A 57671-nucleotide genomic window follows, 5' to 3' on the forward strand; every position below is an offset into this window, starting at 1 on the left:
GACGCTGACGGGGATCGTCAAGCAGTACCCGGGCGTACGGGCCCTGGACGGTGTGGACCTGGCCGTGTTGCCGGGCCAGGTCCACGCCGTGCTCGGTGAGAACGGCGCCGGCAAGTCCACCCTGGTCGGGGTGGCGGCCGGCTCCGTGACCCCCGACGCGGGCCGGATCACCCTCGGTGGCCGGGACCACCCGGCCCTGACGCCCGCCCTCGCCCGGGAGAACGGCCTCGCGCTGGTGTACCAGACCCCGGCGCTGGCCGGCAGCCTGACCGTGGCCGAGTCGATGCTGGTGCTCCTGCCCGAGCAGGTACGCCCCACGGTCGACGCGGCTGCCGCGTGGACCGCCGAGCACCTGCGCGAACTCGGCCTGGACATCGGCGCCGACCAACTGGTCAGCGAGCTGACCGCGCGGGAGGCACACCTGGTGGAGATCGCCGCCGCGCTCGCCACCCGGCCCCGCGTGCTGGTCCTCGACGAGCCGACCGAGGCCCTCGGCCCGGACGAGACGAACTGGCTGTTCGACCGGATCCGGCACCTGGTGGCGGACGGCACCGCCGTCGTCTACATCACCCACCGGATTCCGGAGATCCGCGAGATCGCGCAGACCATGACGGTGCTGCGCGACGGGCGGGTGGTCGGCGGCGGCCCGGTCGGCGACCACACCGACGAGCAGATCGTCGAGATGATCGTCGGTCGGTCGCTGGACACCACCTTCCCCGCCAAGCCCGACCTGGCCGGCGCCGACGTCGTCCTGGCGGCCGAAGGATTGCGCGGTGCCGGCTTCGACGAGCTGACCGTCCAGGTGGCGGCCGGCGAGATCGTCGGCTTCGCCGGGGTGGAGGGCAACGGGCAGCGGCAGGCGCTGCGGGCCCTGGCCGGCCTGGTGCGCTCGCACGGCCGGGTCACGGTCGCCGGCCGCCCGGTCGCGCTCGGCAGCCCGGCGGCAGCGGCCCGGCAGGGCATCACCTTCCTCTCCGGCGACCGGCTGCGCGAGGCGGTCTTCGGTGACCTCAGCATCCGGGAGAACATCGACGCGCTGGCGCTGCCCCGGGTGTCGCTGCTGCGTACCCTCCTGGTGCCCGGCCGGGAGCGGGCGCTGGCGGGGCCGGCGGTGGCGGCGCTGCGGGTCAAGGCCGCCAGCCTGGAAACCCCGGTCGGCACCCTGTCCGGTGGCAACCAGCAGAAGGTGCTGCTCGCCCGCGCCAGCATCGGCGATCCGACCGTGCTGCTGGTCGAGGACCCGACCCAGGGGGTCGACGCCGGGGCCCGGCTGGAGATCTACCGGGTGCTGCGGGAACTGGCCGCGCGGGGCACCGCGGTGGTCGTGCTCTCCACCGACGCGGTGGAACTGGAAGGGCTCTGCGACCGGGTCCTGGTCTTCTCGCGGGGGCGCATCCACGCGGAACTCTCCGCCGCCAACCTCTCCGAGCGGGACATCACCGGGGCCGCGGTGCTGGCCACCGAGCACGCGGTGGCCGCACCGGAACCCCAGGCCCGGCCGGCCAACCGGCGGAAACTGCTGGGTGGCGAGTCGCAGGCAGTACTGATGCTGGTGCTCACCGTGCTGCTCGCCACGGTGACCGCGGTGCAGGCACCGACCTTCCTCAGCACGCTGACCGTCGGGCAACTGCTGCTGGCCACCGCCTCGCTGGCGCTGGTCAGCCTGGGACAGCTGGTGGTCGTGATGACCGGCGGGATCGACCTGTCGGTGGGCTCGGTGGTCGCCCTGTCGGTGGTCGCCGTGTCGTTCTTCGGCGCGGGCCCGCCCGGGTACTTCGCCGTCGGCGTGCTGGTGGCACTCGCCGCCGGAGCCGCCGTCGGCCTGTTGAACGGGGTGCTCGTCTCCCGGGTCAACCTGCCACCGGTGGTGGCCACCCTGATCACCTCGATCGGCGTGGTCGGCGCGGCGCAGCTGCTGCGCCCGCTGCCCGGCGGGCAGGCCGATGACCTGCTGCTCGCCGCGCTGGGCACGACGGTCGCCGGGATTCCGGTGGTGTTCGTGATCGTGGTGCTGGTGGGCGTCGGCGGGCACCTGCTGCTGCGTCGGGCGCGCGCCGGCCGGGCGCTGCGGGCCACCGGGTCGAACCCGGTCTCGGCGTCCAGGATGGGCGTGGCCGTCGCCTCGACCCGGTTGCTGGCGTACCTGCTCGGCGGCGCGCTGGCGGCCGCTGGCGGGGTCGCGCTCTACGCGCAGACCGGCATCGGTGACGCCTCGACCGGGCAGGCGCTCACCCTCGCCTCGGTGACCGTGGTGGTGCTGGCCGGCGCGAGCATCTTCGGCGGCACCGGGTCGGCGTTGGCCGTCCTCGCCACGGCCCTGTTCGTCCAGACCATCACCAGTTCGTTGAGCTTCCTGTCGGTCAGCCTCGCCTGGCAGTACTGGATCCAGGGCATCTTCGTGGTCACCGCGGCGCTGGTGCCGCTGGTGCGTACCCGCCGCCGACGCGCCCCCGGCGCGGCGGTGTCGGCCTGAGCCGACCGAGTAGCACGACGCGAGAGAGAAGGGCAGCTCCATGTACCACGTGACCCGCATCGACGATGCGCTGGCTCGGGAACCGGACGACTACCGGGGCCACAGTGTCGGCTTCCGGCGGCAGGACCTCATCGGCCGCGAGTACGGCTCGCACCACATGACGATGAGCGTCGCCACCCTCGACCCCGGTGGCCGGATCGACGCCACCGTGCACTCGTACGAGAAGAGCCTCTGGCTGCTCGACGGCGAGCTGACCCTGACCATGCTGGGACAGACCCTCGTGCTGCGCCGCAACGACTGCGCCGTGGTGCCGGTGGCCGTGGCCCACCAGCTCAGCACCGCCGACGCCGGTGCCCGCTGGCTGGAGATGTCGGCGCCGGTGCGGCTGCTGTTGGACAACCGCCGCAAGGACACCTTCTTCCTGGCCGGGGACCTGGCGGCGGGCCAGGTCGAGACGGTGGACCTGCGCGACCCGCGCAACCGCAACTTCTTCCGGTTCGACGACGACTCGATGGACCTGGGACGGCTGTCGCGGGGCAGCGACCCGACCGCACCGGAGGTCTCCGCGAGCATGGCCACCGCGCTGCTGGCGTACAGCGGCATCAGCATCCGGATGCTCGCCGACCAGCGGCTCAACGCCCAGCTGCACACCATGTTCATGGTCGAGTACGCGCCCACCGCCGCGGCACACCCGCACGACCACCCGTTCGAGGAGGCGTACGTCTTCACCGAGGGGGAGACCGAGGCGGTGGTCGAGGGCAACCGCTTCGTGCTGCGCCCCGGCGACGTGCTCTGGACCGGATCCGGTTGCGAGCACGCGTTCTACAACCGCACCGACGGGCGGACCCGGTGGATCGAGACGCAGGCGCCGCAACCACCGGCGCAACACTCGTACCGGTTCAGCCGGGACTGGGAGTACCTGGGCGACCGGCTCTGCGCCGGCGTGCGGATCGACCCGAAGGCGGCCGGCGATGAGTGACCAGGTCGGTCTGCTGGGCACCGGACGGTTGGGTACGGCGATCGGCCAGCGGTTGATGCGTACCGGGAACGAACTGGCGGTGTGGAACCGGACGCCGAGCAAGACCGCGCCGCTCGTCGCCGACGGCGCGGTGGCCGTCCCCACCGCCGCCGACCTCGGCAACCGCCCGGTGGTCTTCGTGGTGGTCTCCGCCTCCGCCGACCTGCTGGCCGTCCTGGGTGGCCCGGACGGTCTGCTGGCCCGCCCGAACGGGCTGCGGGTGGTGGTGGACTGCTCGACGGTGTCGGAGACCGCGTCCGCGCAGGCCCGCCAGCTTGCCGCCGACGCCGGGGTGGGGTTCGTGGCCGCCCCGGTCAGCGGCAACGCCGCGGTGCTGGGCGCCGGCCGGGCGTGCTTCGTGGCCTCCGGCCCGGCGGCACAGTACGCCGTCGTGGAGCCGCTGCTGAACAGCGTCGGCCAGTCCGCCGTGCGGGTCGGCGACGGTGAACAGAGCCGGCTGGTCAAGCTCTGCCACAACCTCTATCTGGGGATGCTGGTGCAGGCGTTGGCCGAGGTGACCGCGCTGGCCGAGAAGGGTGGCGCGGACCGCGAGGCGTTCCTGCGGTTCCTCGGCCAGACCGTGGTCGGGTCCCCCTGGGTGCGGGACCGGGCAGCCGCGCTCGTCGCCGAGGACTGGACCCCCACCTTCACCAACGTGCTGCTGCGTAAGGACTTCGACCTCGGGCTGGCGGCGGCGCGGGAGCACGAGGTGCCGATGGCCGTGGCGGGCCTGACCCACCAACTGATCCAGGCGGCGGTCGGCCGGGGCCTGGGGGAGCAGGACCTGCTTTCCCTCTTCGCCGTGCAGGCCGAGGCGTCGGGGCTGGACCTTCAGCGCTGAGGGTGCGGCGGCACGGACCGCCCGGCCGCGACCGAATCCGCCACCGGCGGCGGCGCCGCGACCGGGGCCACCACGGGTGGCGGACCAGAACCAGAACAAGGAAGCGAGAACACCGATCATGGGGACTGCCACGTTTGGCTTGAACGTCGTCGACTGGGAGAACCGCGTCGACATGGACCGGCTGCGCCGCGAACGGCTGGCCCGGCTCAAGCGCCAGCTCGACGAGTCGTCGGTAGGTGCCTTGCTCACCTTCGACTTCCACAACATCCGGTACATGACGGCCACCCACATCGGCACCTGGGCGATGGACAAGCTGATCCGTTTCGCCCTGCTGCCGCGCGGTGGCGAGCCGGTGCTGTGGGACTTCGGTTCGGCCGCCCGCCACCACCAGCTGTACGCGCCGTGGCTGGACTACCGCACCGGTGACGACGTGGCCGAGGCGGCCCGGGGCACCAGCGGCGCGCGGGCGGGCATCTCCGTGTTGCGGGGCGCGTTCCACCCGGACTCCGGCGTCGCCGAGGCGGTCGCCCAGAAGATCTACGAGGAGCTGGAGCGCTACGGCCTGCACACCTCGCCCGTCGGCGTGGACGTGCTGGAGATGCCGATCCTCAACGCCCTGCGCGCCAAGGGGATCGAGGTCGTCGACGGCCAGCAGGTGTTCCTGGAGGCGCGGCGGATCAAGACGCCGGACGAGATCACTCTGCTGACCACCGCGGCGTCGATGGTGGACGCCGCGTACGACGACCTGTACGGCTTCCTGCGCCCCGGGGTCCGCGAGAACGAGACCGTCGGCCTGGTCGCCAAGCGCCTGTACGACCTCGGCTCCGAGCACGTCGAGGGGGTCAACGCGATCTCCGGTGAGCGTTGCTCGCCGCACCCGCACGTGTTCAGCGACCGGCTGCTGCGCCCCGGTGACCCGGCCTTCTTCGACATCCTGCACAGCTTCATGGGCTACCGCACCTGCTACTACCGCACCTTCGCGGTGGGCAGTGCGTCCCGGGCCCAGGTGGACGCGTACAAGCGCTGCCGGGAGTACATGGACCGGGCGATCGAGCTGGTGAAGCCGGGGGCCACCACCGCCGACATCGTCAGCGTGTGGCCCACCGCCCAGGAGTTCGGCTTCGCCGACGAGGAGGCCGCGTTCGCCCTCCAGTACGGCCACGGCCTGGGCCTGTCCATCTGGGAGAAGCCCATCTTCAGCCGGCTGGTCTCGCTGGATCACCCGGAGGTGCTGGAGGAGGGCATGGTGTTCGCGTTGGAGACGTACTGGCCGTCGGCCGACGGGGTGGGTGCCGCCCGGATCGAGGAGGAACTGGTGGTGACGGCCGACGGCGCCGAGGTGATCACCAAGTTCCCGGCCGAGGAGTTGCTGGTCGCCGGCCAGCGCTACTACACGACCGCCGGTGCGTTGCCGACCCAGCGCCACGCCCAGTCGCACGTCAACAACCGGGTCGGGGGCGACGCCTGATGGCCATCGCGACGCGCGATCCGGCCACCGGGATCGTCGAGCGGACCTTCGCGCCGATGTCCGACGAGGAGGTGGAGCGGGCACTGGCCGACGCGGCCGGGGCAGTGGTCGCGTTGCGGCGTACCACCTTCGCCGACCGGGCCGCCTGGATGCGCGCCGCGGCCGACCTGCTGGAGGCCGACGCGCCGACGTTGGCGGCCACGATGACCCGGGAGATGGGCAAGACCCTCGCCTCGGCCGAGGCGGAGGTACGCAAGGCGGCGCACGGCTGCCGGTACTACGCCGAACACGCGGCGGCGATGCTGGCGCCCGAGCCGGCGGACGCCCCGGCGGTCGGTGCCGCCGCGGCCTACTCGGTGTACCAGCCGCTGGGGGTGGTGCTCGCGGTGATGCCGTGGAACTACCCGGTCTGGCAGGTGCTGCGGTTCGCCGCGCCGGCCCTGATGGCCGGCAACGCCGGCCTGCTCAAGCACGCCTCGAACGTGCCGCAGACCGCCCTGTACCTCGGCGAACTGTTCACCCGGGCGGGTTTCCCGGCCGGCGCGTTCGGCACCCTGCTGATCGGTTCGGCGCAGGTCGAGCGGGTGCTGCGGGACGAGCGGGTCGCGGCGGCCACGTTGACCGGCAGCGAGGCCGCCGGCCGGTCGGTCGCCCGGATCGCCGGTGACGTGCTGAAGAAGACCGTGCTGGAACTCGGCGGCTCCGATCCGTACCTGGTGCTGCCGAGCGCCGATGTCGCGCGGGCCGCCGCCACCGCGGTCCGGGCCCGCTGCCAGAACAACGGGCAGTCCTGCATCGCCGCGAAACGGTTCATCGTGCACGCCGAGGTGTACGACGAGTTCGTCGCGGCCTTCACCGAGGGCATGGCGGCCCTGCGGGTCGGTGACCCGGCCGATCCGGACACCGACGTCGGGCCGGTCGCCACCGAACAGGGCCGCGCGGAACTCGCGGAACTTGTCGCCGACGCGGTGGCCAAGGGCGCGACGGTGTTGACCGGCGGCGAGGCGCCGGCCGGACCCGGCTGGTTCTATCCGCCCACCGTGCTCGCCGATGTCGATGCCACGATGCGGCTGTACCGGGAGGAGACGTTCGGCCCGGTGGCCGTCGTCTACCGGGTGGCGGACCTGGCCGAGGCGCTGGAGTTGGCCAACGGCACCGCCTTCGGTCTCGGTGCGGTGGTCTGGACCACCGACGAGGCCGAACGCGTCCGCTGCGTCGCCGAGTTGGAGTCCGGCGCGGTCACCGTCAACGGGATGACCACCTCCTACCCGGAGCTGCCCTTCGGCGGGATCAAGACCAGCGGGTACGGCCGGGAACTGGCCGCCGTGGGCATCCGCGAGTTCTGCAACCTCAAGGCGGTGTGGGTGGGCCGCTGATCGGGCCAACCCGGCGCGAAGGGCCTTCCACCGACCCCACCGGGACGTACGCCGGTGGGGTCGGTGGGCCTGCTCAGTCGGTACGGGCGTGGCGCGCCCGGTCGAACGCCTTTCCGTCCGGGTAGGACACCAGCTCGAACTGCATCCCCCAGGGGGCGAGGAAGTAGACCCAGCGCTGGCCCTGGCTCGGCCCGGAACTCGCGGTCGGTGTGCCGAGCACGGTCACGCCGTGGGCACGCAGGTGTGCCACGGCGGCGTCCAGGTCGTCGACGTAGAGGGCCACGTGGTGGCCGCCGATGTCGCTGTTGCGCGGCTGCTCCGGCCGCTGGTCCGGCGCCTCGTAGTGGAAGACCTCGAAGATCGCCTGGCCGCCACAGCGGTAGAAGTCCAGCCGGCGCATCACCGTCCGGGGGTGTACGGCCAGGTGGTCGGCCATCCAACCGTCGTCGTGCCGGAACGGGCCGACCGAGTAGAGGTACTCGCAACCGAGCACCTCCACCAGGAACCGCCGGGCCTGATCGAGGTCGGGCACGGTGAACCCGATGTGGTCCACCCCGCTCAGCCCAGGCAACATCTCGCACCTCCATATGGATCCATCATCTCCCTTCATAGCAGGGCGGATCCGGAGAAAATAGGGGTGCCGGGTGGTAATTCTGGATCCATTTGTGTCGGCGCTCGACGGCGGCGCCAATCGAGGTCGGCGGGGCGGGTGGGTGGGCACCGGCACGCCGGCTATTACATATCCGCGAATTTGAAGAAAGATGGGCTAGATAGCCAACTTGTGCGATTTGCCCCGCTACTCTCGTCCGGCCGCATCGTTGCAATCGGTGTGCGTCGGATGGACGGACAGCACCACGGTGCCTGCCCGGTCCCACTGTGGAGGGAGCGCAGCTCTGAACCGGATCGCAGGAATGATCATCGCTGCGGGGGGCGGTCGCCGGATCGGCGGCCCCGAAGCCCTGCTGCACCAGGGCGGCAAACCCCTGGTCGACCAGATGATCGACACGCTGACGGAGGCGGGCTGCGGGCAGATCGTGGTCGTACTCGGCGCCGCGGCCAACCAGGTCCGCGAGACCGCCGACCTGAGCCGCGCCACGGTGGTGGTCAACCGGGCGTGGGGCACCGGGGTCGGCTCGTCGATCCGCGCCGGCCTGGCCGGAATCGACGACGACCAGATCGAGGCGGTGGTGGTGGTGCCGGTCGACATGCCCGGGTTGACCGCCGCCGCGGTCCGCCGGGTGATCGCGCTGCCCTTCCCCGATGTGCTGGTCTGCGCCACCTACAACGGCCTACGCGGCTACCCCATGCTGTTCGGTCGTCGTCACTGGGCCGGCATCGCCACCCTGGCCAGCGCCGACGTCGGCGCCCGCCCCTACCTGCTGGCGCACAAGGACCAGATCGTCGACATCGCCTGCGACTCGGTCGCCGACGGCAGCCGCGTGGACACCCCCGAGCTGATGGCCCTCTACGGCCTCTCCGTCCCCGAACAACGCATCGGCGCCTGACCCCACCCCACCCACCCCACCCCACCCCACCCCACCCACCCCGTCGATCATGGACTTCTGGTCGCCGGGATGGGGTGAATGCCCCTTTCGCGGGGACCGGAACTGCATGATCGACGCGCGATGTGGGTGGGGTTGGGGGTGGGGTGGGGGTCAGGGGGTCAGGGGGTCAGGGGAGGTGGTTGGTGGTGGTGAGGGTGCGGTACCAGTGGGCGGAGTCTTTCCAGGTGCGCTGCTGGGTCTGGTAGTCGACGTGGATGATGCCGAAGCGGCGGTCGTAGCCGTACGCCCACTCGAAGTTGTCCAGCAGCGACCAGACGAAGTAGCCACGTACGTCGGCACCGGCGGCCATCGCGTCGTGCGTGGCGGCGATGTGTCGGCGCAGGTAGTCGATCCGGCGGTCGTCGTGGATCGCGCCGTCGGGGGAGACCACGTCGTCGAAGGCGGCACCGTTCTCGGTGATCATCATCGGCAGGTCGGGGTGTTCCCGGTGCAGCCGCAGCAGCAACTCGGTCAGGCCGGCCGGCTCGATGTTCCAACCCATCGCGGTGTACGGGCCGGGCTGCGGCAGGAACTCGACCTGCTCCGAGCCGACCCAGGCCGAGTGCGCCGAACGGCCGTGCCCGTCCGCGTCCGACTTCGGTGACACCCCGTCCCAGGCGCGGACCAGGGTGGTCGAGTAGTAGTTGACGCCGAGCACGTCAAGCGGCACCGCCGCGGTCTGCTCGTCGCCGTCGCGGACGAACGACCAGTCGGTGACCCCGGCGGTGTCGGCGAGCAGGTCCGCCGGGTACGCGCCGTCCAGCATCGGGCCGAGGAACGCCCGGTTCGCCAGCGCGTCGATCCGGCGGGCCGCGTCGGCGTCGGCCGCCGAGTCCGAGGCCGGGCGGATCACGTGCAGGTTCAACGTGACCGACAGCTGCGCCGCCGGAGCCAGCTCGCGGATCACCCGGCCGGCCAGGCCGTGCGCCAGGTTCAGATGGTGTACGGCGGCCAGCGCGGCGGCCGGCTCGGTGCGCCCCGGCGCGTGCACCCCGGAGGCGTAACCGAGGTACGACGAGCACCACGGCTCGTTGAAGGTGGTCCAGGTGTGCACCCGGTCGCCGAGCGCCCCGACGATCTTCTCCGCGTAGTCGGCGAACCGCGCCGCGGTGTCCCGCGCCGGCCAGCCACCGGCGTCCTCCAACTCCTGCGGCAGGTCCCAGTGGTAGAGCGTGGCCACCGGCCGGATGCCGAGTTCCAGCAGCCGGTCCACCAGCCGGGAGTAGAAGTCCACCCCGGCCTGGTTCACCGGCCCGGAGCCGCCGGGCTGCACGCGCGGCCAGGCGATGGAGAACCGGTACGCCCCGAGCCCGAGCGCGGTCAACTGCTCCAGGTCGTCGGCCCAGCGGTGGTAGTGGTCCGCCGCCACGTCACCGGTGTCCCCGTTCAGGGTGCGACCCGGGGTGTGGCTGTAGGTGTCCCAGATCGACGGTCCCCGGCCGCCCTCCTTGGCCGCCCCCTCGATCTGGTACGCCGCCGTCGCCGAACCCCAGACGAAGCCCTCGGGAAACACGATCTCGCTCATGCCGGCTCTCCGCTTCGCTGCGTGCCGGCATGAGGCACAAGCACGCTGAATTGATGGTTCGCTCGCTGACGCTCGCTCACTTCGCCACCTCCGTGACCTCGCAGCCGTATCCGGACGAGACCCCGGCCACCAACTCGGCGGTGGCCGTACCGTCCTGGTAGTGCACCTCGAACTCGGTGCCCGGACCACCGTCGGGCGACGGGATCCGGACCCGGGTGCGTTGCCCGGACGCCGGGGCGTACAGCCGCAGCTGCACGCCGTCGGCCCACGGATAGTCGGGCCGGTCGGTGACCGAACCGAACGGGATGACCGAGCCCGGCCGGGCCAGCACCGGCACGGTGTCGAAGCCGTGCTTCTCGCTCACCCAGCCCGGGCCGGTGATCTGCGCGCCGGTCATCAGGTTCGTCCAGGTGCCGGCCGGCACGTAGTAGGTGACCTCCCCGTCGGCGCTCATCACCGGCGCGACCAGCAGGTCCGGGCCGAGCATGTACTGCCGGTCCAGGTACGCGGCGGTCGGGTCGTCCGGGAACTCCACGACCATCGGCCGCATCACCGGTATCCCCTCGCGGTGCGCCTCGTCGGCCGCCGCCGCCAGGTACGGCATCAGGCTCAGCTTGAGCCGGGTGAACCGGCGCAGCACCTCGACCGCCTCGTCGTCGTACGCCCACGGCACCCGGTACGAGCCGGAACCGTGCAGCCGCGAGTGCGAGGAGAGCAGCCCGAAGGCGATCCAGCGCTTGAAGACCGCCGGATCCGGGGTGCCCTCGAAACCGCCGATGTCGTGGCTCCAGTAGCCGAAGCCGGAGGCGGCCAACGACAGCCCGCCGCGCAACGACTCGGCCATCGCCACGAAGGTGGACTCGCAGTCGCCACCCCAGTGCACCGGGAACTGCTGCCCACCGGCGGTCGCCGAGCGCGCGAAGACCACCGCCTCGCCCTGGCCGCGCTCGGTCTCCAGCAGCTCGAAGACGGTCTTGTTGTAGAGGTGGGAGTAGTAGTTGTGCATCCGCTGCGGGTCGGCGCCGTTGTGCCAGACGACGTCCGTCGGGATGCGCTCACCGAAGTCGGTCTTGAAGCAGTCGACGCCCATGTCGAGCAGCACCTTGAGCTTGTCGGCGAACCACCGGGCGGCGTCCGGGTTGGTGAAGTCGACGAGCGCCATGCCGGCCTGCCACTTGTCCCACTGCCAGATCGACCCGTCCGGGTTGCGGACCAGGTAACCGGCCTGCCGGCCCTCCTCGAACAGGTACGACCGTTGGGCGATGTACGGGTTGATCCAGACGCACACCTTGAGGCCGCGCTCGTGCAGCCGGCGCAGCATGCCCTCCGGGTCGGGGAAGGTCGCCGGGTCCCAGATGAAGTCGACCCAGTGGAACTGCCGCATCCAGAAGCAGTCGAAGTGGAACACCGACAGCGGCAGGTCCCGCTCGGCCATCCCGTCGATGAACTCGGTGACCGTCTTCTCGTCGTACGAGGTGGTAAACGAGGTGGACAGCCACAGCCCGTACGACCAGGCCGGCACCCGGGCCGGGCGGCCGGTCAGCGCGGTGTAGCGGCGCAGCACGTCCTTCGGGGTGGGACCGTCGATCACGTGGTAGGTGAGCGACTGCCCCGGCACGCTGAACTGGGTCTGCGACACCACCTCGGAGCCCACCTCGAACGACACGTGCTCCGGGTGGTCCACGAACACCCCGTAGCCGGCGCTGCTCAGGTAGAACGGCACGTTCTTGTACGCCTGCTCGCTGGCCGTGCCGCCGTCGGCGTTCCAGATGTCGACGGTCTGGCCGTTCTTCACGTACGCGCCGAACCGCTCGCCCAGCCCGTAGATCGTCTCGCCGACGCCGAGGGCCAGCCGGTCGTGCACGTACTTGCCACCCTCGGCGTCGGTGACCACGCCGATGCTGCGTTCGGTGGACGAGGTGACCAGCCGGTCGCCGCGCAGGAAGTCGACCCGCCACGGCCCGGTCAGCGCCACCCGGACGGTCAACTCGCCGGTGGTCAGCCGCGCGCTGAGCCCGGTGACCTCCACCTGCACCGGGTGCCCGCCGTCCTCGGCGAGCGCGAAGCGGGGCTGCTTGGGCAGCCCGCCGCTGTGGTGGCCGACGGTCACCCCGACCACCCCGGGGGCGGGGGAGAAGAATCGTACGGTCACCACCGGGCGGTTGAGGGTGTCCCCCCGCCCGGTGATCTTGCCGATGGGTGCGAAGACGGTGAACGAGCGCTCGTCGGGCTCCACCGATTCGACCGCGCCGGGTCGCAACACGGTGACGCCGGGCCGCAGTTGCCAGTACCCGTCGGTGAACTTCACTTGTCGGCTCCTGCCGTGATGCCACGCGCGAGGGTGCGCTGGAAGATGAGGAAGAACAGAATGGCCGGGAGCAGGCTGAGTAGCGCCCCGGCGTTGGTGGTGGGGGCGTCCATCAGCCGGTCGCCCTGCAACGAGGCGAGCGCGACGGGGACGGTCTGGGTCGAGTTGTCGATCAGCATGACCAGCGGGATCAGGAACTCGTTCCAGGTCCAGATGAAGAAGAAGACCAGCAGCACCGAGATGGTGGGCCGGATGTTGGGCAGCACCACCCGCCACAGGATCCGCCACTTGCCGGCACCGTCGAGCGCGGCGGCCTCCAGCAGCGTACGGGGGAACGCGCCGAGCACCGAGGCGAGCAGGTAGGTGCCGAAGGCGGCCTGGATGACGGTGAAGATGATGATCACCGCGAGCCGGGTGTTGTAGAGCCCGGCCTCCTTGGCGAAGTGGTACAGCGGGTAGATCAGCGCCTCCTGCGGCAGCATGTTCGCCAGCAGGAACAGCCCGATGATCCAGAGCCGCCCGCGTACCCGGCCGATGCCCAGCGCGTACGCGCTCAGCAGCGACACCACCACCGCGAGCACCGCGACGGAGCCGGAGATGAGGATCGAGTTCCACAGCTTGACCGGGAAGTCGACCTGCTCCCAGTAGGTGCGCAGCCCGGTGGTGTAGAACTCCGTCGGCCAGCTCAACGGCCCGTTGGTGGAGTAGTCACCGGGCGACTTGAAGGCGTTGAGCAGCATGAACGCGAACGGCACCAGCATCGCCAGCGCGGCGGCGGTGACCAGCACGAGCACGATCCACCGGCCGGCACCGCGATGATGCCGGTCGGGCCGGCGGTGGGTCACCCGCGGCGGGGTGAGGGTGACGGCCATCAGAGCGCTCCGTCCCGTCGTTCGGCGCGGTTCTGCGCCCGGATGAACAACACCGCCACCACCACGATGATCAGCGTCAACACCATCGAGATGGCCGAGCCGTAACCGACGTTGAGTCGCTTGAAGAAGGTGAAGTAGGCGAAGTACGAGGGCACGTTGGTGGCGTTCTCCGGGCCGCCCCGGGTCAGCGCGTAGATCGGGCCGAACACCTTCATCGCGGCGATGGTGCAGGTCAGGCCGACCACGAAGGTCTCCGGCCGGATCTGGGCCAGGGTGATGGCGCGGAACCGCCGGAACCACCCCGCCCCGTCGATCTCCGCGGCCTCGTACAGCTCCGGGTTGACCCGCTCCAGCGCGGCCATGAAGACGACCACCGGGTAGCCGATCTGCACCCAGATCATCACGGCCATCACCACGGGTAGCGCGGTGCCCGGGTCGCCGAGCCAGTCGTGGCTGAGCGCGCCGAGCCCGATCGCGTCGAGCAGCCCGTTGAGCGCGCCGTCGGGCCGCAGGATCCAGCCCCACACGATGCCGGCCACCACGACCGGCAGCACCTGCGGCAGATAGAACGCGGCCCGCAGGGCGGCGGCGGTGCGCGGCCGGAACCTGCGGCCGATGGTGTCGAACAGCACCGCGGCGAGCACCAACCCGACCAGGGTGGGCACCACCACCATCGCGATGATCATCGCGACGGTGTTCTTGAACGAGGTCCAGAAGACGTCGTCGGTCAGCAGGTTGCGGTAGTTGTCCAGCCCGACGAAGGTCGGGTCGCCGACCCCGGACCACTTGGTCAGGGACAGGTAGCCGGTGTAGACCAGCGGGCCACCGATGACGAGCAGGAACAGCAGCGCGCCGGGCAACAGATAGAGCCAGTACGCGGCGTCGGGGCGCGACGGCCGGCGTTTCGGCCCGGTCGTCGGGTCAGGAGGCGACGTGCTCGCCCGGGGGCGGGCGGCGGTGTCGGGCGAAGCCATGGCAGGTCCTTCCACGCCGGGGGGGCGGGCGTACCGGTGACCCGGTCACGCGGGACCGACGCCCGCCCCCGGTCGCCGCTCAGTCGCGCTTGATCTCCGCGACGCCGTCCTGGTAGGGCTTGGCGATCGCGTCGAGGACCTGGTCCGGCGTCTTGGACTGGTTGATCAGGCTCTGGAAGCCGGAGACCAGCACGTCGTAGTAGCCGGGCACCGGCCAGTCGGGGTAGAAGGCCAGGCCGTCCTGGGAGCTGATGGCGTTGAAGTTCTCGATCAGCTTGCGGTCCTTGGCGTCGCTGATCGTCGCCGGGTCACCGGAGACCGGTACGCCACCGTTGTTGCCGATCAGCGCCTGGATCTCCGGACGCAGGGTGATGTCGATGAAGTCGTACGCCAGGTTCTTGGCCTTGCTGGTCTCCGGAATCACCCAGAGGTTGCCGGACGAGCCGGCGTGCAGGGTGTTGCCGGGGAACAGGAAGCTGTCCCAGTCGAACTTGATCTCGCTCTTGAACCGGCCGTACCACCAGCTACCGGAGACGATCATCGGCGCCTTGCCGGAGATGAAGGCGGTGCCCATGTCCTCGGCCTTCAGGCTGGCCGAGTTCTTGGCGATGTAGCCCTTGCCGACCCACTCGGCGAAGGTCTCCGCGCCGTACTTGACCGGGTCGGCCTTGAAGTCGACCGGGTTGGCGTACAGCTGGTAGTTGTTCACGAACGCCCGGTCGGCGCGGGAGAGGGCGAGCTGGTAGAACAGTTGCCCGGCCGGGTACTCGGCACCGGACATGCCCAGCGGCGTCACGCCCTTGGCGACGAAGGTGTCCATCGCGGCGGTGAACTCGGCCATCGTCGTCGGCACGCTGACCCCGTGCTCGGCGAACAGTTCCTTGTTGTAGTAGACCATCACGTACTCGCCGTAGTTCGGCACGCCGTACCAGTTGCCCGAGCCCATCACGCCGTTGTCGTACCGGGCGGTGGTCTGCAGGCTGGGGCTCAACGCCTTGTCCCAGCCGCGCTTGGTCGCCTCCTCGGTCAGGTCGGTGAGCAGCCCCTGCGAGGAGAGCAGGCCCGAGGTGGCGTTGCCCTTGTTGTACTCCATGATGTCCGGGCCCTCGGACGAGTTGATGATCATGCCGGCGTTCTGCTGGATCTGCTCGAACGCCTTGCGCTCGAAGCGCACCTCGACGCCCTCGTGTTCTTCCTTGAAGATCTCGATCGCCCGGTCCCAGGCGATGCCCATCGCACTGTTGGCGCTCTCGTAGTGCCAGAGCTTCAGGACGTTGGCGCTGCTGTCTTCGCTGTCGCCGCCGCCGCAGGCGACGAGGTTCGTCGCCGTGAGCGCGGCCACCACGGCCGCCACGGCTACTCTGCGGAATCGGTGCATTGCTAGTCTCCCTGACGAGTATCGAGCCGGTACTCCCTCAAGCCCGTCGTCGCGTGGCAGCGCGGCGGCGGGCTGCTTCGGTGCTCGGAACCGTCGGCTCGTCGCCGTCGGCTCCCGTGTTACCTGCGGTGTTGCTCCCCGTACGCGGTGGGCCGCTCGAACCGCGCACCTGTAGCGCGCACGGCAGCAGCTGTTGGTGGATCTCGCCGTTGGCGTTGTCGACGTGCCGCAGCAGCGTCTCGATGGCGATCCGGCCGAGCGCCGACCCGGGCGAGTTCATCGCGGTCAGCGCCGGGGTGGCCAGCTCGGCCACCTGTGGCGAGGTGACCATCGAGACCACCGAGACGTCGTCGGGCACGCTCAGGCCGCGGCCGCCCAACTCCCCGAGCAGGCCGAAGACGGCGTTCTCGTTCATCGCGATGATCGCGGTCAGGTCCGGCGCCTGCCGCAGGGCGGTGGCCAGCGCCGTGCGCCCACCGGCCGCGCTGTCCTCGGCGGGGATCATCAGCGGCTCCAGCCCGTGCCCGGTCATCGCGATGGTGAACGCGTCCCGGGTGCGCGTCGCCGGGCCGTAGCCCTCGGCGATGGTGCCGGCGGAGTGGTTGACGTAGACGATCCGGCGGTGGCCGAGGGCGACCAGGTGCCCGACCGCCTCCTCGACGGTCTGGTCGAAGTCGATGTCCACGTACGACAGGTCGGTGGTGTCGGCGGTGCGACCGATCAGCACCAGCGGCAGGCCCAGCTCCCGCAGCACGTCCACCCGTGGGTCGTGCAGCTGCACCTCCATCAGCAGCGCACCGTCGAGCATCCGCTGGCTGGCCAGCCGCCGCAGCTCGTCGAGGTCGCCGACGCCGATGGGGGAGAGCACCAGGTGGTAGCCGGCGACGCTGGCGGCGGCCGCCGCGCCGGTGACGAAGGCGGTCTCGGTGGCGCCCAGGCCGCGTTCGTCCATCGGCAGCAGCAGACCCAGGATCCGGCTGCGCCGGCTGGCCAACCCGCGTGCCATGGCATTGGGCTGGTAGTCCAGCTCGGCCATGGCGGCGAGCACCTTGTCGCGGGTGGCCTGGGAGATCGGGCGGGCGCCGGTGAGCACGTACGACACCGTGCTGACCGACACCTGGGCGAGGCGCGCGACGTCCTGCATGGTGGCCATCGGGCACCTCCCTCACGGGCTTGTCGAAGCGCTTCGACTAAGCGGTTCGACAGAAGGTAGGTCACGTGTTACAGCCACGTCAATAGCCAATGACGAACCGACGTCGGACCGTGCGCCCGGCCTCCGCCGCCCTTGTTGCCGGGCGCTCTTGTGCTCCGGCCGTGATTTCACCGAGAAAGGAAGATTTCGGTGTGAAATCAGCGCGCGTGGGTGGTGGGCCGGGGGTGGGTCCGGTGGCGGTGCGTGCGACATGTCGCCCCGCATCCCGAACGGCCGAGCCCGGGGCGACGCGATCCGCACCGGCCGGAGAACGTGCCGCCGGAGCGGGTCCGCCAGCAGGTCGCGGTCAGATGTCGAGGTTGAACTTCTGCAACACCGAGGGGGCGACCAGCCCGAGCGTGGCCAGCACCGAGACGATGGTGAGCCCGGTTCGCACGAAGACGATCTCGACCCGGCCGCCGGCCCGCAGCGCGATCTTGTCCGGCAGGCTGATCGGCGTCCACATCCGGCGCTTGATCGGAATCGGCCAGAGGATCGGTACGCCGGCTCTGGTGATCATGTCGCCGATGATGTGCACGAAGGCACCCACGCCGACCGCCAGGCCGATCATCGGGTAACCCCGGTCACCGGGCAGGTTCGCCGCGGTGAAGACGGCTGCGCCGGCCGAGACCAGGGTGACGATGAGCCAGCCCGCGCGCTCGGCCCACTTGTCGAACAGGCCGCGCAGGGCGAGGCCGATCATGAAGAACAGGATGCCGATCACCGCCCACTTGCCGTACGTGGCGCAGAGCGTGGTGGTGCCCCAGCCGAGCAGCACGGTGAACGGGATGGTGTGGGTCAACGTCCGGTGACCGTTGTTGCGTTTCGGGTCGCGGCTGAGCTTGGTGGCGTAGTAGACGCCCAGCGATACTTTCTCCACCACCTCGGCGACGAACAGCGAGAAGACCCCGAAGGTGCGGGCCACCGTCGCGCCGCCCTGGTTGCGGGTGACCTTGCCGGACAGGTCGAGGTCGGGCAGCAGTGCGCCACCGGCACAGACGGCCGTGCCGACGGCGAGCGCCAACGGCGACTGCTCGTAGTCGTAGAAGTGCTGGAGCGCCCAGGACCCGCTCAGCCATACCGCCGCGCCAGACAGCGCGTGCGACGGACCCATCATCTCGGCTCGCCCTCCCCAGGGATCTTGAGCGCCAAACTACGCCACTGTAGTTCTCGGCGGCACCAGGGGGATCACCCGGATGGGTCCACACTGGACAGTGTCCGGGCGCGGCCGGCGGGCCGCGCCGACCACCAGGGATTATGGCAGCGGCAGGTCGCCAGAGCGGGCGAAGTGTCGGCAGATCACCACCAGCGCTTGCGGGGCGGTCGGACGGTCACGTCACCGAAGATCACCCGGCAGCGGACCTCGACCACCGGGCCGCCCGGGGTGACCGGACCGGTCAGCTTGGACTTCTTGCTCCCGAAGATCGCGCTGCCGGTGAGCCGCACGTCGGTGCCCTCCGGCACCACGATCGTGACGCTGCCGAAGATCGCGTCCGCCTCGATGGTGGTGACCTGCCGGGACAACCGGGACTCGTGCAACTCGATCCGGCAGTCGCCGAACACGGCTCGGGCGTCGACGTGCTCCGGCACCGCCCAGGCGCCCTTGCGTACCTCGCTGCCGAAGACGGCCAGCAGTTTCTCCGACGCCGGGGCGAGCGCGCCGCCCGGCCGGGCGGGGGAGCGGCCGGGCACACCCGGCAGGTCCGTGGTCAGCCGGGCCAGTTCGCCACGGGTCTGCGCGGCGTGGGCGGCCCCGGCCCGCTCCGTGTACTCGTCCAGGGTCAGCCGGCCCTCGGCCGTCGCCTTGCCGAGCAGATCCACGACCTCCTCCCGTTCCCGGTCGGAGACGCGTAGCCGGTCGTCGTCGTTGTGCCGTTCCCACTCCACGCGCCGAGCCTACTGGCGCCCCGCACGCAGCCGGACAGCCCAGCCAGCCATTCAAGATCAGCTGTACCTGATCCGCCCCGGGAGGACCAGGCCCAGGTCGTACGCGAGGATCGTGGCCTGGACCCGGTCACGTACGCCGAGCTTGGTGAGCAGGCCGTTGACGTGGGTCTTCACCGTGCCGGTGGCGACACCGAGGCGACCCGCGATCTCACTGTTGGACAGTCCACCCGCGACCAGGAGCAGCACTTCCCGCTCCCGGGGAGTCAACCCGGTGACCGGCGACGGGCGATCCGGCGCGGGCGCGACGAACCCGCCGTTGGCGAAGGCGTCGATCAGCCGACGGGTCACCGGTGGGGCCAGCATGCCGTCACCGGCCGCCACCACCCGGACGGCGGCGATCAACTCGTCCGGCTCGGCGTCCTTGAGCAGGAATCCGGAGGCGCCGACCCGCAGGGCGCGGAACACGTACTCGTCCAGGTCGAACGTGGTGAGCACCAGCACCCGGGGACCGTCGCCGGCGGCGGTGAGCAGGCTGGTCGCGGTGAGCCCGTCCATGCCGGGCATCCGGATGTCCATCAGCACCACGTCCGGGGCCATCCGTCCGGCCAGTTCGACAGCGGCGGCGCCGTCGCCGGCCTCGCCGACCACGGTCAGGTCGGGCTCGGCGTCGAGGATGGCGACGAAGCCCGCGCGCACCACTGGCTGGTCGTCGACGACCAGCAGTCGGATGGACATCTTGGTCAGCTCCTGGGGGTCGGGACGGTCGGCAGCCACAGGTCCACGGTGCCGGGGCCGGTGGTGATCGACCCGCCGAGGCCGGCGGCGCGGGCGGCGAGGCCGGCCGCGACCGGGCCAGCGGTGGCCGAGGGTACTCCGGACACGGAGATCGCGAGTCCGTCGACCCGGTAGTCGAGCCGGACTCGGGCCGGGTCGGGATCGCCGGCTCCGAGGGCCCCCTCGACGAGCCGGTAGGCCGACAGTTCGACGGCTGCCGGGATCCGGGGTGGGTCGGCGGGCCGGTCCAGGTCGACCGGGCGGCCGCCGTTCCGGTACCGGGCACAGAGGTCGGCGAGCGCGGCCAGGGCGGGTTGCGGGCCGTCGTGCAGACCACTGAGCAGTTCCCGCATGCCCGCCAGCGCGGCCCGGGCCGCGGCAGCCACCGCGTCGAGCCGCGCTGTCCGGGATTCCGCACCGGCCGGCTCGCCGTCGACGGATGGCGGCACGGAGGCGTCCGCCGCCGGTCCGCTGTGCCCCGGTGGCTCGGCCACGGGGTCCGCGGCGGCCACCAGCCGGGCGGTATCCCGCAGGACGGCCTCGTGCAGTCCGTGACCGATCCGGATCCGTTCGGCGTGTACCTCGGCCACCACCCGGGCCGTCGCGGCGGCGAGCGCGTCGTGTTCCTGGTCGTCGACGCGGTCGTGCCGCCGCCGCATCGCCCGGCCCACCCCGTGGGCGGCGAGCAGCGGACCGGTGAGCAGCAACGCGGTCACGAACCCGACGAGGACCGCGGCGAAGAACGTGGCGAGGAACAGGGCCAGGGTGGACGCCTCCGGATCCGCTATCTGGGTGCCGCCGGCGGCGGCCACGGTCGCGGCGGCCACCACTGCGAACCCGCCGGCCGCGACGGGTACCGCCAACCAGTTCGGTACGCCACGTCGGGTGGCGTACCGGCCGACCGCGTACACGGCCGCCACCTCGACGCAGGCACCGAACATCAGCCCGAAGAGGGCCAGTTCGGGCAGCAGGTCCAGGCCGATCACCAGTGGCCACGGCAGCGCCGCCAGCAGGGCCGCGCCGAGTGCGAGCCACGGCGCGCGGCGACGCAGCAGCAGCGGTGCGGCGCGTCCGATCAGCAACAGGGCCAGCAGGGCGAGGCCGACGGGATCCACCTCGGCCGGCGGCTCCTCGCCGGCCAGCGACAGGCCGAGCGGGAAGACCACGCACCCGGCGACCACGATGACGTCGGCCAGGCGTGCGCCACGCAGCCGACTGCGGGCGGTCAGCCAGCCGGCCAGGCCGGTGGCGGGCCGGAGCCGTCGGGCGGCGCCAACCTCCGCCGAATCCCGGCCGGGATCTGGTGGCATGGTGTCGTCGGATGCGGCGACCGGGCCGGCCGGCACCAGCGGTTCGGCCGCCGGCAGGATCGCGTGTACCCGCCAACCGCCCGCCGGGGCCGGTCCGGCGCTCAGCCGACCGCCCAGTTCAGCCGCTCGCCCAGCGGCCCCGGCGAGTCCGCGACCGGACCCCAACGAGCCGGCGGTGGCCGACCGGGACCCTGGCCCACCGGTCTGGGCCTCCGATGGCGGGTTTCCGTCGTCCGACGCGCTCGGCCGCGGTCCGGCGTTCACCACGTCGACGTCCAGTCCGGTCGGGCCGTACCCGAGCCTGACCCGCACCGGCGCGCCGGGTGCGTACCGCAGGGCGTTGGTCAACGCCTCCCGCACGATCCCGTAGGCGGCTTCGGTGGCCGCCGGTGGTGGACCTGCCGGCGGCAGGTCGGACTCGACCGTGATCGGCTGGCCCAGCCGCCGGAAGCCGGCGGCGAGATCGAGGATGCGTTCCGCCAGTGGCGTGCCGTCCTGCCGTTCGACGTCGCGCAGCACGGTGACCAGTTGGCGCAGCGCGGCAAGGGTCTCCCGACCGGTGTCGGCCGCGAAGCCGAGCGCCTGTGTGGTCAACTCGGGCCGCCGGTCGGCCAGTCGTCGGGCCGCGGTGACCGTCACGACGATCGCGGTCAGGTGGTGGGCGCTGACGTCGTGTAGCTCTCGGGCCAGCCGGTGCCGTTCCACCGTGGCGGCCCGTTGCCGGTCGGCCTCGGCCCGGGCGAGGCGTTCGGCGGCCCGGTCGCGGGCCAGCCGCCACCGGCGCCGGCCCCGACCGAGGCCGGCCACGGCCAGGTAGACCAGGGCGGCCAGCACGAGCAGGGCGACGTACTCCAGGACGGCACCCAACTGGTGCCAGCTCAGTACGCCCTCCCGGGCGGTGCAGGCGAGGACGGCGATCGCCGTGACCCGGTGGCTCCGGTGTACGGCGACCGAGAAGAGCGCGACGAGATCCGCGACGCTCAGCACGAGCAACGCGTCGACGGGGGTGGCCAGGTGCCCGACCGTGAGACCGAGGAGCACGCCGGTCAGCGCCGCGACCGGCGCGCCCCGCCGGACGGCGAGAGCCACGGCCACCAGCACGGTGGTGGCCAGCGCGACCGCCACCGGGCCGGCGGCGGGCGCGTCGCCACGCAGCACCGGAACTCCCGGCCAGACGGCCAGTTGGCAGCCGGCCAGCAGGCAGGGCAACAGCCAGTCCCGGTTCGGTCTCATCGGGGTACGACGATAGGCCGTTACGGTCGGCCCGTTCCCGACGGCCGGTACGCACACCGCCCGAACCCGACCGTCCACTCCGGATCGTGCTGGAGCTGGCATGGCGGGGCCGGAGGCACAACCTGAGGTATAGGACGGATCGTGCCGGCGGGCGACGTGTCGGGTGCCGGCCCACGACAGGCTGGAAACATGACGAGCCCGCCCCCCGGTCAGCGTCCGGCCGACCTGCTTTCCGCCACCGAGGCACCCCCTGCGCTGCCGTCGGCACCCGCACACCCGTGGGCCGTGGGGCATCCGACAGTTCACCCCGATGCGCCTCCGTACCCGGCGGCCGTGGCAGCGCCACCGGGACGGATCCGGTCGGCGCCGGCCGGAACCCCGTACCACCGGCTCGCCCGGACCACCGCGCACCGTTGGTGGCGGCCGATGGTCGGCACCCTGCTGGTGCTGGTGGTTGTTCCGCTGCTGTTCGTGTTGCTCGCGGCGCCCTTCTGGATCGCCGCCGAGCTGACCGGGCAGCCGGACGATGCGGACGGCATCGCCTCCTTCGGCCCGCTCGCCGACACGGCGCTGCTGCTGCTGTCGTTGGGGGTGATGACCCCGGTGGTGCTGCTGGCCGCGCGCTGGGTGCAGGCCCGGCCGGCCGGCAGTGTCTCCTCGGTGACCGGGCGGCTGCGCTGGCGTTGGCTCGCGGTCTGTCTCCTGCTCTCCGTGCCGACGGTCACGCTGATGGTGGGGGGTCTCGTCGGTTTGCTGGTCGTCACCGGCGACTGGACCGACGCCGACACCGGGCCGATGAGCTGGGTCGGTCTGCGGACCTTGGCGATCAGTATGGCGGTGCTGCTGCCGCTGGTGCCGCTACAGGCCGCGGCCGAGGAGTACCTCTGCCGAGGCTGGCTGTTGCAGGCGGTCGGCGCCTACCTGCGTAGCCCGTGGATCGCGATCGTGCCGCAGGCGCTGCTCTTCGCGGCGGCACACGGCTGGGGTACCCGGTGGGGCTTCGCCGACCTGACGTTGTTCGGCCTGGTCACCGGCTGGTTGACGGTACGCACCGGCGGACTGGAGGCGGCGATCGGCTTGCACGTGGTCAACAACCTGGTCGCGCTGGGGCTGGCGGCGGCGACCGGAGATCTCGCCAGCGACGCCACCGCCGCGGACGCGCCGTGGCACCTGCTGGCGGTGAACCTGTTCGTGATGGTCGGGTACGCCCTGGTGGTGGACCGGCTGGCGGCCCGGCGAGGGCTGGCCGCGACCGTTCCCGCCTGACGAGTGTGGTGTTGGATGGGGTGATGGAGATCATCGACCGTCTCACCGCCGCCTCCAGGATCGGGTTGGGACTGGCGGCCGTCGGCCGTCCGGGCTACATCAACCTGGGGCGCGTCGCGGATCTGCCGGTCGAGCGGACGGTGGAGGCGCTGTGCGCCCGCACGAGCGAACTTCTCGACCAGGCGTACGCGGCGGGCGTCAGGTATGTCGACGTCGCCCGATCGTACGGCCGGGCCGAGGAGTTCCTGGCGCAGTGGCTACGGAATCGGCCGGAGATCGACGACGTCGTGGTCGGCAGCAAGTGGGGCTACACCTACACGGCCGGTTGGCGGGTCGAGGCCGAGACGCACGAGGTCAAGGATCACCGCGTCGCCACCTTCGACCGGCAGTACGGCGAGACCCGTGCGCTGCTCGGCGACCGCCTCGATCTCTACCAGATCCACTCGGTCACCCCGGACAGTCCCGCCCTGCACGACGTGACCCTGCACCGCCGACTCGCCGATCTCGCCGAGCGGGGCGTGCTGGTCGGGCTCTCCACCAGCGGGCCCGCGCAGGCCGAGGTGATCCGTGGTGCGCTCGGCGTGCGGGTCGACGGTGAGCCGTTGTTCCGCAGCGTGCAGGCCACCTGGAATCTCCTGGAGCCCAGCGCCGGCCCGGCGTTGGCCGAGGCGCACGACGCGGGGTGTCTGGTCATCGTGAAGGAGGCGCTGGCCAACGGTCGTCTCGCCGTACGCGAGGACGTGGGCGACACGGTCGCGCTCGCGGCGGCGTTGCAGCAGCCGTGGGCGGGGATCGTCCTCTCCGGAGCCGCGACGAGCGACCAGCTCGCCTCGAACCTGCGGGCGGAGACGCTCACCGTCGATCCCGCGCGCTGGGCGGACCTGGCCGTCGCGGCCCCGCGCTACTGGCAGGAACGAGCGGACCTGCCCTGGACGTGAGCGGGTCGACCAGTCCGTCCGCGCGCCCCGCTGACGCGGTGAGGTCGCCGGGGTGATGATCTTCACCTCGTTCGCGGCGAGGGCGTCCCGCAGGTTGGCGGGCGGCATGGCGTCGGTGATCAGGTAGTCGGCGCTGCCCAGCTCGGACACCTGGGCGAACAGCTTGCGGTCGAGCTTGGAGGAGCCGTCCCGCCGTCTCGGCGGTAAGGCGGTATCCCGCTCACCAGCATCCCACCATGACGCCGGAACCGAGATGTGCAAAGGAGGTTGCGCTGTACCTACTGGTATGTACAGAATGACGGTCATGGAGTCGCGTCAACTGCTGATCGAGACGATGAGCGAGCTCATGTGGGAGCGTGGCTATGCCGACACGAGCCCGCGTGACGTACGCGAACGGTCCGGTGTGGGCCAGGGCAGCATGTACCACCACTTTCCGACCAAGCGGGACCTGGCGGTCGCGGCCCTTGAACGCAACGTCGCGGACCTGCTGCCGGCCGTGTCCGAGCTGGACGGTCCGGGCGACCCGATGGCCCGGATCGAGGCCTACCTGATGCGCCCTCGCGACGCCCTCAAGGGTTGCAAGGTCGGCCGGATGACCCAGGACCCCCAGGTACGCGAGGACCCGGTGCTGCTCGCGCCGGTGGCCCGCGCGTTCGCCCAGGTTCACCTCGGTTGGGTGAAGGTGCTCCGTGCGGCGGTCGCGGCCGGCGAACTGCGCACCGACCTCGACCCGGAGCGTCTCGCCCACACCCTGATGGCCGTCCTGCAGGGCGGCTACGTGCTCGCGATCGCGCAACAGGACCCGGGTCCGTTCGACGCGGCCCGCACCGGCGTCCTCGAACTGCTCCGCGCGGCGGCACCAGCCACGACGGACGACAGACACAAGATGGGGGAGTGAAGTCGTGACGGTACGGATAGGCATCAACGGGTTCGGGCGGATCGGACGCAGCTACCTGCGCGCCGCCCTGGCGAACGACGCCGACGTCGAGGTGGTCGCGGTCAACGACCTCACCGACGCCCGCACGCTGGCCACCCTGCTCGAATGGGACACCATCTCCGGTCACCTCGACGGCGTCGGCTTCGACGGCGACGCGATCACGATCCGGGGCAAGCGCATCACGGTCCTCGCGCAACCGGACCCGGCCGCCATCGCCTGGGGCGACGTCGGCGTCGACGTCGTCATCGAGTCCACCGGCCGCTTCACGGACGGCGTCGCGGCCGCGGCCCATCTCAAGGGCGGCGCGCGGAAGGTCATCATCTCGGCGCCGGCCACGGGGGATGTCCCCACGTTCGTCCTCGGGGTGAACGACGACAGGCTCGACCCGGACAGCCACGACGTCTTCTCCAACGGCTCGTGCACCACGAACTCCCTCGCACCGCTGGCGAAGGTGCTGAACGACTCGTTCGGCATCGAGTCCGGCCTGATGACGACGGTCCACGCCTACACGGGCGACCAGCGGTTGCACGACGCTCCGCACTCCGACCTGCGCCGGGCCCGCGCGGCTGCCGTCTCGATCATCCCGACGTCCTCCGGCGCGGCGAAGGCGATCGGCAAGGTCATCCCCGAGCTCGAAGGGCGTCTCACCGGCGCTGCGCTGCGCGTTCCCGTCCCGGTGGGTTCGCTCACCGACCTGACCGTGGTCCTTCGGCGTAGCGCCAGCGTCGCCGACGTCAACGCCGCGTTCCGTGAGGCGGCCGCCTCTCCGCGCCTGCGGCACTACCTGCAGTACTCCGAGGCGCCGCTGGTCTCGGCGGACATCGTCGGCAACCCCTACTCGTCGATCTTCGACGCGCCGCTGACCGAGGTGGTCGGCGACCAGGTCAAGGTCTTCGGCTGGTACGACAACGAGTGGGCGTTCTCCCACCGCCTCGTCGAGTTCTCCGAGCGGATCGCCACGCCTGCCTGACGTGGCTCCGCGCTGCGCCAGGACGGCCACGGCGGGATGCGATGGCCGTCCTGGCGGTCCTGGTCGTGGTCAGCTCAACGTGAAGGTCGCCTCGTCGACGTCGAAGGTCGTGACGCCGTTGCCGGCCGTCTCGCTGGCGACGAAGCTGACCGTCGCGGTGCGTTCGGTCGTCGCCGTCCCCGTCGACATGGCGTACTGCCGCCACTGCGGCCCGCCGTCGAAGGCCAGCGAGAACCTCGTCTTCGGGGGTATCCCGGTGACCGCCAGCCCGACGTTCAGGTAATCGCCTCGGCTGGTCTCCGTGGTGGTGGTCCGGACCCAGAAGCGGACCGTCAGGTCGCAGTCGGCCGGCACCGTGACGGTGGTGCGCAGCAGGTCGGTACGCGTGACGTCCAGCCCGGCGAAGGTGGCGTACGCGCGGCCGGTGTGTGCGGGTCGGGCCTGGTCGCCGAGCACGACGATGCGGGGGCCGGCGGTCCAGCCGGTGGCGCCGCGCTCGAAGCCCGGGTTCGCGTGGATCTGCCCGGTGCAGGGCGCGTCGGCCGCCGGCCGGCCGGCGGGCGCGCTGCCCGTGGTGAGGAGCAGCACGGCCGCAGCCGAGGCGGTGGTGACGAAGATCTTCATCAGTCCTCCCCGTGTCAGGGCGTTCGATACAGATCGACCATGCTCGATGCATTTCGGCGCGTCAAGCCCTTCAGGCCGGTCGGGGCGAGACAGAACTGCCGCCGGAGCAAGCCCTGGACCCGTTCTTGACCTGATCCGAGGTTGAAGTTCGAGACTGGCGCCAGGCAATGACGGACCACGGGAGGCGTACGGATGCAGGCGGTGGTTTTCCGGCAGGTCGGCGGGCCGGAGGTGCTGGAGTGGGCGCAGATCGAGACCCCGGACGCGGGGCCCGGCGAGGTCCGAGTGCGGGTACGAGCCGCCGGTGTGCAGCCGATCGACTGCGCGGTGCGGGCTGGGTTCACGCCCGCCTGGCGGAAGCCGGAACTGCCAGCGGTGCCGGGCAACGAGTTTGCCGGGGTGGTCGATCAGGTCGGTGCCGGGGTCACCGGGTTCGTGGTCGGCGACGAGGTGCTGGGTTTCGGGTTCATGAACGCGGCGGCCGAGTTCATCGCGGTGCCCGCCGACCAGGTGACCGCCAAGCCGGCCGGGATGCCGTGGGAGGTCGCGGGTGGCTTCAGCGGTGCGGCCCAGACCGCGCACATCGCCCTCGACCAGCTCCGCCCGACGCACGGCGAGACTCTGCTCGTGCACGGTGCGGCCGGTGCCGTCGGCGCGGTCGCGGTGCAACTCGCCCGCAGCTCAGGAGCCCGCGTCGTGGGCACGGCCAGCGCCGCCAACCAGGACTATCTGCGTTCCCTTGGCGCCGTACCGGTCGTCTACGGCGCCCACCTGTCCGATCAGCTCCGCACGTTACTGCCGGAGGGCGCCGATGCCGTCCTCGACGGTGCCGGCGGTGCGGCGCTCACCCTGTCGCTCGCCCTGTGCGCCGACCGTTCCCGGATCCTCACCCTGACCGAGCACGCCCGTGCTGCCGACCTCGGCATCCGGACCACCCCGAACCTGCGCTCGGCCGCTCGCCTCGCCACACTCGCCGCGCGCTACGCCACGGGCGACCTGCGCTTCCCGGTCCGCCGTACCTATCCGATGGACCGGGCCGCCGATGCCCACCGAGAGGTGGCGACCGGCCACGGTCGGGGCAAGGTCGTCCTCGTCGCGTGATCCTCGCGGTGATCCTGCCCCGCCGCGCGGCTGGGTCGGGAGGCCGAGCAGCCACACAGAACCTAGCCGTTGCCGCCACCGCCAGCAGGCAAGATCCCGTATCGGCGTTACGCGCCGTGCCACATGGGTTGGAGCAGCGGACCTCCCTCGGGCAGTCGTAGCGCCGCGCCGTGGTCGGTGAAGCCGTGCCGGGCGTACAACTTCCGGTTCAGCGGGGTTGACGCCTCCAGATACACCGGCAGACCCAACCGGTGCGCGCGGTCGAGGCCGTAGCGCAGCATCGCGGTTCCGGCGCCGAGCCCACGACGCTTCGGGACGGTCCCCATGGACGCGAGGTAGATGTGGGGCACCGTGGGATGTCGTGCCGCCGTGAGCGACCGGACCGCGGCCAGACGTGGCGGCAGCCCAGCGTCGCCGGCCGGCACCTCGATGTCCTCCGGCGTCTCGCCCCGGTCGAGCCAGATCGACGCTGCGACGGCTTCGCCCTCCCGGGTGAACGCGACGACCAGGGCCTCGGCGTCGACTGCGGCGGCCAGCGACGCCCCGAGCATCTCGCGCATGGCGGCCAGCCGCGCGCCCGGATCGGGGACGAGCCAGGCGGTGACGGCCTCGTCGGCGAAAGCCTCGAGACACAGCGCCAGCACGGTGTCGAGCTCCGACGAAAGGGCGGGACGGGCGGTCAGCGTGGTGGCGGTCATCGAGTTTCCTTCCGCTGCGCTCGGTGTGTCTCCCACACTTGCTGCGGCGTCGGCATCCGCGGAAGTAGTTTCGTCACACGGAAGGTGAGACGAAAGAGGCGGCGATGACGTGCGCGCAGTGCGGACGGGACCTGGGGACGGCACAGCGGACGGGGCGACCGCGCCGCTACTGTTCACGGTCCTGCCAGGCCCGCGCCTACCGACGTCGCCGCGACGACGGACGGCTCTCGGCGGTCGCCCAGCGCCCGTACGCGGGATCGAGCGCGGACATGATCGCGGTCGCCACGGAACTGGCCGACGCCCACGGCATCAACGGCCTGACCCTGCGGGCTGTCGCCCGCCGCGCAGGGCAGCCGCTCGCCGCCGCGCAGCACGCCTTCGGCAGCCGTGACCGCCTCGTCGCGGCGTTGGTGCAGCATCTCCTCGCGCACCGTCCCACCAGCCCTCGTCGGGAGTCGCCGGTGGAGCGGCTCGCCCGGCTCGCAGAGCAGGAGTGGCAGGTCTACCAGGCGCACCCGTGGCTCGTCGGCGTCCTCGCCAGCACCCGCCCCCCGCTGGTCCCGGCCGTGCTCGACCTGGCGGGCGCGAGCATCGAGGCCCTCGTGATGCTCGGGCTGAGCCCAGCGACAGCGCTGCGCCGTTACCTCGCGCTCAACGCCTACATCCAGGGCATGGCGCTGCTGCTCCAGGCCGAACAGAGAGAGGCGGCAGCCTCCGTAGCGACGTACCGCTCCTGGTGGGCCGAGGAGATCCGCCGCCTCGACCGCACCGGCAGCCGCCGGCAGCACCCCTGGCTCGGTGAGGTAACCGCCGGCACACCGCCGGAGGCGTTCGATGTCGATGTCGCGTTCCGCGACGGCCTGCACCGCGTCCTGACCGGCCTCACCGACGACACGCGTGGCGGGTAGGCCAGCCGTCGGTCCAGGAGGGTCGGCGAGTCCGCGTACACCCGCCAGCCCAGGAGTCACCGGAAGCGATTTGCGTCCTAACAGAATCCTTATCAGTTTTTCGGACCATGTTCGTAGTTGTCGATCATTCGACGTGGAGGTCTGATGAGGAGACTCGAACGGGTCGGTGCGGCCGGCCTGGCCGCTGCTCTCGTGCTGGGCGTGGGTCAACCCGGCTGGGCCGCGCCGGGCGCAGGCGGCGTGCCCGGCGGCGGTGGGCCCGGCGGCAATGGCGGGGCGCCGGTGGCGGCCGAGGGCCAGTCGGCCACGGTCACGCTGATCACGGGGGACCGGATCACGGTCGACCGGGGTGGCCGGGTGACGATCCGCCCGGCGAAGGATCGCGCGAGCGTCCGGTTCCGCACCCACGAGCTCGACGGCGAACTGTCCGTCGTGCCCGTGGACGCGGTGCCGCTGATCGCCTCCGGCGTGCTGGACCGCCGGCTGTTCAACGTCAGCAAACTGATCGAGTACGGCTACCACGACGCGGCCCGCGACCGGTTGCCGATGATCGTGGCGTACCCGGACGGGACGGCCGCCCGGCGGGGCGGCTCGCCGCTGCCCGCTGACGAGATCCGGGTCGACCGGGAACTACCGGCGATCGAGGGCGCCGCCGTCAGCGCGGACAAGGGCGACCTGGCCGAGGTCTGGGCGGACCTGACCGGCGCTGAGGCGGGGACCGCCGACCGCGTTCCCGGTCTTGAGCGGATCTGGCTCGACGGCAAGCGCCGGCCGGCGGTGGACCGGGGCGTACGGCAGATCGGGGCGCCCGCGGCGTACGAGGCCGGCTTCACCGGCGCCGGGGTGACCGTGGCGGTCATCGACAGCGGTGTCGACCTGACCCACCCTGACCTGGCCGACGCGGTGACCGAGGCGGTCAGCTTCCTGCCGGACAACGACCCGGTGGACCGGTTCGGGCATGGCACGCACGTGGCGTCGACCATCGCCGGCAGGGGCACCGCCTCCGGCGGCAGGTACCGGGGAGTGGCCCCGGACGCCGAGCTGGTCTCCGCGAAGGTCTGCGAGTACTGGTGTGACGACTCGGCGATCCTCGCGGCGATGCACTGGGCGGCCGTGGACAAGCAGGCCACGGTCATCAACATGAGCCTCGGCGGGTGGGACGGTCCGGAGATCGACCCGATGGAGGAGGCGGTCAACACGCTCACCGCGCAGACCGGCGCCCTCTTCGTGGTCTCCGCCGGCAACGACGGGCCGGGTGAGCGTACGGTCGGCTCACCGGGCAGCGCGGACGCCGCGCTGACCGTCGGAGCGGTCGACCGGGACGGCTCCCTCGCGGACTTCTCCAGCCGGGGTGCGCGGATCGGTGACGACGCCGTGAAGCCGGACATCACCGCGCCCGGCGTCGGGATCGTCGCCGCCAAGGCGGCCGAGGGCGAGATGGGCATCCCGGTGGACGAACACCACGTCGCCGAATCCGGCACCTCGATGGCCGCACCGCACGTCGCGGGCGCGGCGGCACTGCTCGCCCAGCAGCACCCCGACTGGGACGCGACCCGACTCAAGGCCACCCTGATGGGCTCGGCCAACCCCCGGCCGGGTGACACCGCCTACCAGCAGGGTGCGGGCCTGGTCGACGTGGCGCGGGCCATCGGGCAGTCGGTGACCGCCGACCCGCCGAGCGTGTCGTACGGCCGCACGCAGTGGCCGCACCACGACGACGACCCGATCACCCGGACCGTCACCTACCGCAACGACGGGGCCGAGCCGCTCACCCTCGACCTGGCCTGGCAGGTCATCGGGCCCGACGGCAAGGCGGCGCCGGACGGCATGTTCCGCACCGGCGCGCCGCAGGTCACCGTGCCGGCCGGCGGCACCGCCGAGGTGGCGGCCACCGTGGACACCAGCGTCGACGGCGTGGACGGCTACTACAGCGGGCACCTGGTCGCCACCGCCGGTCAGCTCCGCAGTGTCGTCCCGGTCGGGGTGCACCGCGAGGTGGAGAGCTACAACCTGACGGTCGACCACCTCGACTCGACGGGCGCACCGGCCGACACGTACTGGACCCTGGTCAGTGGGATCGACGGTCCGGCGGTGGAGGCCGTCGACAGCACCGCCGCACAAGCCACCGTCCGGGTTCCCACCGGCCGCTACGCCGTGACCGGCGTCGTCGACGAGTTCGGCGAGACGGAACGCAGCAGCCTGCTGAGCCGACCCGAGGTCGACCTGACCCGGGATCTGACGGTCACGCTGGACGCCCGGAAGGCCAAGCCGATCACGGCCACCGTGCCGGACCGGACCGCCCGCCCGGTGCTGGTCCAGACCGGGGTGATCGTGGACCTGTTCGACGGGCCGCCAGCGTTGATCGACATCGGGGCCGACGGGTTCGGCAGCCTCTACTCGGCCCAACTCGGTGGTCGGGCGACGCACGAGCACCTCAGCGGCTTCGTCGGACACCAGTGGGCCAGGCCGGACGGCAACGGCGGGTTCGCCGGCAGCCCGTACATCTATCACCTGGGTGAGGGGTTCCCCGGTCGGCTGCCCACCGGGTACCGCAAGGACGTACGGCGCGCGGAACTGGCGACCGTGCGGCACGAAATGCGCGGTGAGCGGCTGGGCGACCTGGTCGAACGGAACATGGCGGCGGAGTTCGACGGCGTGTACGGCGCCACCCTGAGCGGGTCGGTGCCGGTCGGCGACACCTGGACCGAGCACCACAGCACCAAGTCGACCGTCTGGTCCGGCGGCATCAGCATCTGGCAGAGCGTCGACGAAGAGCCCGGCGAGGAGTTCCGGAAGGTGCTCTTCGGCGAACCTCAGCGCTACCGGGCCGGCCGGGCCTACCAGGACGTGTGGAACGCCGCACCGATCGGGCCGACCCTGCTGCGGACCGGAACCCCGTTCAGCAGCGCGGGCCGGATCGAGGACGTGATCCGGGTCGACATCCCGCTGCACGGCGACGCGGCCGGACACGGCGGCATCTCCAACGCGGACACCGGACGGACCGCGCTCTACCGTGACGGCGAGCTGATCGACGAGTACACCGAGCCGCTCGACGCCGGTTTCGGCTTCTTCGAGGTGCCGGCGGACGCGGCGGCCTACCGGCTGGAGACCTCGTCCCGGCGCAGCTACACCGAGCTGTCCACCGAGGTCGACCTGACCTGGCAGTTCCGCTCCGCACGACCCGTCGGGGAGGACTGGGTGCGGCTGCCGGTCATGGTGGTGCGGTACGACCCGAAGCTGGACAGCAACGCTGCGGCACCGACCGGCAAGCGTTTCGACATCCCGCTGCGGGTGCTCGGCAACGAGCGGGCGACGGTGACGCCGAAGCGGGTCACCACGCAGGTCTCCTACGACGACGGCAAGACCTGGCAGCCGGCCACGGTCAAGACCACCGGCGGGAACTGGACCGCTACCGTCCAGCATCCCCGTACCGGCTCGTACGTGTCGCTGCGCACCTCGGTCACCGATCGGCAGGGCAACACCGTCGATCAGACGATCATCCGTGCCTACCGGTTGAGTCACCGCTGACGGTCGTGACCAGCGGCTGAACCCGCCGACCGCTGCCGCGCCGGACCCTGGTCCGGCGCGGCAGCCCGTTCGAGGGCGTCGACCAGGATGGGTGCCTCCAACACCGTGACGCGGTCACCGTCGGCGTCGGTGAGGTAGTCCTCGACGGTCGGGCCGGCGATGGTCAGGCGGTGACGGTGGAGCCAGTCGAAGAGATGTTGCCCGGCGTTGACGACTCCGATCGCGGGTGGGACGACGACGCGGACCACGGTGCGGGCCGGCAGCGTGAGCCGCTCACCGGCCCGGCCGGTGTCGACGGCGGCGGTGAAGCCGCCCCCGGGACGTGCGCGTAGCCAGGTCAGCAGGGTGGTGGTGGGACCAGCGGCGCAGACGGAAGCGATCTCGCGGGGGTGCTCGACGGTCCGTTCGAAGGTCGCCGGACGCACCGCGCAGCCCGTGCCCATGGCCTCAGCCGTTGGGGCGTGACTCGATCGCCTGTAGCGACCACCTGTTGCCGTCAGGGTCGCCGAAGTGGACGAAGCTGCCCCATGGCTGCACGTCGACCTCGCTGGCGTCGATGCCGGCGTCGAGCAGTTGCCGGCGCGCTGCCTCGGCGTCGGCGACCACCACCTGGATCTGCTGGGTGCCGGGAGCCATGTCGGTGATGCCCTCGCCGATCACGATGGAGCAGGCCGAGCCGGACGGGGTCAGCTGAACGAACCGCAGGCCCTCGTGCACCCTGTGGTCGTGGTCGGCGTTGAAGCCGACCTGCTGGTAGAACGCCTTGGCCCGGTCGACGTCGGTCACCGGAACGGGGATGAGCTCGATCTTCCAGTCCATGACCTCACCGTACGACGTGGGTACGACACACTGACCGGATGCCCCGCGAGTACGAGTCTCCGACGCCGGAAATCCTGCGATGGGTGGCACGCCAGGTTCATCGACGGGCCCGGGTGACCGCGGTCGCGCCGTTGCCGGGCGGGATCACCGCAGACATGGACCGGGTCACCGTCGATTCTCCGACCGGGCGCACCGATGTGGTGTTGCGCCGGTGGCCGACCGAGGAGCGGGCGGAGGGCCTGGTGGCACGCGAAGCGTCCGCGCTCGCGGCTGTCCGTGGTCGCGGGGTGCCCGCACCTGAACTCCTCGCGATGGACGAGGACGGGGCCGAGACCGGGGTGCGGTGCACACTCACGTCCGCGCTCACCGGGCAGCCGGACCTGTCTCCGGCCGACATGCGGTCCTGGCTGAGTCAGCTCGCGACCACGCAGGCCGCTATCCACGCCGTACCCGAGCATCCGCCGACCCGGTGGGACGGTTGGTATGACGACGGCACACCACTGGACTGGCTGGTCGACCGTGGCCTGCGCGCTGCCGCCCGGGAGGCGGCCTCGGGGCCGCTTGTCGGAGAGAAGGTCCTTGTCCACGGCGACTACCAGCACTTCAACGTGCTGTGGTGCGACGGTCGCCTCAGTGGCGTCGTGGACTGGCCGTACGCGGCCACCGGCAACCGGGGCAGCGACGTCGGCCACTGCCGGCTCAACCTGGCGGTGTTGTTCGACAGCAGGACGGCTGCGGACTATCTGGTGCGGTACGAGCGTGCCGCGGGAGTCCGGGTGGACCGGCGAGCCGACCTGCGCGCCCTGCTCTCCTTCGACCTCGGGTGGCAGCAGTTCGTCCCACGCCAGGTCGGCGGGCGGGCGCCGCTCGACGTGGCCGGGATGCCCGATCGGGTCGCCGCCGCGATCCGCGACGCGTTGGACGGAATTCGCTAACTCAGGTGTTGTCGAGCACGAACGTCCGGATGAGACTGGCGCACTCGGGCGCGTGTGTCTCCAACAGGAAGTGCCCGGCGTCGTAGATGTGCGCGTCCAGGCGATCGAGGGCGCGGTGGTAGGCGAGCACCTCGTCGACGTCGAAGTACGAGTCGCGCCGCCCCCACAGTACGAGCGCCGGCGGCTGGTGGGCCCGGTGGTATTCGGCGATCTCGTCGAACCGGGCGACGTGGCTGGCGTAGTCGCTGAAGAGCGCGAACTGCGCGTCGATGTTGCCGGGTCGACTCATCCGTTCCCAGTCGAGGTGCCACGACTCGGGCGGGTGCAGCGTGCGCAGCTGCTCGGGCAGCCCGGCGAGGTACTGGTCGCGGGTGCCGTCGAAGGTCAACCAGTCCGGCAGTTCGGCGCGCTTGTCCTCGGTCGGGTCGGCCCAGTACGCCCTGGCGCTGTCCCATTGCTCGCCGAGGCCGTCCTGATGCGCGTTGCCACTCTGCACGATCAGGCCGCGAATGCGATCCGGGGCGCGGGTGGCCAGGTGGTATCCCACCGGTGCGCCGAAGTCGTGCAGGTAGACGAAGAAGCGTTCGACTTCGAGCTGGTCGAGGAGGTTCTCGATCGCCCGTGAGAGGTTCTCGAAGGTGTAGTCGTACGTGTCGACGGTTGGCGACGAGGACATCCCGAAACCGGGCAGGTCAGGTGCGACCACGTACGCGACGTCGGCCAGGGTGGGCATGACCGCCCGGAAGGTGTACGACGAACTCGGGAACCCGTGCAGCAGCAGTACCGTCGGCTGGTCGGGGCGCCCGGCCTCGCGGAAGAACACCTCCAGGCCGTTGGCGTCGGCCTGTCGATGTCGGACCTTCTGGATCGCCTGCATCGCGTCCTCCTCCTGCTCGCGGAACGCGATGATCTTGCCTGTCGGGTTCGATCATCACGAATCCCGCCACCGCAGGCCCGCTGGCTGATATCGGCCGACGGTCACTACCGAACGTAACAGACACCGACAGTTCTTCGACCCGTGACCTGCGACGGCAGGGTGCAGTGCCGTGGGTCAGGGGGAGTGGCCCCGTGACGTCGGGTGGTGGCTCTGTCGTCAGCGCGGATGGGCGGGGGCCTGCATGGCGCGGTCCAGGATCTTCGCGAGTGGTTGCGGCTGACTGTTCGCGGTCCACGCGGCCAGCGCCGCCTCGACGCACCCGAGAGCGGCGGCGATCACCGCGTTGGCGCGCGGGTCGGAATCGTCGGCGGGGTCGGCGCCGAGGCGACGCGCGATCTCCGGCCGGAGCAGTTCCTGCCACCGGGCGTTCTTCTCTCGATGCCGGGCGGCCAACGACGGTGTGTTCACGATCAGGCGGGTGAGGCGTCGGGTGCGTTCGTCGTGGGCTTCGTACTGCTCGATCAGCGCGTCGAGGGCGCGCCGCATGGCGACCCAGGGTGCCTCGCCGGCTGGTCGGGCGGTCAGCGCGTCGCGCAGGCGCTCGCCGGCGTCGATGGACTCACCGAAGAGCGCCTCCTCCTTCGAGGGGAAGTACCGGAAGAAGGTGCTGCGGGAGATCTCGGCGGTCGCGCAGATGTCGTCCACCGTCGTCTCCTCGTAACCGCGTTCGAGGACCAGGTTCTGCACGACGGTGGCCACTTCGGCGCGCATGGCCTGGCGCGCTCGCGCCCGGACGCCGCGCGCAGCCGGGTTCGGATCCATGTCGCTACGGTACTACAAAGCATAAGTGGTACTGTGTCTCACAAATGCGATCCAGTCCCTCGGAGGAGAGCGATGAGCGGTAACAAGGTGGTCGTCATCACCGGCGCAAGCGACGGCATCGGCGCAGCCGCAGCCCGGCGGCTGCGCGGAAACGGGCACACGGTCGTGGTCGTGGGCCGCTCGGCCGAGAAGACCCGCGCCGTGGCCAGAGAACTCAAAGTCGACAGCTATGTCGCGGACTTCACCCGCCTCGACGACGTCGAGCGCCTCGCCGGTCAACTCCGTGCCGCGTACCCGCGGATCGACGTGCTCGCCAACAACGCCGGTGGAGTGTTCGGCGCGCAGACCAAGACCGTGGATGGCTTCGAGAAGACGTTCCAGGTCAACCACCTCGCTCCGTTCCTGCTCACGCGGCGACTGCTGGACACGCTCACCACGTCACGGGCATCGGTGCTGCAAACCTCCAGCACGGTGCGGTTCGCCAAGAAGATCGACCTGGACGACCTCGACCACGATCGCAACTACGATCCGGTGCGCGCGTACGGTGCGGCGAAGCTGGAGAACATCCTGTTCACGACCGAACTCCACCGGCGCTACCGGGCCAGCGGCATCTCGGCGGCATCGTTCTACCCGGGCAACGTCGTGACGAACTTCGCCTCCGATACCACCAGCCCCGTCATGCGTATCGTCCGCTTCCTCGCCACCAAGCCGCTGCTGCCGCGCCTCATGCGGCTGTCCACGCCCGACCAGGGTGCGGACCAGATCGTGTGGCTCACCGAAGGCACCCCCGGGACGGACTGGCAGTCGGGTGCCTACTACTACAAGCGCAGGGCCGTCGCGCCGCGGAACCCGCAGGCAATCGACGGTGATCTCGCCCGCGAACTGTGGCGACGCTCCGAGGAGCTACTCGCGGGGCGGCTGACCGACGTGACGTGACGAACGCGGTCGGTGGATGCGCGCGGCGGTCGACGTGGGGTGTGTCGTGAGGCCGGGCAGCATCAGGGCGAGCCAGCGGCTGCGGGTGGCGGCGGGTTGGTCGGTGGGGGCGGTGGAGACCAGCAGGTAGATGTCGTCGATGGTGACGTCGGGGCCGATGTCGCCCTCGGTCTGTCCGGTCTTGATCAGGGTGGACAGCGCGGTGCTGGCGCGCTGCTCGGCGGTGCTGCCGGCGGGGTAGGCGCCGAGAGCGTAAGCGGCTGCCTTGACGGCGTGGTTGGTCGCGGACGCCTCGACGACGTTCGCGAGGAATGTGGCGATCTCGTGTAGGGCGGGTGAGCCTGAGGTGACCCGGTGGCAGGCGGCTTCGGCGTCGTCGGCGACCTGGGCGGTGTACTCGGCGATGACCGCCGCGACTAGGTCCGCCTTGTTCGGGAAATGCCGATAGAGAGTGCCCACGGCCACACCGGCGGCGGCGGCGATGTCGTCCATGCCGACGTGCGGCCCGTGCAGCGTGATCTGTTCCCGGGCGGCATCCATGATTTTCCTGCGGTTGCGGACCGCATCGGCGCGCGGCGGTCGTGCCTGTGTCATCGAGGGCTCTCCCGGGGAGGTCGGCGCAGACTTGCGCTAACGTGAACCGTGGTTCATTATTGGCTGGTGAACCATAGTTCACCTTACCGTTCTGGGGGTTGGTGTGACCAGTAAGATCGCCCTCGTCACCGGCGCATCGTCCGGCATCGGCGAGGCCACCGCGCTACGGCTACAGGAACTCGGCTACATCGTCTACGGAGCTGCCCGGCGCACCGACCGCCTGCAGCCGCTGGCCACCCACGGTGTCCGGCCCCTGGCGATGGACGTGACCGACGACGAGTCGATGACCAGCGGGATCACAAAGATCGTCGCCGAGACCGGCCGGATCGACGTGCTGGTCAACAACGCCGGCTACGGCGCCTACGGGGCGATCGAGGACGTGCCGCTCGACGAGGCCCGTCGCCAGTTCGAGGTCAACGTCTTTGGTGCCATGCGGCTGGCTCAGCTTGTGTTGCCCCACATGCGTACGCAGCACGGCGGCACGATCGTCAACATCACCTCCATGGGAGGAAAGATCCACACCCCGCTCGGCGGCTGGTACCACGGGACCAAGTTCGCCCTCGAAGCACTCTCCGACTGCCTGCGCCTGGAGACCAAGCAGTTCGGGATCAACGTGGTGGTCATCGAGCCCGGCGGCATCCAGACCGAGTGGGGCGGCATCGCCGCCGAGCACCTCAAGGACACCTCCGGCGGCGGCGCCTACGCGCCCCAGGCGAAGGCCGTCGCCACGAGCCTCAGCTCCGAGGCCAACGCCCGACGCAGCTCACCACCGGCTGTCATCGCCGACGCGATCGGCAAGGCCGTCACCGCCAAACGCCCCCGCACCCGTTACGCGGTCGGCTTCGGCGCACGGCCCCTCATCGCGGCCCGGGGCATCCTGTCCGATCGTGCCTTCGACACCCTCATCGCCCGCGCCAGTGGGGTGCCCACCTGACCAACCGTCGGCCGCTGATGCCACGGAATCCACCGCACGTTCTGCGTGGTCGGCTGCGGCCCCGCCCGGCCCCGCCGTACGACGGGTCGGGCGGGGCCGCGGGCGCTGCCCGATCAAGGGCGGCGAAGGTGAGTCTGGATGCCCCGGCGGCGGGCCAGCCACACCGCCGCCTCGCCGTACAACATCAGCACGAACCAGTCCACTATCGAGGTCAGCGCGGGCCCGTCGGCCGCCGCCTGCGGCGCCTCCAGCGTGCCGGTGACGACCGCCAGCCCGACCCCGGCCACGTTGGTGATCACATGCAGCGCGATCGCGGCCTCCAGCCCGCCGGTCCGGATCGTCACCATGGCCGTCACCACGCCGAAGATGATCAGGTGGGCCGTGCCCCAGAGGGTGCCGTAGCCGTGTGCCAGCCCGAACAACACCGCCGACACCACGACCCCTGGCCAGGGCGACCGGATCCAGGACCCGAACGCCTGGACCAGCCAGCCCCGGAACAGATACTCCTCGCCGGCCGCCTGTAGCGGCACCAGCACCACCACCATGGCCAGGCCGACCACGAGCCGCTCCCAGCCCACCCCGCCGCTGGCCTGGCCGCCACCGGGCAGGAGGCCCACCACCCCGAAATTCAACGCCAGCACCGGTACGGCGAGCAGGAGGCACGTCGCCAGCCAGCGCCAGCGCAGCCGGCCCGCCACCGAAGACACCGTCCCGGCTGGGCGGCGCTGTATCCACCTGGCGGCGAACAACGTCAGCGGGATCAGCAGGCCCAACGAGACCATGGTGATCGCCAGTTCGACCTCGGGGCCGCTGGCCAGAAAGTCCTCCGGCCCGTCCAGGGCCCAGGCCACTGCGCTTGCCACCCCGAACCCGCCCGCGAGCATCACCGGCAGGCCAGCCATGATCAGCAAAGTCCCGAGAACCGGCCGCCACCAGCGGTGCCGGTCGGTGCGGGCGAGCCGGTGATAGGGGACCGGAGCGTCCGGGAGGGTCGGGGTCCGTACCCCGAAAAGCGTCTCAGTCATGCCGAAGAGCCTGTCGTCACGCGCCATCCGGATCATCTGTCGTGGGCATGAATCCCGGCGCTGACTATCGTCGTACCGCGCGCACGTCAGGATCTGACGAAGCACTGACGACTCGTCCGCCGATGATCGAGAAGCTGGACACCTCCCCATCACGACGGAGGAAGTGTCATGCGAAAAGCCGGAATCATCATCGCGGTAGTGCTCGTCGTCCTTTGTGGCGGCCTCGGATGGGCCGCCTATCAGGCGTTCGCGCTGGGTAAGGAGCTAGTTGAGGCGGGCGTCACCCGGGAACAGTTCGACGCGCAGCAGGACGGCACGCGGGAGGCGGACGTGCGTGCCGCGCTGCCCGAGCCGCTGACCGGCATCAAGGACAAGGATCTCTACGGCGACGATCCCGGCCGGCGCGGCATGCCGGCCGGTGCCTCGTGCATCTACTACACGATCAAGCCGATCGAGGACAGCGGTCCGGACCTGTGGCGGTTCTGTTTCGTCAACGGTGTACTCGCGGAGAAGAGCGCCATCACGATTCCCGAGTGACACCCCGGCGATGGCGCCGGCCCGCGAGATCGATGCCGCCCGGGCGTTCGCTGCCCGGGCGGCATCGCGTGCGGTACGGGTCAACGAAAGTGTGACGGTGCCCCGGTGCAATTCGGTCGTCCGCCAGACGTCGGCAAGGCCCGGCCGCGACCACACTGTCGGGCATGACAGTGACAATTGCTCTGGTCATCGGTGTGGTCGGCGGCGTGCTGCTCATCGTCGCGCACTACCTGCGTAACCAGGCGTCGAGGATGACAGATCGGGGCGTGGCAGGGCGCGCGGCGCTGCGCGCGGAGGTGCTGGACACCCTCGCCAGAGCTGGCTGGGTGGCATCGGTCAAGGTCTACCGGGAGCGGACCGGCGCCGGACTGCTGGAGGCGCACCACGCGGTCAGCCGATTTGTCCACGATGGCAGCGGTGAGTGAGGATCACCCCGATGATCGCGGACCGTCTCCGACAGATTCCCCGCCTCGCTCTCAGCGTGGCGGTGCCGGGCGGAGTGTGGTGGGTCCAGTGGTGACGATCAGGTGGGCGGCCCGGTGGCGCGAGCAGGTCCGCCGCACCGGTGGGTGGCGTCTGGTCTACGAGGTCTGCCTGGTGGCGCTGGTGACCATCGTGGGGGCGGTCACGGCCGCCGTCGCCGACTGGTATCCGTGGGCACCGTGGCTGGTCGGACTCTCCACGCCGATTCTGATGGTGCTGCGGCTGACGTGTCCGCTGGCGGCGTACCTCATCGCGGCGCTGGTCGGCCTGGGCACCGGTGGGCAGGGCAGTCTCCTGCTGGTGGTGCTGAGCGCGTCGGTCAGCTACCGCGTCGCCCGGTGGTGGCAGGTCGCCGCCGCGCTGTCCGTGGCGTGGGTCTGCTACGTGGCGTCCATCCTCTGGGAAGGGCCGCTAAGCGTAGAACTGGCCGTGGTGCTCTCGGCGATGTTCGTCCTGCTGGCGGTTCTGCCGGCGGGCGTGGCGCGGCTGGTGCGGCGGCGGCGGACGCTGCTGGCGGCGATGCACCAACGCAACGTGCAGCTGCACAGCCAGCAGAGTGAGGTCGCCCGGCAGGCGCAAACGCGAGAGCGGGCCCGCATCGCGCGGGATCTGCACGATTCGCTGGGGCACCGGCTGACCCTGATCTCCCTGTACGCCGGGATGCTGCGTACCGCCGACGAGCCCCGGCGGTCCGAGGCCGCCGACCTGGTACGGCAGGCGTCGTCGGCGGCGATGACCGAACTGCGTCAGATCCTCGGCATCCTCGGCGAGGGCGACGGTCAGTCCTCGGTGCGGCCGTTGTCCGGCCTGGACGAAGTGGCCGAACAGGCGCGTGCCTCCGGCGCCCAGGTGGAGATCATCCGTGAGGGGGAGCCGCGGCCCCTGCCGGCGCTCACCGAGCACGCGGCGTACCGGGTGATTCAGGAGGGCCTGACCAACGCGCTGCGGCACGCCCAGGGCGGCGCGATCGTACTGCTGCTGCGGTTCGAACCGGACGCGCTGGTCGCCGGAGTGACCAACACCGCCGGGCAGCGGATCGTCCGGTCCACGTCCGGCCAGGGGCTGTTGGGGTTGACCGAACGCGTCCGGATCGCCAACGGCGTGCTCTACCACGGCCCGACCCCCGGCGGCGGGTTCCGGCTGGCGGCCACACTGCCCTATTCGGGCGGCGAACAGCCCACCTCCACCGCCGAGCAACCTCCGCCGCCGGACGCCGGGACCGGGGCCGACTTCGCGACCCTGATGGAGCGGGACCGCCGTCGCTCCAGGCTCGTCCTCGCGGCCACCACGCTGTCCATCGCCGGCTGCCTGGCGCTGTGCCTGGCCGGGGCCTGGTTGCTGATGGCCTTCGTCGTCGTGGACCGCGACACCTACGACTCGATCCACATCGGCCAGTCGGAGGAGGACGTACGCGCCCTGCTGCCGGACGCCGACAGCGCGGTCACCGGTACCGTCGGCGGCCAGACGGTGCCGGACGCCACCTGCGTCGACTACCCGGCCTCGATCCTGGACCAGGTGGGACCCGACCCCGACGGCGGCCAGAAGATGTACCGGTTCTGTTTCCGCGACGGCGTCCTGGTCGACAAACAGGAATTCCAGGAACGGCGACCATGACCCCACCACGCCAGCGAAGGACGATGCCATGACCGATGCCCTGCGGGTCCTGCTGGCGGACGACGACTCCCTGATCCGTACCGCGATCAACGCGATCCTGCAGCCGGCGGCCGACATCGACCTGATCGCGGAGGCCGCCGACGGGCGGACCGCGGTGGACCTGGCCGTGCGGCACCGGCCGGACGTCGCGTTGCTGGACATCCAGATGCCGGTCCTCGACGGCCTGGCCGCACTGCGGGAGATCCGCCGCCTGGCCCCGGCGGTCCAGGTCGTGGTGCTGACCACCTTCGGGCAGGACGACTACGTCGCGCAGGCCCTCGCCAGTGGCGCGGCCGGTTTCCTGGTCAAGGAGTCGGCGGCCGACGAACTCGCGTACGCGATCCGCGCGGCTGCGGCTGGCAACGCCTACCTGTCGCCGAAGATCACCCGTCAGGTCCTCAACCGGCTGCCCGTCGTCACCGCGCGCCCCGAGGAGGACCTCGCCAAGGTCGACATGCTCAGCAGCCGGGAACGCGACGTCCTGATCCTGCTGGCCCAAGGGCTGTCCAACGCCGAGATCGGCCAACACCTGTTCGTCTCCGAAGGGACCGTCAAGACCCACGTGTACCGGGTGTTCACCAAGCTCGGCTGTGACAACCGGGTCCAAGCCGCCATGCTCGCCCAACGTGCCGGCCTGTTGGAACCGCCGGGCACCCCGACAGGTGGCCGCTGATCTGCGCGGAGCGTCCACGGTCGCGGCCAAGGCGTCATCGACGCACATTTATTGCCCGAGTGGCCGATTCGCCATCGCACCGATTCGCAGGAGGGTGACGGAAGGACCACGATCGGTGGAGCGGCAGCGTCGGAAGGGAGCCCCGATGGATCCACTGAGGAGGACCTCGCTGGTCGCGGGCGGGTGCTACGTGCTCACCTTCGTCTCGATTCCGACGGTCGCCCTGTACGGCCCGGTGCACGACGCGGACTACCTGGTCGGCACCGCGTCGGACACCCCCGTCGTCCTCGGCGCTGTCCTTGAGGTGATCGTTGCCCTCGCCTGCATCGGCACCGCGGTCGTGCTCTATCCGGTGCTCAAGCGGTGCGGTGAAACGCGGGCGCTGGGCTTCGTCAGCGCCCGGGTTCTGGAAGCCGCCGGCATCTTCGTCGGTGTCGCGAGCCTGCTGACCGTCGTGAGTCTGCGGCGGACCGGAGCCGGAGCGGACGCGTTGGTCACCGGCCAGACGCTGGTCGCCTTCTACGACTCGATCTTCCTGCTCAGCCAGGGCTTCCTGCCGGCCGTGAACGCCCTGCTGCTCGGTTCGCTGCTGTACCAGTCACGCCTCGTGCCCCGGGTTCTTCCGGTCCTCGGTCTCGTCGGGGTGCCGCTGCTCGTCGTTTCCGACGTCGGCACCCTGTTCGGCCTCTGGGATCGACTGTCCCCGGTGACGGCGCTCGCGGCCCTCCCCATCGCGGTATGGGAGTTCTCGCTGGGCGTCTACCTGATCGTCAAAGGCTTCCGGCCCTCCCCGGTGACCGGACCGTGACGGACGAGCAGAAGACGACCAGCGTACGACGGTCGGCCGGAGCGGGTCGTTCATGTCCAGTACGACGGTGGCCACCTCCGCAGGGCGGGCCTCGGCGCGATACAGCTGCTGTCCCGGCAGGTAGCGACGCCGATAGCGTTCCTCGATCACTGCCACCGACCCGAACACCTCCAGGTCGCGGACCCGTGCGCGAGCGAGAGCAACCTCGGGATCCGCATGCAGGTAGATCGACAGGTCCCAGAGGTCACGCAGCTCGGGCCGGAGCATGAACACGCCATCGAAGAGCAGGATCGCCGCGGCCGGAGCCTGCGTGGTCACCTCGCCGGTGCGGCAGTCGGCCCGGTAGTCGAACATGCCGGGCAGGTAGCGGCCATCGCCACCCGGTCCCAGCGGACGAAGCACCGCGTCGACGATGACGTCGTGGTCGAAGGAGTCGCGGTAGAAGCCCTCGGGTGACAGGGCGCCACGCCGACGGCGCTCCGCCTCGGGGCGATGGAACCGGTCGATGGACAGCCGGATGACCGGCCGGCCCCGGCCGAGGTGCACGGCGAGGTCGTCGGCGAGGGTGGTCTTGCCCGCCGCATCCGGGCCGTCGACACAGACCCGCAGCGTGTGGTCCACGGCCTGCCGCTGAAGCAGGTCAGCGAGCGCCCGGATGAGACCGTCCCGGCCTTGTCGCACGCGCGGCACCATACCCCAGAACCGTCGCGTCCCACGTCGGGATCGCGACTCCGGCAGCACTGGGTGGTCGTCGCGATCACCGGCCGGCTACCCGCCGGCGTCCAGGCCGTGGCCGCCGGGAACGGCCGCCCGACTCGACGTCGGGACGGCCATCCCGTCCGTGGCGGCCCCACCCGGCCGCCCATCCCTACGCGCTGCGGTTCGTCCAGCTCCAGTAGCTGCCGTTCCACCATCGGCTCCACAGGTTGCCACTGGTGTCCCGCAGGAAGATCGCCGGTCGGGTGGAGTTCTGTGGCGCGATCACCGCCGTTCCGTTCAGCGTGGGCGAGAACGGTGGGCTCTGGTCACTCCAGTACCAGTTCTGCCCGTCCCAGTAGTTGATCCACAGGCCGCCCCCGGCGGTGGCGAAGAAGGAGTACGGTGACGTGCCACCGACCGAGAGGGCGCCGAGCGTGCCGGGGACCAGCTGGTGTCCCGGCGGTGAGCCCATGTTGCGCCATTCCCACTGGCTTCCGGTCCACCAGCGCAACCACACGTTGTCGTCGCTGCCGGTGGCGAACAGGTACGGCCGGGCGTCCGGTGCGACCTGCACCGCGCTGCGGGCACCGAAGGCGGTGCTGGCGTCGGTGAGCCATCCGCCGGTGGGTCGGCCGAGGTCGACCCAGGGCGCGGGTGCGTCGTCGAACCGCGTGGTCCACAGGTTTCCGAAGTTGCTGACGACGTAGACCTGCGGCGTGCCGTTCTCCAGCAGGACGCCGACCGGGCCGGTGGCCGCGATGCCGTCGGGTGGCGAGCTGATGTTGGTCCAGTTCCAGGCGGCCCCGTTCCACCAGTTCACCCACACCGTCTCGTCGCCGTCGCTGCGGACGAAGAGGTACGGGCTGGTGCCGTTCACCGCAACCGCGGCGAAGCTCGGCCAGCTCACGAAGTTCGCGCCCGGTGGGCTGCCCTGATTGCTCCACTGCCAGCTCGTGCTCGATCGCCACAGGCTCCAGACGTTCTGGTCGGTGCCGAGGAGGAAGGCGTACGGGCGGCTGAAGTTGTCGACGATGGTCACGCCGATCGGCATCCGCAGGCCGACTCCCGGCGGTGTGCCCATGTTCGACCAGTTCCACTGGGCCGACTGGTCCTGCCAATTGATCCAGAGATTCCCGTCGGTCCCGACGACGAACACGTACGGATATCTGTCGCCCACCGCGACCGCGCCGACGACCTGCCGTGTCGCCGGGACCGCATTCGCCGCGACGCGGGCGAGCAGGCGCTCGTCGCCGAGCGCTGCTGCTTTCGCCACCACCGGGGTGGCACTGGCCGGCGATGCGGCCCCCACCGCGATCGCCGCCACGACGGCCAGGCCGGCGGCCAGGATCCGTCGCGTCATGGTTCTGTGCATGCTGTCCTCTCGTGGCAGGAACGTCTGCGGCACAGTGTGAACGACATTCATGTCACCGCAGCCGGATAGGTGACCTGATCGACTTCCCGACACCTGCCGGTGGATCCGGCCCACTACCGAACCCCGCGAAAACACCGGGGTCCCCGCCGTCCACTCTGCACGGAAGAGGCGGGATGAGGCCGCCACCGTGACATAACTTGAACACGAGCGTACGGTTTATCGTGAGCGGGAACGTTCGGGATGGAGAGCGTGATGGCGGCCACGACCGGCGAAAAGCTCCTACGACATTGGCCTGCGGCTCTGGGCGTACTGGTCGCGGTCGGTACCGTGCTCAGACTCGACCACGGCAGCCAAGGCGCCTCCGTCGTGGCGGCGTCGGGTCTGGTCTATCTCGCCGCGGCGGCAACCACACATCCCGGCGCCGCGTGGCCGGCGTTCGGTGTCACCTTCGTACTCGTCGGGCTCGGCCTCGTCTGGAGCGGCTTCGACCCGGTGCCATGGATCTGCGTCGCGGCTCTCGGCCTTGCCGTCCTGGGGATCGTCCGGGCGGGCCTGCGGCCAGTGTGGTCCCTGCCCTTGCAGTCGGCGGCGATGCTCGTCCTCGGGGCGGCCGCGGTCCTCGCCGTACGGGCCGAGCACGTCACCGGCGGCATCGTCGTCAGTGTCGCCCTGTTCGGGCACGCGGCGTGGGATTGGTGGCACCACCGTACCGAGCGCGTGGTCACGCGCTCGCTCGCGGAGTTCTGTGGCGTGCTGGATGTGCTGGTCGGGGCAGGCGTACTCGTTGTCACTCTCACGATGTGACGGCAAGCGCCGCAAGGACGGTGTCGCGGACGAGCCGGGTGGCGTCGACCGCCGTCACGTCGCCGCGATGCACCGCGGCGGACGCCCCGTGCAGCACCGCCTGGATGGTCGCGAGCTGCCACCGCACCGGCATGTCGCGCCGGAACACCCCCTCGTCCCGACCGCGTTGGACGAGTGCGTGCATCCGGCGAGCTGGCCCCTCGTGCACGCGCCGCATCTGCTCCGGGGTCAGCACGTCGTCCGCCGCGATCACGACCGCCCCGAAGCGGCGGGTCAGCTGCCAGGTCGCCTCCAGCAGGCGGGCCATCGCGTCCCGCGGATCACCCGCCAGGTCGACCGTGCTCAGGGCCTGGTCGGTGCTCGTGATCACGCGGAGGCTGACCGCCTCGACCAGCGCGGCGCGCGACGGAAAGTGACCATAGAGCGTGACGCGACCCACGCCGGCGGCCTTCGCGATCTCGTTGAGACTCACGCGGGGATCAGTGGCGAGCAGGGTGGTCGCGGCGTCGAGGACCAACTCGACGTTCCGGCGTGCGTCGGCGCGTTTGGCCGCTACGCCGTCGGTTGTCATCCCGCCTCGCCCACGTCTCGACCAACGATGTACGCCCTGAGTCTAGGTCCGACCCCACGAAAGGCACGATCATGACCGGTACGCCGCTGGCGCAGGACCTGTTCGCCGGCATCGCCGTCGCCGACTTCACCCACTCGCTGGCGTGGTACCGGCGGTTCTTCGGTGTCGAGCCGAGCTTCTATCCGAACGACGTCGAGGCCGTGTGGACAGTGGGCGAACACTGCTACGTCTACATCGAGCTGCTGCCCGACCGGGCCGGCCGCTCGATGCTGATGATCATGGCTGTGGATCTCGACAGCACTGTCGCCGGGCTCACCCAGCGTGGCCTCGAACCGCTCCGGATCGAGAACTACGAGGAGGGCATGCGCAAGATGGTCTACGCGGACCCGGACGGCAACGAGATCTCGTACGGCGGCGTGTCCACCACCGCGACCGGTCCGGCGAGCGCGACGAGCTGACTGGGGTTCGCCGTCCGCGAGGGCGGCCTTGGGCCGTCGGGTCGGGCGTCAGCGGCGCCTGGCCGCCGGCGGTGGTCCGCTGCTCTCCCGGATCACCAGTTGTGGTGTGCCGGAGGAGTTCTGTGGTGGCTGGCTCTTGCCGATGATGGCCACGACCTCACCGAAGGCCCGTCGCCCGACATCGACGAAGTCCTGTTGGACGGTGGTCAGGGCCGGACTCCACAGGGCGCCGAGCGGGTGGCCGTCGAAGCCGACGACGCTGATCTCCTCGGGCACCCGGCGACCCTTCTCGTGCAGGGCACGCAGCAGGCCGATGGCCAGTTCGTCGTTGCCGCAGAGCACGGCGGTGACGTCGTCGCGGTCGGCGAGGGTGAGGCCGATCTCGTACGCGCGATGGGGGTCCCAGCCGGCTTCCATCAGCGGCGGCACCTCGGCGCCGGCCCGTTCGAGGGCCTTGCGCCAGCCGGCGGAGCGGCCACTGCGGCGCCCGGCCAGCGGCACCGCGATGTGGTGGACGGTGCGGTGCCCGAGTTCGAGCAGGTAGTCGGTGGCGGTCATCGCGGCGGTGGTGTCGTCGAGCACGACGTGCGGGACGCCGGAGCCCCGGCTGCCGGCGACCGCCACGACCGGCACGCCGGGTGGCATGGCACGGACCGTCGCGATGCCCGCCGGGTCGAACTTCAGCACGATGACCCCGGCGACCGGGTTCGCCAGGGCGAGGTCGATGGTCTTGGAGACGGTCTCCGGGTCGTCGGCCTCGATCACCGTGATCATCACGATGTAACCGGCCAGCCGGGCGGCTTCCTCGATGCCCTGGATGGTGAGGGCGTAGCCGTACCGGGTGGTGGCGCCGGCCAGTACCGCGATGACCGACTGATGTCCCTTGATCAGGGCGCGGGCGGCACCGTTGGGTCGGTAGCCGAGCTCCTGGATCGCTCGCAGCACCCGTTCCCGGCGCTCCGGACTGACCGGGACCGAGCCGGTCAGTACGCGTGACACGGTCGGCACCGAGACACCGGCCAGCTTGGCGACGTCGGTGATGGCGGGCGTACGGCTCAGGGATCTGGACATGGCATACACATCGTAGTCGGACTACCGCTCCCGCCCGCGTGGCGCCGTTACGCAGCGCCAGGTAGATGACCGTCGAAGGATTACGGATAGGTTACGACTTGTTTTCGAGTCCCGTGAAAACGTTATCATCACTGCGCCGTCAACCCACCAGCGGGAACACCGCGGGCACCGGGAGGGGTCGTCAGATGAGCGAGCGCTGGCAGCGGGTGCGTCATCACCCTGGCGCGGTGGCCGCGCTGTTCCTCCTGCCGGCCGGGTTCGGCTTCGTCGTCTTCTACCTCTGGCCCGCACTGCGGGCACTGTGGATGAGCTTCACCGACTACAACGTCCTGCGCGGCTCGGGCGACTGGGTCGGTCTGCAGAACTACCAGGACCTCGCCGCCGATCCGCTGTTCTGGCACTCGATGCGGGTGACCGCGCTGTACGTGGTGCTGAACATCGGGGTGCAGACCGCGCTCGCCTTGGCGATGGCGGTGATGATGGACCGGCTCACCCGGTCCGCCGTGGTACGCGGGGTACTGGTCCTGCCGTGGTTGATCCCGCAGGTGGTCGTCGGCCTGCTCTGGCTCTGGATGCTCGACCCCAGGCTGGGCGTGGTGAACCACGCGCTGGACTGGGTGGGCATCGGCGGGCAGGACTTCTTCGGCTCACCGGCCCAGGTGATCCCGACCCTGGCCGGGGTGAACACCTGGCGGTTCGTCGGCTACACCGCGCTACTGATCTTCGCTGGCCTACAGATGATCCCCCGCCACCTGTACGAGGCGGCGGCGCTCGACGGCGCGGGGGAGTGGCGGACCTTCTGGCGGGTCACCCTGCCGCTGCTGCGGCCGGTGCTGGCACTGGTGCTGGTGCTGTCGGTGGTGGGCTCGTTCCAGGTGTTCGACCTGGTGCAGGTCGCCACCGGCGGCATCGGTGGCCAGCCGGGTGGTCCCGCCAACTCCAGCCTGGTGATCTACGTCTACATCTTCCGGCACGCGTTCAACTTCAACAACGCCGGCTACGCGGCCGCGATGTCGGCGGTGCTGGCCGTGCTGCTGGCCGCGGTCACCTTCTTCATCATGCGGGCGCTGCGCGGCTCCCGCTCCGACCTGGCGTGAAGGGAGGTCGGTGATGACCTCGACCACCGCATCAACCGACCGGCAGGCGGTGCCGCGCCGCCCGGCCCGCAAGCCTCGCCGTCCGCTGCGGTTCCGGCTGTCCCGCATCGCCGCCTGGGCGGTGCTGGTCCTGCTGATGGCGGGGACGCTGCTGCCGTTCTACTGGATCCTGCGTACCGCCTTCTCGACCAACTCGGCGCTGTTCACCGGCGACCAGTCGGTGCTGCCGCCGGAGCCCACCTGGATCAACTTCCAACGGGTGCTCGGGCTGGCCAGCCCCGAGGAGGTACGGGCGGCCGGTGGCTCCGGCGCCGAGTTGCAGTTCTGGCTCTACCTGCGCAACTCCGTCGTCTTCGCCACGCTGGTCACGGTTGGCCAGGTGGTCTGTTGCGCGATGGCCGCGTACGCGTTCGCGCGGCTGCACTGGCGGGGCCGGGACGCGGTGTTCTACCTGTTCCTGTCGACCCTGATGGTGCCGCCGATCTTCGTACTGATCCCGAACTTCGTGCTGCTCAGCGAGGTCGGCCTGCTGGACACCTTCGCCGGTCTGGTGGCGCCGTACTTCTTCATGACGCCGTTCATGGTGTTCTTCCTGCGGCAGTTCTTCCTCGGCATGAGCAGCGAGCTGGAGGACGCCGCCCGGATGGACGGGGCCGGTCATCCCCGGATCTTCCTGCGGATCTGTGTGCCGGTGATGGCGGCGCCGCTCACCACCGCCGCGATCCTCGCGTACGTGATGGCCTGGAACGAGTTCATGTGGCCGCTGGTGGCGGGCAGCGACCCGAGCGTACGGGTGCTGACCGTGGGCCTGTCGGCCTTCCGGTCCGGGCAGCCGCAGGCGGCACCGGACTGGACCGGGCTGATGGCGGCCACCGTGCTGGGTGCTCTTCCGGTGATCCTGCTGTTCCTGGCCATGGGCCGGCGGATCGTCGACTCGATCAGATTCACCGGCCTCAAGTGACAGGCGGTCGCCGTCGTGGCGACCGCGCGGGGGGATGGACAACGCGCAACGAACCACTTCCGAGAGGGGACCACAATGAAGCTCAGTTGGCGCCGCCGGATCGCGGTACCGCTGTGTGCCGCGCTCCTGGCGGCAGCCGCGTGTAGCGGCGGCACAGGTGACGACGAGAACGTGACACTCGACTACTGGCTCTGGGACGACCGGCAGATTCCCCAGTACCAGGAGTGCGCCACCGCGTTCACCGGGCAGACCGGCATCAATGTGAAGATCACCCAGTACGGGTGGGAGGACTACTGGAGCAACCTCAACACCCAGTTCGCCGCCCGTCGGGCGCCCGACGTGTTCACCGATCACCTGGCGTTCTACCCGTCGTTCGTGCAGAACCAGGTGATCCTGCCGATCAACGAGTACGTCGAGCGGGACAACGTGGACCTGGGGCAGTACTACCCGGGGCTCGCCGACCTCTGGGTGGGTCAGGACGGCAAGCGGTACGGGCTGCCGAAGGACTGGGACACCATCGCCCTGGCGTACAACTCGACCATGCTGGCGGATGCCGGCCTGAGCCGCGAGGACGTCTGGGAGGCGACCTGGAACCCCACCGACGGCGGCACCTTCGAGGACATCATCGCCCGGCTGAGCGTGGACGAGAACGGCGTACGCGGCAACGAGCCGGGCTTCGATCCGACCAAGGTCGCCACCTACGGGCTCAGCTTCGACAACCCGTCCAACTCGGCGTCCGGCCAGACCAGTTGGGGTAACTTCGCCCGCAGTCTGGGCTTCGAACTGCTCGCCGACGGCAATCCCTGGGGTACGGACTACCAGTTCGACGACCCGAGGTTGGCGCAGACGCTCGACTGGTTCGCCCGGATGGTCAAGGCCGGTTACGTGACGCCGCTGGCCGACCTACAGGGGGTCGGGTACGTCTCGCTGTTCGAGGCGGGCGACGTGGCACTGGCGATCAACGGCTCCTGGGCGATCAGCAGCTTCACCGGGATCTCCGGGGTCAATGTGGACTTCGCCCCGCTGCCCACCGGGCCGCAGGGCAGGTGGAGCATCTACAACGGTCTCGCCGACGCGATCTCGGCCAACACCGCCCACCCCGACGAGGCCTGGCAGTGGGTGAAGTACCTGGCGTCCGCCGAGTGCCAGAACGTGGTCGGCGAGAAGGCCGTGGTCTTCCCGGCCATCCCGGCCTCGCTGGAGGTCGGCGAGCAGGCCCGTGAGCGGGCCGGTCTGGACGTCAGTGCCTACACCACCTATCTGGAATCGCAGAACACCTTCCTCTACCCGGTCACGGTCAACTTCGACCAGGTGACCCAGGCGGTCGGAGCCGCCGTCGACGAGATCCTGCTCGGTAACCGTCCCGCCGCCGAGGCGCTGACCGCCGCCCAACAGCAGGTCGACTCGATCATGGGTCGGTAGGCGCCGGCACCCCCTGGACCGAACCTTGTCCCGGGGAGCGGTCCGTGCACAATCTGAAAACCTTATCACAAAGATGATCTTGAAGCGCGCTGTCGACCCCCGGTGAGGAGCACGTGTGAGCACGAGCCAGCAGGACAACGACTACCTCCACTGGGGACACTCCGCCCTCGCGGTCATCCTCGCCGTCCCGTCCGACGCCCCGCCGAGCCTGGTTCACCTCGCGGTCGACAACCGTGCGGTGAACCAGGCCGGGCAGCACCACCCGCTGGTCGAGGTCCAGGTGGGCGGGCACGGGCGCGCCTGGTCCGGCGCCCGCTCGACCGGCACGGCGGTGGGTCGGCGGCTGCGCTACGACGGCCACCACGACAGCGTCGAGGACGGCTGGCAATGGTTACGGGTCGACACCACCGACCCCGGCACCGGCCTGCGGGTCGAGGTCTGGTTCGCCAGTCCGGTCGGGGTGCCGGCGCTGCGGACCTGGACCGTGGTGCACAACCCCACCGCCGACCCGCTGACCCTGCGGGCGGTCAGCTCCCTGGTGGCCAACCTGATCCTGCCGGCCGGCACCGGCGTCGAGGACCTCGACCTGCACTGGGCGCAGACCAGTTGGCTGGCCGAGAACCGGTGGCGCCGGCAACCCGTCCGCGAACTCGACCTGCCCGACCTGGACCTGCCGCTGCACGGCCACCGCTCGCGCGACGCCTTCGTGGTGACCAGCACCGGCTCCTGGTCGACCAAGCACGCCCTGCCGGTCGGGGTGCTCGTGCACCGCCCCACCGGCCGCGCCTGGTGCTGGCAGATCGAACACAACGGCAGTTGGCGCTGGGAGGTCGGCGAACGCCAGGCGGGGCTCTACCTCGCCGCGACCGGGCCCAACGACACCGACCACCAGTGGCGGCACGGGCTCGCGCCGGGCGCCCGGTTCACCTCCGTACCGGTGGGGATCGCGGTCTCCGACGACGGCCTCGACGGCGCGGCGGCGGCGATCACCCGGTACCGCCGGCACATCGTCCGCCCGCACCCCGACCGCCGGGCCCTGCCGGTGGTGTTCAACGACTACATGAACACGCTGATGGGCGAGCCCACCAGCGAGGCCCTCAACCCACTGATCGAGGCGGCCGCCAGCGCCGGCGCCGAGTACTTCTGCATCGACGCCGGCTGGCACGACGACAGTCGATCCAGCCAGTGGTACGAGGTGATGGGCGACTGGATCCCGTCGACCACCCGCTTCACCGACGGGCTCGGCGAGGTGATCGAGCGGATCCGCGCCGCCGGGATGGTGCCCGGGTTGTGGCTGGAGCCGGAGGTGGTCGGCGTCGACAGTCCGGTGGCGGCCGACCTGCCGGCGGACGCCTTCTTCCAACGCGACGGCGAACGGCTGGTCGAGGACGGCCGCTACCACCTGGACCTGCGCCACCCCGCCGCGCTCGCCCACCTCGACTCGGTGGTGGACCGACTCGTCGCCGACTTCGGCATCGGCTACTTCAAACTCGACTACAACATCGACTCCGGGGCCGGCACCGACGTGGCCGCCGCCAGCCCCGGCGACGGCCTGCTCGGCCACGGCCGAGCCCTGCTCGGCTGGCTCGACGGGGTGCTCGACCGGCATCCGGGCCTGGTCATCGAGAACTGCGCCTCCGGTGCGATGCGGATGGACTACGCGATGCTCGCCCGGCTGCAACTACAGTCCACGAGCGACCAGCAGAACCCCGAACGGTATCCGCCGATCGCCGCGGCGGCCCCGCTGAGCGTGCTGCCGGAGCAGGCCGCCAACTGGGCGTACCCGCAACCGGCGATGACCGCCGAGGGCATCGCCTTCTGCCTGGTCACCGGAATGGCCGGGCGGCTCTACCTCTCCGGTCACCTGGACCAGATGACCACCGAACAGCACCGGCTGGTCGCCGAAGGGGTGGCCGCGTACCGGGAGATCCGGGAGCACCTCGCGCGGGCCGTACCGTGCTGGCCCGCTGGCCTGCCCGACTGGGCCGACCCCTGGATCACCCTCGGGCTGCGCCCGCCGGACGGCGACGACCAGCCCACCTACCTCGCGCTGTGGCGCCGCCCCGACGCCGCTGCGGAACTCACCGTCCACCTGCCGCACCTGGCCGGACGGCGGATCCAGCCGAGGCTCGTGTACCCGCACAACCTGGCCCCCTGGCAGCTCAGCTGGGAGGCCGAACCGGGCCGCCTGACGGTGGTCACCGCCGACACCACACCGGCGGCCCGGCTGTTCGCACTCGCCCCCGAGAGCTGATTGGAGGCCCGCCCGGTCGGCACCACCGACCAGCGCAGCGCGACACCAACCCCACCACATCGGCCAGCACTCGTAGAGCAGGAGGAGAAGCATGGCCAGATCACGCACACCACTGCCGACACGGAAAGCCGTACCGGCGATCGTCACCGCGTTCGCCCTCGTCACCGCGGCGTCGGTGGCGACCGTCCCCGCCCAGGCCCAGGAACAGCAGGCCGCCCCGCAGATCGTCGTGGACCTCGGTGAGCGCACCGGGGAGTTCCTGGGCGCCGCCAGTGGCGCCCTGTACGGGCTCAGCGACGAGGGGGTGCCGAGCGACAACACCCTGGAGCCGCTGCGGTTGACCACCGTCAACCAGAAGCCACCCGCCGGCGCCCAGCACCCCAACGGCGACGCCCTGGTGGTGGCGGAGCCGTTCTTCCGCACCGGCGGTGAGTACATCCAGATCAACGTCCAGGACATGTACGCCCAGTGGACGTACGAGAACGTCGGCGGAGTCATCCCCTGCAACCAGGTCTGCTTCGACAACTACATGGAGAAGCTGGCCTGGGTGGTCGACCAGGTCTCCAAGCACCCGCACGCCGACAAGATCGTCTACGTGCCGTTCAACGAGCCGGACTTCATCTGGTACGGCACCTCCACCGGCAACCCCGTCCAGTACCAGCAGCGTCGGGACGCGTTGCTCAGCCACTGGAAGACCGCGGTCGAGTACATCCGTGAGCACCACCAGGGCGCCCGGGTGATGGGCACCAACGACGCGCTGTTCCGGGAACGCTTCTACGGTGACTTCCTCACCTTCGCCCGGGACAACGACGTGCTGCCCGACTTCGTCTCCTGGCACCAGCTCGACTCCACCGGCCTGGACCCGCAGCACGGCAACTACTTCCGCACCAACTACGAGACCTACCGGAGGATGGAGCGGGAGCGCGGCATCGCGCCGATCCCGATCAACATCAACGAGTACGGCGGCAACCGGGACCTCACCGTGCCCGGCCAGCTCCTCCAGTACGTCGCGATGTTCGAGGAGGCCAAGGTCGACGCGGGCGGCAAGGCGTACTGGACCGCCGCCGGCCTGCTCGGCGGGGACGTCGTGGAGACCAACAAGCCCGGCGGCGGCTGGTGGTTCTACAAGATGTACGCCGACCTGGCCGGCGCCGACACCGTCAAGGTGACCCCACCGCCCGCCACCACCATCGACAAGCTGGAAGCCATCGGCGCCATCGACGACACCCGCCGTCAGGCCCGGGTCATCGCCGGCGGCGGCACGGCTACCGACTTCGACGTCGTGATCGACAACATCGACCGGGAACTGTTCGGTGACAAGGTCAACGTGACGGTCGCCGCGACCACCTGGAGCGGGCAGAACTCCGACGCCCCGCCGCCGGTCGTGCTCCGCGACGAGGACCTCACCCCGGAGAACGGCTCGTTGGTGATCCCGATCCGGGGGCTCGGCTTCCACGGTGACGGCGCGCGGAACGTCGACCTGATGGCGGCGTACGAGATCGTGCTGTCGCCCGGCGGTGCTGGCACCCGCCAGTCGGTCGACCTGCCCTGGCGGGCCTCGTACGAGGCGGAGTCGGCGACGGTCACGGCGGGCACGATCCAGACCTTCGGCACCCCGGCGAACTGGAACGCGGCCGCCACCTCGGGCAGCCGGCACGTCGGCAACCTCACCCAGAACACCAGCGCGGTCACCTTCGACGTGGAGGTGCCCGAGGCCGGTGACTACAAGCTGAGCATCCTCTACGGCAACCAGACCGGTCAGCCCTCCCAGCAGGCGCTCACCGTCAACGGTGGCCAGGCCCAGTTCGTCACCTACCAGGCCACGCTGAATTTCCAGTGGCGCACCCGCAAGGACGTGGTGGTCCAGCTCCGGGCCGGGGAGAACCAGATCCGGCTGGCCAAGTCCCACCCCGAGCTGGGCACGGCGGTCGCCCAGGCGACGCTGGACCGGATCGACCTGGAACGGCTCTCCGGCGCGGTCGTCACCCGCGACTACGAGGCCGAGCGGTCCCAGACCAAGGGCGACGTGACCTACGAGTACGGCCACCAGCAGCAGTCGGGGGCGGGTCACCTCACCCTCAAGCGTGGTGGCGAGGCGATGTTCTCGGTGTACGCCGAGGAGGACGGCTACTACGACCTGGAGTTCCGGCACAACAGCCCGGGACGCCCCGGGTCGGTCACCGCGAACATCGGGCTCGACCGGCGTCCGGTCGACGGCGCCGTGCTCCGGGCCAACCCCGGCGGTGGCGCGTTCTTCAAGACCGACCGGCACCGCCTCTTCCTCTCCGCCGGAGTGAACCGGGTGACCGTGGAACCGGCCGCCAACACCCCGGTACGCCTCGACCGGCTCAGCGTCACCCGGGCCACGAACGCCCCGGCGGTGCGGACGGTGGAGGCCGAGGCGACCACGCTGGCCGGCTCGGCCAGGGTGGAGAGCCACGGGTACGCCTCGGGTGGGCGGTACGTCGGTTGGGTCGGCCAGGGGCCGCAGAACCGGCTGTCGTTCCAGGTCGACGTGGACCAGGCCGGTGAGTACATGCTCGTGGTGCACTACTCCAACGACGAGCGGGACACCGGCCACGTCTACAACGCCGACATCATCTCCCGGCCGGTCGACCTCGTCGTCAACGACGGGGACGCTGCCCGGTACTGGTTCAAGAACACCTGGTCCTGGGGCAACTGGTGGGCGCGTGGCGTGCCGGTGACCCTCAAGGCCGGCACCA

At 70.7% G+C, this 57671-nt stretch carries 50 protein-coding genes and 1 pseudogene (2 of these 51 cut by a window edge); 28 read left to right on the top strand and 23 right to left on the bottom strand.

All coding sequences use genetic code 11. The features are described from left to right. From E0H26_RS08195 to E0H26_RS08215, 5 genes are all read left to right on the top strand, one after another. On the top strand, positions 1–2473 hold the 3' portion of the coding sequence (locus E0H26_RS08195; RefSeq protein ID WP_131302815.1) for an ATP-binding cassette domain-containing protein. 26 nt of this gene lie to the left of the window's left edge; only the last 2473 of its 2499 coding nucleotides appear in the window; the start codon falls outside the window, past its left edge; it ends in the stop codon at positions 2471–2473. 40 nt (positions 2474–2513) lie between these two features. Beyond that, entirely contained in the window at positions 2514–3452 is a 939-nt protein-coding gene (locus E0H26_RS08200) for a cupin domain-containing protein (RefSeq protein WP_131302817.1), read from the top strand. Further along, positions 3445–4332: an NAD(P)-dependent oxidoreductase gene (locus E0H26_RS08205; RefSeq protein WP_131302819.1), complete on the top strand. Its 888-nt coding sequence runs from the start codon at positions 3445–3447 to the stop codon at positions 4330–4332. The genes E0H26_RS08200 and E0H26_RS08205 overlap by 8 nt, the downstream gene beginning before the upstream one ends. Positions 4333–4471: 139 nt before the next feature. Then, positions 4472–5800, top strand: coding sequence for a M24 family metallopeptidase (locus tag E0H26_RS08210; protein WP_240742064.1), 1329 nt, complete (start codon positions 4472–4474; stop codon positions 5798–5800). Continuing rightward, entirely contained in the window at positions 5800–7176 is a 1377-nt protein-coding gene (locus tag E0H26_RS08215; RefSeq protein WP_131302824.1) for an NADP-dependent succinic semialdehyde dehydrogenase, read from the top strand. The genes E0H26_RS08210 and E0H26_RS08215 overlap by 1 nt, the downstream gene beginning before the upstream one ends. Before the next feature lie 73 nt (positions 7177–7249). Here the strand turns inward: E0H26_RS08215 and E0H26_RS08220 are convergent, their stop codons facing one another. After that, positions 7250–7750, bottom strand: coding sequence for a VOC family protein (locus tag E0H26_RS08220; RefSeq protein ID WP_131302826.1), 501 nt, complete (start codon positions 7748–7750; stop codon positions 7250–7252). A gap of 337 nt (positions 7751–8087) precedes the next feature. On the opposite strand from E0H26_RS08220, the gene E0H26_RS08225 reads away from it, so the two are divergent. Beyond that, positions 8088–8681 (top strand): nucleotidyltransferase family protein, encoded by a 594-nt coding sequence (locus tag E0H26_RS08225; protein ID WP_131302828.1) that lies wholly within the window; start codon positions 8088–8090, stop codon positions 8679–8681. Positions 8682–8847: 166 nt separating this feature from the next. On the opposite strand, the gene E0H26_RS08230 is transcribed toward E0H26_RS08225, so the two are convergent. The 10 genes from E0H26_RS08230 to E0H26_RS08275 all read right to left on the bottom strand — a co-directional run bounded on the left by E0H26_RS08230 (position 8848) and on the right by E0H26_RS08275 (position 22173). Further along, complete coding sequence (locus E0H26_RS08230; RefSeq protein WP_131302830.1) at positions 8848–10245, bottom strand: GH1 family beta-glucosidase; 1398 nt, start codon at positions 10243–10245, stop codon at positions 8848–8850. Positions 10246–10321: 76 nt separating this feature from the next. Further along, positions 10322–12553, bottom strand: a complete 2232-nt coding sequence (gene yicI, locus E0H26_RS08235; protein ID WP_131302832.1) for an alpha-xylosidase — start codon at positions 12551–12553, stop codon at positions 10322–10324. Beyond that, positions 12550–13425, bottom strand: a complete 876-nt coding sequence (locus tag E0H26_RS08240; RefSeq protein WP_131302834.1) for a carbohydrate ABC transporter permease — start codon at positions 13423–13425, stop codon at positions 12550–12552. The genes yicI and E0H26_RS08240 overlap by 4 nt, the downstream gene beginning before the upstream one ends. Further along, positions 13425–14399: a carbohydrate ABC transporter permease gene (locus E0H26_RS08245; RefSeq protein WP_131302837.1), complete on the bottom strand. Its 975-nt coding sequence runs from the start codon at positions 14397–14399 to the stop codon at positions 13425–13427. The genes E0H26_RS08240 and E0H26_RS08245 overlap by 1 nt, the downstream gene beginning before the upstream one ends. A 79-nt stretch (positions 14400–14478) precedes the next feature. Next, positions 14479–15777, bottom strand: coding sequence for an ABC transporter substrate-binding protein (locus E0H26_RS08250; RefSeq protein ID WP_131302839.1), 1299 nt, complete (start codon positions 15775–15777; stop codon positions 14479–14481). Positions 15778–15814: 37 nt separating this feature from the next. Next, on the bottom strand, positions 15815–16930 hold the full coding sequence (locus tag E0H26_RS08255) for a LacI family DNA-binding transcriptional regulator (RefSeq protein WP_131302841.1): 1116 nt from the start codon (positions 16928–16930) through the stop codon (positions 15815–15817). A gap of 346 nt (positions 16931–17276) precedes the next feature. Beyond that, positions 17277–18086 (bottom strand): metal-dependent hydrolase, encoded by an 810-nt coding sequence (locus E0H26_RS08260; RefSeq protein WP_131302843.1) that lies wholly within the window; start codon positions 18084–18086, stop codon positions 17277–17279. 182 nt (positions 18087–18268) lie between these two features. Continuing rightward, positions 18269–18856 carry a DUF1707 SHOCT-like domain-containing protein gene (locus tag E0H26_RS08265; protein ID WP_131302845.1) on the bottom strand — a complete coding sequence of 196 codons (588 nt, stop codon included), beginning with the start codon at positions 18854–18856 and terminating at the stop codon, positions 18269–18271. 57 nt (positions 18857–18913) lie between these two features. After that, positions 18914–19591: a response regulator gene (locus E0H26_RS08270; protein ID WP_131303186.1), complete on the bottom strand. Its 678-nt coding sequence runs from the start codon at positions 19589–19591 to the stop codon at positions 18914–18916. A gap of 5 nt (positions 19592–19596) precedes the next feature. Continuing rightward, positions 19597–22173 carry a sensor histidine kinase gene (locus E0H26_RS08275; protein ID WP_131302847.1) on the bottom strand — a complete coding sequence of 859 codons (2577 nt, stop codon included), beginning with the start codon at positions 22171–22173 and terminating at the stop codon, positions 19597–19599. 333 nt (positions 22174–22506) lie between these two features. Between E0H26_RS08275 and E0H26_RS08280 the strand changes: the two genes are divergently transcribed. From E0H26_RS08280 to gap, 4 genes are all read left to right on the top strand, one after another. Next, complete coding sequence (locus E0H26_RS08280) at positions 22507–23439, top strand: CPBP family intramembrane glutamic endopeptidase (protein WP_206024946.1); 933 nt, start codon at positions 22507–22509, stop codon at positions 23437–23439. A gap of 23 nt (positions 23440–23462) precedes the next feature. Next, the gene (locus E0H26_RS08285) at positions 23463–24377 is read left to right on the top strand and encodes an aldo/keto reductase (protein WP_131302851.1); all 915 of its coding nucleotides are present in this window, start codon (positions 23463–23465) and stop codon (positions 24375–24377) included. A gap of 304 nt (positions 24378–24681) precedes the next feature. Beyond that, complete coding sequence (locus E0H26_RS08290) at positions 24682–25275, top strand: TetR/AcrR family transcriptional regulator (RefSeq protein ID WP_131302853.1); 594 nt, start codon at positions 24682–24684, stop codon at positions 25273–25275. 4 nt (positions 25276–25279) lie between these two features. Continuing rightward, on the top strand, positions 25280–26284 hold the full coding sequence (gap, locus tag E0H26_RS08295) for a type I glyceraldehyde-3-phosphate dehydrogenase (RefSeq protein ID WP_131302855.1): 1005 nt from the start codon (positions 25280–25282) through the stop codon (positions 26282–26284). 69 nt (positions 26285–26353) lie between these two features. Here gap and E0H26_RS08300 read toward each other — a convergent pair whose 3' ends face one another. Next, on the bottom strand, positions 26354–26908 hold the full coding sequence (locus E0H26_RS08300; RefSeq protein WP_131302857.1) for a hypothetical protein: 555 nt from the start codon (positions 26906–26908) through the stop codon (positions 26354–26356). 192 nt (positions 26909–27100) lie between these two features. Between E0H26_RS08300 and E0H26_RS08305 the strand changes: the two genes are divergently transcribed. After that, positions 27101–28009, top strand: coding sequence for an NADP-dependent oxidoreductase (locus E0H26_RS08305; RefSeq protein ID WP_131302859.1), 909 nt, complete (start codon positions 27101–27103; stop codon positions 28007–28009). A gap of 107 nt (positions 28010–28116) precedes the next feature. Here E0H26_RS08305 and E0H26_RS08310 read toward each other — a convergent pair whose 3' ends face one another. Continuing rightward, positions 28117–28707: a GNAT family N-acetyltransferase gene (locus E0H26_RS08310; RefSeq protein WP_131302861.1), complete on the bottom strand. Its 591-nt coding sequence runs from the start codon at positions 28705–28707 to the stop codon at positions 28117–28119. A gap of 269 nt (positions 28708–28976) precedes the next feature. On the opposite strand from E0H26_RS08310, the gene E0H26_RS08315 reads away from it, so the two are divergent. Next, a complete protein-coding gene (locus tag E0H26_RS08315) occupies positions 28977–29615 on the top strand; it encodes a TetR/AcrR family transcriptional regulator (protein ID WP_206024948.1) in 639 nt (212 codons plus the stop codon). Positions 29616–29759: 144 nt separating this feature from the next. Beyond that, the gene (locus tag E0H26_RS08320) at positions 29760–33143 is read left to right on the top strand and encodes a S8 family serine peptidase (RefSeq protein WP_131302865.1); all 3384 of its coding nucleotides are present in this window, start codon (positions 29760–29762) and stop codon (positions 33141–33143) included. On the opposite strand, the gene E0H26_RS08325 is transcribed toward E0H26_RS08320, so the two are convergent. Beyond that, positions 33134–33586: a hypothetical protein gene (locus E0H26_RS08325; protein ID WP_206024950.1), complete on the bottom strand. Its 453-nt coding sequence runs from the start codon at positions 33584–33586 to the stop codon at positions 33134–33136. The two genes, E0H26_RS08320 and E0H26_RS08325, sit on opposite strands and share 10 nt — an antisense overlap. Before the next feature lie 4 nt (positions 33587–33590). Then, the gene (locus E0H26_RS08330; protein WP_131302867.1) at positions 33591–33962 is read right to left on the bottom strand and encodes a VOC family protein; all 372 of its coding nucleotides are present in this window, start codon (positions 33960–33962) and stop codon (positions 33591–33593) included. A gap of 83 nt (positions 33963–34045) precedes the next feature. Here E0H26_RS08330 and E0H26_RS08335 point away from each other — a divergent pair, with 83 nt between their 5' ends. Then, positions 34046–34897 carry a phosphotransferase family protein gene (locus E0H26_RS08335; RefSeq protein ID WP_165521782.1) on the top strand — a complete coding sequence of 284 codons (852 nt, stop codon included), beginning with the start codon at positions 34046–34048 and terminating at the stop codon, positions 34895–34897. A 1-nt stretch (position 34898) separates the two neighbouring features. Here E0H26_RS08335 and E0H26_RS08340 read toward each other — a convergent pair whose 3' ends face one another. Both E0H26_RS08340 and E0H26_RS08345 read right to left on the bottom strand, forming a co-directional pair. Next, complete coding sequence (locus E0H26_RS08340; RefSeq protein ID WP_131302872.1) at positions 34899–35774, bottom strand: alpha/beta fold hydrolase; 876 nt, start codon at positions 35772–35774, stop codon at positions 34899–34901. Between the two features lie 216 nt (positions 35775–35990). Beyond that, on the bottom strand, positions 35991–36596 hold the full coding sequence (locus E0H26_RS08345) for an acyl-CoA-like ligand-binding transcription factor (RefSeq protein WP_206024952.1): 606 nt from the start codon (positions 36594–36596) through the stop codon (positions 35991–35993). An 87-nt stretch (positions 36597–36683) separates the two neighbouring features. On the opposite strand from E0H26_RS08345, the gene E0H26_RS08350 reads away from it, so the two are divergent. Next, positions 36684–37532, top strand: a complete 849-nt coding sequence (locus E0H26_RS08350) for an SDR family NAD(P)-dependent oxidoreductase (protein WP_206024954.1) — start codon at positions 36684–36686, stop codon at positions 37530–37532. Here the strand turns inward: E0H26_RS08350 and E0H26_RS08355 are convergent. Continuing rightward, the gene (locus E0H26_RS08355; RefSeq protein WP_131302876.1) at positions 37500–38126 is read right to left on the bottom strand and encodes a TetR/AcrR family transcriptional regulator; all 627 of its coding nucleotides are present in this window, start codon (positions 38124–38126) and stop codon (positions 37500–37502) included. The two genes, E0H26_RS08350 and E0H26_RS08355, sit on opposite strands and share 33 nt — an antisense overlap. A 103-nt stretch (positions 38127–38229) precedes the next feature. Here E0H26_RS08355 and E0H26_RS08360 point away from each other — a divergent pair, with 103 nt between their 5' ends. Beyond that, positions 38230–39060: an oxidoreductase gene (locus E0H26_RS08360; protein WP_131302878.1), complete on the top strand. Its 831-nt coding sequence runs from the start codon at positions 38230–38232 to the stop codon at positions 39058–39060. Between the two features lie 113 nt (positions 39061–39173). Here E0H26_RS08360 and E0H26_RS08365 read toward each other — a convergent pair whose 3' ends face one another. Then, entirely contained in the window at positions 39174–40085 is a 912-nt protein-coding gene (locus E0H26_RS08365) for a CPBP family intramembrane glutamic endopeptidase (protein WP_165521783.1), read from the bottom strand. A gap of 168 nt (positions 40086–40253) precedes the next feature. Here E0H26_RS08365 and E0H26_RS08370 point away from each other — a divergent pair, with 168 nt between their 5' ends. The 5 genes from E0H26_RS08370 to E0H26_RS08390 all read left to right on the top strand — a co-directional run bounded on the left by E0H26_RS08370 (position 40254) and on the right by E0H26_RS08390 (position 44239). Then, positions 40254–40622: a hypothetical protein gene (locus E0H26_RS08370; RefSeq protein ID WP_131302883.1), complete on the top strand. Its 369-nt coding sequence runs from the start codon at positions 40254–40256 to the stop codon at positions 40620–40622. Between the two features lie 164 nt (positions 40623–40786). Continuing rightward, positions 40787–41047: a hypothetical protein gene (locus E0H26_RS08375; RefSeq protein ID WP_131302885.1), complete on the top strand. Its 261-nt coding sequence runs from the start codon at positions 40787–40789 to the stop codon at positions 41045–41047. 88 nt (positions 41048–41135) lie between these two features. Then, entirely contained in the window at positions 41136–42719 is a 1584-nt protein-coding gene (locus tag E0H26_RS08380) for a sensor histidine kinase (protein ID WP_165521784.1), read from the top strand. Between the two features lie 28 nt (positions 42720–42747). After that, the gene (locus tag E0H26_RS08385) at positions 42748–43431 is read left to right on the top strand and encodes a response regulator (protein WP_131302889.1); all 684 of its coding nucleotides are present in this window, start codon (positions 42748–42750) and stop codon (positions 43429–43431) included. A gap of 145 nt (positions 43432–43576) precedes the next feature. Beyond that, positions 43577–44239: a DUF4386 domain-containing protein gene (locus E0H26_RS08390; protein WP_131302891.1), complete on the top strand. Its 663-nt coding sequence runs from the start codon at positions 43577–43579 to the stop codon at positions 44237–44239. A gap of 171 nt (positions 44240–44410) precedes the next feature. On the opposite strand, the pseudogene E0H26_RS29780 reads toward E0H26_RS08390, so the two are convergent. Both E0H26_RS29780 and E0H26_RS08400 read right to left on the bottom strand, forming a co-directional pair. Further along, positions 44411–44932, bottom strand: a pseudogene (locus E0H26_RS29780) (nucleoside/nucleotide kinase family protein); the annotation flags it as partial. Between the two features lie 175 nt (positions 44933–45107). Then, a complete protein-coding gene (locus E0H26_RS08400) occupies positions 45108–46298 on the bottom strand; it encodes a PLL family lectin (protein WP_131302893.1) in 1191 nt (396 codons plus the stop codon). Between the two features lie 264 nt (positions 46299–46562). Here E0H26_RS08400 and E0H26_RS08405 point away from each other — a divergent pair, with 264 nt between their 5' ends. Continuing rightward, positions 46563–47114, top strand: coding sequence for a hypothetical protein (locus E0H26_RS08405; protein ID WP_240742065.1), 552 nt, complete (start codon positions 46563–46565; stop codon positions 47112–47114). Here the strand turns inward: E0H26_RS08405 and E0H26_RS08410 are convergent. Beyond that, positions 47104–47685, bottom strand: coding sequence for a TetR/AcrR family transcriptional regulator (locus E0H26_RS08410; RefSeq protein WP_131302897.1), 582 nt, complete (start codon positions 47683–47685; stop codon positions 47104–47106). The two genes, E0H26_RS08405 and E0H26_RS08410, sit on opposite strands and share 11 nt — an antisense overlap. Positions 47686–47756: 71 nt before the next feature. On the opposite strand from E0H26_RS08410, the gene E0H26_RS08415 reads away from it, so the two are divergent. Beyond that, positions 47757–48143 (top strand): VOC family protein, encoded by a 387-nt coding sequence (locus E0H26_RS08415; protein WP_240742066.1) that lies wholly within the window; start codon positions 47757–47759, stop codon positions 48141–48143. Positions 48144–48191: 48 nt separating this feature from the next. Here E0H26_RS08415 and E0H26_RS08420 read toward each other — a convergent pair whose 3' ends face one another. Then, positions 48192–49214, bottom strand: a complete 1023-nt coding sequence (locus tag E0H26_RS08420; protein WP_131302899.1) for a LacI family DNA-binding transcriptional regulator — start codon at positions 49212–49214, stop codon at positions 48192–48194. 185 nt (positions 49215–49399) lie between these two features. On the opposite strand from E0H26_RS08420, the gene E0H26_RS08425 reads away from it, so the two are divergent. The 5 genes from E0H26_RS08425 to E0H26_RS08445 all read left to right on the top strand — a co-directional run. Then, positions 49400–50311 carry a carbohydrate ABC transporter permease gene (locus E0H26_RS08425; RefSeq protein WP_131302901.1) on the top strand — a complete coding sequence of 304 codons (912 nt, stop codon included), beginning with the start codon at positions 49400–49402 and terminating at the stop codon, positions 50309–50311. 13 nt (positions 50312–50324) lie between these two features. Continuing rightward, the gene (locus E0H26_RS08430) at positions 50325–51272 is read left to right on the top strand and encodes a carbohydrate ABC transporter permease (protein WP_131302903.1); all 948 of its coding nucleotides are present in this window, start codon (positions 50325–50327) and stop codon (positions 51270–51272) included. Between the two features lie 75 nt (positions 51273–51347). Beyond that, positions 51348–52694 carry an ABC transporter substrate-binding protein gene (locus E0H26_RS08435; RefSeq protein ID WP_131302905.1) on the top strand — a complete coding sequence of 449 codons (1347 nt, stop codon included), beginning with the start codon at positions 51348–51350 and terminating at the stop codon, positions 52692–52694. Between the two features lie 115 nt (positions 52695–52809). Then, positions 52810–54948 (top strand): glycoside hydrolase family 36 protein, encoded by a 2139-nt coding sequence (locus E0H26_RS08440; protein WP_131302908.1) that lies wholly within the window; start codon positions 52810–52812, stop codon positions 54946–54948. A 91-nt stretch (positions 54949–55039) separates the two neighbouring features. Continuing rightward, positions 55040–57671: the 5' portion of a CBM35 domain-containing protein gene (locus E0H26_RS08445; RefSeq protein ID WP_131302910.1), read on the top strand. The gene runs 137 nt beyond the window's last position; the window shows 2632 of its 2769 coding nt (coding positions 1–2632); its start codon is at positions 55040–55042; its stop codon lies off the right edge, out of view.

Origin of the sequence: Micromonospora zingiberis (genome assembly GCF_004331455.1) — a bacterium.
Lineage (GTDB): Bacteria > Actinomycetota > Actinomycetes > Mycobacteriales > Micromonosporaceae > Micromonospora > Micromonospora zingiberis.

Excerpts from the sequence above, each read along its gene's own strand:
- E0H26_RS08245 (WP_131302837.1), bottom strand. The coding sequence starts at position 14,399 with ATGGCTTCGCCCGACACCGCCGCCCGCCCCCGGGCGAGCACGTCGCCT.
- E0H26_RS08200 (WP_131302817.1), top strand. The coding sequence starts at position 2,514 with ATGTACCACGTGACCCGCATCGACGATGCGCTGGCTCGGGAACCGGAC.
- E0H26_RS08260 (WP_131302843.1), bottom strand. The coding sequence starts at position 18,086 with ATGATGGGTCCGTCGCACGCGCTGTCTGGCGCGGCGGTATGGCTGAGC.
- E0H26_RS08285 (WP_131302851.1), top strand. The coding sequence starts at position 23,463 with ATGGAGATCATCGACCGTCTCACCGCCGCCTCCAGGATCGGGTTGGGA.
- E0H26_RS08340 (WP_131302872.1), bottom strand. The coding sequence starts at position 35,774 with ATGCAGGCGATCCAGAAGGTCCGACATCGACAGGCCGACGCCAACGGC.
- E0H26_RS08430 (WP_131302903.1), top strand. The coding sequence starts at position 50,325 with ATGACCTCGACCACCGCATCAACCGACCGGCAGGCGGTGCCGCGCCGC.
- E0H26_RS08290 (WP_131302853.1), top strand. The coding sequence starts at position 24,682 with ATGGAGTCGCGTCAACTGCTGATCGAGACGATGAGCGAGCTCATGTGG.
- E0H26_RS08390 (WP_131302891.1), top strand. The coding sequence starts at position 43,577 with ATGGATCCACTGAGGAGGACCTCGCTGGTCGCGGGCGGGTGCTACGTG.
- E0H26_RS08375 (WP_131302885.1), top strand. The coding sequence starts at position 40,787 with ATGACAGTGACAATTGCTCTGGTCATCGGTGTGGTCGGCGGCGTGCTG.
- E0H26_RS08400 (WP_131302893.1), bottom strand. The coding sequence starts at position 46,298 with ATGACGCGACGGATCCTGGCCGCCGGCCTGGCCGTCGTGGCGGCGATC.
- E0H26_RS08255 (WP_131302841.1), bottom strand. The coding sequence starts at position 16,930 with ATGGCCACCATGCAGGACGTCGCGCGCCTCGCCCAGGTGTCGGTCAGC.
- E0H26_RS08310 (WP_131302861.1), bottom strand. The coding sequence starts at position 28,707 with ATGACCGCCACCACGCTGACCGCCCGTCCCGCCCTTTCGTCGGAGCTC.
- E0H26_RS08250 (WP_131302839.1), bottom strand. The coding sequence starts at position 15,777 with ATGCACCGATTCCGCAGAGTAGCCGTGGCGGCCGTGGTGGCCGCGCTC.
- E0H26_RS08370 (WP_131302883.1), top strand. The coding sequence starts at position 40,254 with ATGCGAAAAGCCGGAATCATCATCGCGGTAGTGCTCGTCGTCCTTTGT.
- E0H26_RS08325 (WP_206024950.1), bottom strand. The coding sequence starts at position 33,586 with ATGGGCACGGGCTGCGCGGTGCGTCCGGCGACCTTCGAACGGACCGTC.
- E0H26_RS08240 (WP_131302834.1), bottom strand. The coding sequence starts at position 13,425 with ATGGCCGTCACCCTCACCCCGCCGCGGGTGACCCACCGCCGGCCCGAC.
- E0H26_RS08345 (WP_206024952.1), bottom strand. The coding sequence starts at position 36,596 with ATGGATCCGAACCCGGCTGCGCGCGGCGTCCGGGCGCGAGCGCGCCAG.
- E0H26_RS08330 (WP_131302867.1), bottom strand. The coding sequence starts at position 33,962 with ATGGACTGGAAGATCGAGCTCATCCCCGTTCCGGTGACCGACGTCGAC.
- E0H26_RS08425 (WP_131302901.1), top strand. The coding sequence starts at position 49,400 with ATGAGCGAGCGCTGGCAGCGGGTGCGTCATCACCCTGGCGCGGTGGCC.
- E0H26_RS08415 (WP_240742066.1), top strand. The coding sequence starts at position 47,757 with ATGACCGGTACGCCGCTGGCGCAGGACCTGTTCGCCGGCATCGCCGTC.
- E0H26_RS08405 (WP_240742065.1), top strand. The coding sequence starts at position 46,563 with ATGGCGGCCACGACCGGCGAAAAGCTCCTACGACATTGGCCTGCGGCT.
- E0H26_RS08385 (WP_131302889.1), top strand. The coding sequence starts at position 42,748 with ATGACCGATGCCCTGCGGGTCCTGCTGGCGGACGACGACTCCCTGATC.
- E0H26_RS08355 (WP_131302876.1), bottom strand. The coding sequence starts at position 38,126 with ATGACACAGGCACGACCGCCGCGCGCCGATGCGGTCCGCAACCGCAGG.
- E0H26_RS08320 (WP_131302865.1), top strand. The coding sequence starts at position 29,760 with ATGAGGAGACTCGAACGGGTCGGTGCGGCCGGCCTGGCCGCTGCTCTC.
- E0H26_RS08315 (WP_206024948.1), top strand. The coding sequence starts at position 28,977 with ATGATCGCGGTCGCCACGGAACTGGCCGACGCCCACGGCATCAACGGC.
- E0H26_RS08435 (WP_131302905.1), top strand. The coding sequence starts at position 51,348 with ATGAAGCTCAGTTGGCGCCGCCGGATCGCGGTACCGCTGTGTGCCGCG.
- E0H26_RS08420 (WP_131302899.1), bottom strand. The coding sequence starts at position 49,214 with ATGTCCAGATCCCTGAGCCGTACGCCCGCCATCACCGACGTCGCCAAG.
- E0H26_RS08230 (WP_131302830.1), bottom strand. The coding sequence starts at position 10,245 with ATGAGCGAGATCGTGTTTCCCGAGGGCTTCGTCTGGGGTTCGGCGACG.
- E0H26_RS08300 (WP_131302857.1), bottom strand. The coding sequence starts at position 26,908 with ATGAAGATCTTCGTCACCACCGCCTCGGCTGCGGCCGTGCTGCTCCTC.
- E0H26_RS08220 (WP_131302826.1), bottom strand. The coding sequence starts at position 7,750 with ATGTTGCCTGGGCTGAGCGGGGTGGACCACATCGGGTTCACCGTGCCC.
- E0H26_RS08270 (WP_131303186.1), bottom strand. The coding sequence starts at position 19,591 with ATGTCCATCCGACTGCTGGTCGTCGACGACCAGCCAGTGGTGCGCGCG.
- E0H26_RS08215 (WP_131302824.1), top strand. The coding sequence starts at position 5,800 with ATGGCCATCGCGACGCGCGATCCGGCCACCGGGATCGTCGAGCGGACC.
- E0H26_RS08205 (WP_131302819.1), top strand. The coding sequence starts at position 3,445 with ATGAGTGACCAGGTCGGTCTGCTGGGCACCGGACGGTTGGGTACGGCG.
- E0H26_RS08410 (WP_131302897.1), bottom strand. The coding sequence starts at position 47,685 with ATGACAACCGACGGCGTAGCGGCCAAACGCGCCGACGCACGCCGGAAC.
- E0H26_RS08365 (WP_165521783.1), bottom strand. The coding sequence starts at position 40,085 with ATGACTGAGACGCTTTTCGGGGTACGGACCCCGACCCTCCCGGACGCT.
- E0H26_RS08275 (WP_131302847.1), bottom strand. The coding sequence starts at position 22,173 with ATGAGACCGAACCGGGACTGGCTGTTGCCCTGCCTGCTGGCCGGCTGC.
- E0H26_RS08225 (WP_131302828.1), top strand. The coding sequence starts at position 8,088 with ATGATCATCGCTGCGGGGGGCGGTCGCCGGATCGGCGGCCCCGAAGCC.
- E0H26_RS08305 (WP_131302859.1), top strand. The coding sequence starts at position 27,101 with ATGCAGGCGGTGGTTTTCCGGCAGGTCGGCGGGCCGGAGGTGCTGGAG.